The following is a 56824-nucleotide window of genomic DNA, read 5'->3' on the forward strand; positions in this document are numbered from 1 at the left end:
GCGGTTTCCCTTGAAAGCAGACGCCGCCGTGTCGCCACGCGGCGGGACTAGATTACCACTAAGTCCACACTATAATCCCCAAATTGCCTGTTGACAGTCTAGGAGCTTTCCTCAACAACGCCACTGGTTCCTAGCCTCTTTTGCAGCTCAGGTTTCATCCGGCGATCATGTCCGATGCACGGGCCCTGTGCATCCGGGCACGTATTCCTGAAATCCCCCCGCGCCACGCAAGGCAGGCTACGCTGTACACAGTTATTATTACCGCATCACAGGTTTTACCCCAAGGAGTGATCACGCGATGTTTCACACCCGTTTGGGTCTCCGCGGAAGCTGGGTCATCGCCTGCATGCCATTGCAGATCGCCCTTCTTCCTTATCCCCCAGCAGCAACCCCCGACTGGGCGTCCGAAGCCACCACCAGGAACTTCATCGATATGCCCTTCTACGGTCTTTTATCCCCGTTTTGAGAACCAGCTTTGCCGACTAGAATACTGCACCACCTTATTTGCATTAAAATGCAGGTAGGATTATATCATGTTTCATTACAAAAAACAAATATCCTACTTAAAGGTAAAAAGGACGGCCACCACGACGCCTAAAATCGCGCCCATCAACACCTCAAACCCGGTATGGCCGATCAATTCTTTCAGCTTGCTGGGCGGGACGACCATGTTGTGCGTCATCATATCCACGATCTCGTTTAACACGCGGGCCTGTTTGCCCGCCGCCTGGCGCACGCCCATGGCGTCTGTCATCACGATCGCCGCAAACGCCGCCGCCACCACAAAGATAGCCGAATCAAACCCTTCCGAGATGCCGCAGGACACCGCCAGTGCCATCACAAAGGAGGTATGCGAACTGGGCATGCCGCCGGAGCCGAATAATCTGGCCAGATCCCACTTGCGGTATTTCATAAAATTCGTAAACACTTTGAGGATCTGCGCCAGTATCCATCCCAGAAAAGTGGGCAGTACCACTGGGTTTCTGAAAAACTCGGTGAAGAAATCCACTCTATCGTTCCTCCTACTGCTCGCGCGTAAGCAAACGCATCGTCAATTCTCTTAAAAACCACGCGCGCTCGCCGAAAATTTCCAACGCCTCGACCGCCGCCTGGGAATGCTCCCTGGCCAATTCACGCGCTTTCTCGCTGCCGTAGAGGGTAACATAGGTCGTCTTTTGGTTGGCCGCGTCGCTACCGGTAGCCTTGCCCAGGGTCTGGGCATCGCCCTCAACATCTAAAAGATCGTCTACGATCTGGAATTGCAGCCCAAGACGGTAACCAAATTCGCGCAGCGCTTCCAACTCCTCCGGCGTAGGTGCGGCCAGCTGCAGGCCTGCCAGCAGCGCGGCGGTGATCAACGCCCCGGTCTTGTGCCGGTGCAGCCAGGTCAGGCTTTGTGCGTCGTCTCCGGTACCAACCAGGTCGACGCATTGCCCGGCGATCATCCCCTCGATCCCAGCGCCCCGCGCGATGTGCGCCAGCGCGCATACATGGTTCACCAGATTTTCGGGGAAACGCTGCATATGCGCAGCCATTACTTCAAAGGCGCTGTTCAGCAGTCCATCGCCCGCTAAAATCGCCATGCCCTCGCCATACACTTTATGGCAGGTCAATTTGCCGCGGCGGTAATCGTCGTTATCCATGGCCGGCATATCGTCGTGGATCAGCGAATAGGTGTGGATCATCTCGATGGCGCACGCATACCCCATGGCCTGCGCCCGATCTCCTTGCAAAAGATCGCATCCCGCCAAAACCAACATGGGACGCAGGCGCTTGCCGCCGGCCCCAAGGCTGTAATTCATCGCGCTGCGCACCGGTTCGGGCGCGCTTTGATTTTCCATCCAATGGGAGAGCGCCTCTTTTGCCAGCGCATATAACTGCGCATAGTATGCCTCGTAATTATTCATTTCCATCCTCGCCAGGCAGGGCATCTTTTAACGTTACGCCGCCCAGCTCATCCTCCGTCAACACTTTGAGCTTTTGTTCGGTCTCATCCAGCCATCCCGTGCAGGCCCGCGCCAGGGCGATCCCCTTTTCATACAGCGCCAGGGATTGCTCCAGCGGCATGCCGCCTTCCTCCATCTGCGCGACCAGCTCCTCCAGCTTTTGGATATTATCTTCAAATGTGGTCTTTTTCTTTGCTGCCATGGCCATTCTCGCCCCCAATTTGCTCTTGTCCCTCACGGGTTATTGTAGCATAGCGCGCCCCATCCTGGAAGAGGATCTCTACCTCGCTGCCGACGGCCGCCTCATGCGCATGCGTCAGCATCCTGCCCGTTTCGGCGTCCCGGGCTAATGTAAAACCACGGGAGAGGATCTGCAATGGGTTCGCCATTTCTAAACGCGTAAGGATGCTGGCAAACCGCATCTGCGTTTGCCGCAATTCGTGGCCGATTCCCTCTTGCAGGGCGCGCTTGAGTTGCGCAAGGCGTTCGCGCTTGTGCTTTAAGCCGTTCTCCGGGCTGACCTTTGCCAAGCGTAGCTCCAGCCACTTAAGCTGTTGACGCATTCCGCCGATCTGCTGAAAAACCGCCCTTTTCATCCCTTCGCACAGGTAATCAAGGTGCTCCAGCGTTTCCTCCCGCGAGGGGAATACCAATTCTGCGGCTGCAGAAGGCGTTGGCGCACGTAGATCAGCAACAAAATCCAAAATGGTAAAGTCGATCTCATGCCCTACTGCGGACACGATCGGAATTTTTGAGGCAAAGCACGCCCTTGCCAACATCTCATCGTTAAAGACCCACAGATCCTCGGCAGAACCGCCGCCGCGGCCAACGATGATCACATCCACCTTAGGTTCCAGCGCGTTAAACATCCGAATGCCCTTGCGCACGCTGGCCGCCGCATCTACTCCCTGCACCAATGCCGGATAGAGCACGATCTCAACAGCCGGGCAGCGCCGGGCCGAAATCTGTAAAATATCCTGCAGCGCTGCGCCGGTGGGCGAAGTGACCACCCCCACCCGCTGCGGATAAGCCGGCAAGGCTTTTTTATTGGACTGATCGAAAAGTCCCTCCGCCTCCAGCTTGAGCTTGAGCGCCTCAAAAGCCGCATAGCCAGCCCCCTGCCCGTCCAAACGCATGGACTGGGCATAAAATTGGTACCGGCCATCCCGCGGATAGATCGAAACATTGCCGGTCATCTCCACGCGCATGCCATCGGCAGGCAAAAACTTCAGCTTTTCCACCTGAGAGCGGAACATCACCGCCTGGATCACCGAATCGCTATCCCGCACAGAGAAATACATGTGGCCCGAGCCGTGGATTTTAACGTTCGAGAGCTCGCCGGACAAACGCACGCTTTTCAGCAGCGGATCGCGGCCTAAAAGGTTTTTTACATATTCATTCAGTTGGCTGACAGAAAATACCAGCGCGCTAGGCATTGGCTTTAGCCGCCTCCAGGGTATTTTCCAGCAGCATGGCAATCGTCATGGGCCCAACGCCGCCCGGCACCGGCGTGATGTACCCTGCGACCGGTTCTACCGATTCAAAGTCCACGTCGCCCACGACCTTTTTAGAATCCGGCAGCCGGTTCATCCCAACGTCGATCACCACGGCGCCGGGTTTGACCATATCCCCGGTGATCAGATTGGCCTTGCCCACGGCCGCAACCAGCACATCCGCTCCGCGGCAGATGTCTTTTAGATTTTTCGTGCGGGAGTGACAGATCGTTACCGTGGCGTTGCGCTGGAGCAGCAGCATGGAGATGGGTTTGCCCACGATATTGCTGCGGCCTACGACGACAGCGTTCTTTCCCTCCAAATCGATCTCATACTCTTCTAACAGGCGCATGATTCCCTTAGGCGTGCAGGCCACCAGCGCCTTTTCGCCGATGAACAGCTTGCCGGCATTTACCACATGGAACCCATCCACATCTTTTGCCGGATCGATGGTGCGCAGCACGGAAAGTTCGTCGATCCCCTTGGGCAGCGGCAGCTGTACCAAGATGCCGTGGACCTTATCGTCCCGGTTGAGCTTTTCGATCAGTGCCAGTAGCTCCTCCTGTGTGGTCTGTGCCGGCATCCGAATCACGTCGGAGGTCATTCCCGCTTCGTTGCAACCCCGCTCTTTATTGCGCACATAAATCTGTGATGCCGGGTCCTCTCCTACCAAAATCACCGTCAGCCCCGGCACATAACCGTACTCTGCTTTAAATGCCGCAACCCGCTCTTTGAGCTGTCCCCTGATTTTAGCCGACAGGCCCTTGCCATCCATACGTACTGCGCTCATTATTTCCACTCCTTTATCATAAGTCCTGCGCGCGCCCGGCCAACGCCACACCCATGGCATTATCGCTGGAAAACTCGGGCTTCGCAAAATAGATTTTTATTTTCTGACGATGCTTTTTCAGCCGTTTGGGCAGCTGTTCGCGCACCCATCCGCTGGCAGCAACGCCGCCGAAGATCAGAATCTGACGGATACCTGTGCGCTGTGCAGCACAGACGATCATCTTTTCCAGCGTGCGCGCCACGCAGGAAAGTGTCATGGCCGCAATCTGCTGGGCGGGCAGGTCGCCTGCCTGTATTGCGCGCAAAGCTGCCGCCTCTCCGCCGGAAAAGTGGCAGTCCATTCCGCTGACCGAAGCCGGAATACGTGGATCATCTCCGCCAAATTCCAACGCCAGCCTGTCCATCTCCGGCCCGGCGGGGAATCGCAGCCCCAGCGCCACGCCGATACGGTCTACAAACTGCCCGGCGTGCAGGTCCTGCGTAGCGCCTAATATCTCGCAACGAATGCTGCCAGCCTGCCTCTTCGCCAAAAGGATCTCCGTCGTACCGCCTGAAAGGTGGAACGCTAAAAACGCCTCTGTTTCCGGCATATTGCCCGACCAGGCCGCCGCGCGCAGATGCCCCTCCTGATGCGAGGTCTCAAAAAACGGTACGTTCAGCGCCTGGGAAAGCGCGCGCCCAAATCCCGCCCCAACCGTAAAAACCGGCATATAAGATCCCTCCACATTTCGCGGGCGCGCGGAGGCGCACACCGCGGCGATATCCCGGGGCGAAAGCCCCGTTTTGGCGTAGAGATTCTCGATGAGGGTAGGCAGATTCTGAACATGAAAAAAAACGGCCTGGCTTTGCTGGAGCCCCCTAGAGCCGGAGGGCACCTGCAAAATTTGCCGCTGTTGTGCTGCGATATTCAAGTTTTGATCGATGACGGCAACCGAGGTCGTATAGGCGCTGGTATCAAGGCCCAGATAAAACCTCGCCCCGTCTTTTGGGCCAAGCATCTTACGCGCCGCGCTCCCCTACGAAATTAGACAAAACCCCGTTGACGAAGGGGCCGGATTCCTGCCCGCCATAGGCCTTGGCCAGTTCGATCGCTTCGTTGATCGCCACGCTCTCGGGGATATCGCTGTACATTAATTCGAAAAGGGCGCTGCGCAGGATGCAAAGATCCATCCGCGCGATCCGCTCCAACGTCCACCCTTTCAAATACCGCTTGATGGTTTCGTCCAGCTCTGCTGCGTGGGCCTCAACCCCTGTCACCAGCAGGTCGGTAAACGCCCGATCCTGCTGGGCCAGCTCAACGCCCATGGTCTCCAGCACAGCGCCGTCATCGCTGTTGCTGCCCTGCAGGCGCGCGTACATCAAGCGAACCGCCGCATCTCGTGCAGTTTTACGGCTCATGTGAACTAATCATCCTTCCGCTTGCCAAATTTAAATAGATGAAAGAGGCCGTCCAAAAGGTTGGATACCTCCGCATTCCGATCTCCCCGGGAACCGATGAACCAGCCCACCGCCACAAAGGCGGCCAGCACCAAAAAGCGCCACAGGCCGATACAAAGGATAATGATGCCTAAGATCAGCCCGATCAGCGCGCCGGTTACCCGCCCGCGCCGCGTCGCGATAAAGGCATCCCACAATTCTTTCATAAGCGCCTCCTACTTATACCGGCGCGAGGCTTTTGTTGCTGGGGGTCTCCACTAACAGGCGGATCTCCCGCACTGGCACGCCGGCCTGCTGCTCAATCGCCTCTTTAATGCCGCCCTGCAGCTGGGTAGAAATAGCGGGAATGTCGATATCCGGCTTAAAGGAGACCTGGATGCGCATGGCGATCCCCCCCTCCTGCAAAGCGGTATGGGGTTTCATCTCCCGCACTTCCACCATGCTGGTGGCGTACTTGGTAGCGATAGCTTCAATAGCCTGTAAGGAGATCAGGATCGCGCCATCATCGCTTTTTTTGATGAGTGCGTGCCGCTCCCGCGGCGCCTTGGGCACGGAAAAGATCACCTTAAAGCATAAAACGATCCATACCAAGGCGATCACTGTGATCAAGATCTGCCAGAGCAGGGAAAGCTCGACCTCTAAAAGCATATAACCTAGAACCGGAAAAGAGAACAGGTTCCAGGCAAAGCCCAGGGCCACCGCGCCAACTCCGATGCAAAACAGCATCAGCACGGTCATCACCACGCGATCAAAAACGCGTAACTTCATGGCTTGTCCACCTCGTTATTTAATCTTTTGAATGGGAAAAAACAAATAAACCCTCCGATTATGAAACCAGAGGGTTTTCTCTGTTTACTTCACGCGGTTGACGATTTCTGGTTCCTTGGTTTCTTTTTCGATGTAAACGCCCTGGATATTGATGTTGCACTCCACGACGCGCAGCCCTGTCATCGATTCCACCGCTTTTTTGACATTCTCCTGCACCGCTACGGAAACATCCCGCAGGTTGAACCCAAAATCAATCACGATGGACAGATCGATGGCCGCTTCCTCATTGCCGACCTCGACTTTGACCCCCTTGGTCAGGTTCTTTCTGCCCAATAGCTCGGCGATTCCACCGACAACTCCGCCGCTCATCCCCGCAACGCCCGATACCTCGGTCGCAGCCAGGCCGGCGATTATTGCGATAACGTCATCAGCATAAGAAATGGTTCCCCCGTCCACCTGATTTGCGGGAATCACCTGATTTTCATTGCTCACCAACTACGGCGCCTCCAATCTTGTGTTGTAATTACTATAGTGCCTATTATAGCAAACCCGATTGCTTTTTACAAATGATTCCCCTTATTTTGCCGGGATAATCTTAATATTTTCGGGTTTCTGACTGGATTCGCGCTGAACGACCTCGACGATCTGCGCCACCTGCGCGCTGGTCAACCCATCTTGTTTGACGATGACGTTGGCGGATTCATCGTGCAGGGAGACCACGGTCTGCTCAAATCCCTTGGCCTGGAGCAGCCCTTCGATGGTGACTTCTTTTTCCATATTGGAAACGATGCCCATCTTTTGCTCCTGTGCGCTCTTCAATGTAGCCTGGTCGGTCTGGTCGTCGTTGATGATCTGATCCAGATGTTCGATCTCGGTCTTGCGGACGGTCTCGCGCTCGGCCTTGTATTCGGCGATCTTAAATCCAACGGCCTGGGCGGCGGCTTCCTGCGTGTCCTCATTTTCCTCTCCCTGGGCGGTATCCGTGGATGTGACCGCACTGGGCGTGGCCTGCGGCAGCGAGGCGCTTTGGTCATCGGGCTGGTTAAATTGATAATTGATGTAGCTGGTAATGACCAGCAGCACTACCAGGCTGGTTACGACGATGGTCTTGCGGTTGATTTTGGACATAATTTTCTTCCCCTCCTGTGTAAACAAAGATATAATTTTTTATTCCAACCGCCCTGGGCCGGATCATTTCTAACAGGCCTTAAGGCGGGTTTCTTTCTTTAGGGCATCTCGGGCGTTCTTTCAAATACCTGAACCTGATCTGCCGGGAGATTCAACGCTATGCGCACAGCGTCCAACACTTTTGCCTTGACCCCCAGGTCTCCCGCCCCTTCGGCGACGACCAGCACCCCTTGCACCTTGGGGTAAGCGTTCTCCTCCTGTCCAAGGCCTGTCGCAGTTTCCACGATTGGGCCGGATTCAAAGGTGATCATCACATTTACATCCCCCACGCCGACGATCTGCGAAAGAATCTGCGCGAGCTTTTTTTCCAGTGTCCCCGAGTACTCCGTAAGTTCCTCCTGCGCGCCGCTCTCCAGCAGGTTGCTGGGCAGGGGTTGCTCATCCGGTGCTTTATCCCATAGCGTAGAAGCGTAAATGAGCAGAATCGCCAGAATGATGACGCCAAGGATAATGAATTCCACGTTTTTTTTATTCTTGATCCGGCCAACGGCGCGCTTTAACAGCTGTCCGTAGTCAATGGCGGGCCGTTTTGCGGGTTCCGGCTCCGGGGCCGGCGCAACTTGTCTGAGCATGGCGTCTTAAACTCCTTTTATTCTATGGTGATGGCGTCTTCTGGTATGTTATATATTCCGGCCAAGGTCTCTTTTATGCCTGCCTGTCCGAAACTGTCCCCTATAATTTGTGCCGCGCCCTGCAAACGGAGGGTTATACCGGTGACATCGGCGCCGTTACAGTGCACCTCTATTTCTCCATCTTCAAAATCCGGATAGGCGCCGAGTATTTGCCGGACCTGCGCCGCGTAGGCTTCGGCATAATCCTGCCTCTGCGCTGGCTGCGCACTGGTCTGCACCGCTACCAGTTCGCTAAAGGGGAGGCTGACCAGCGACAGGCTGCCCTGTACCAGTATGGCTACGATCAAAACGCCGCTGGCAAAGCGGACCAGCGGTTTGATCTTCCCCTCCGGCGCCACCGCCTCCACGATGGCTGCCAGCATCGCTGCGACCAGAATATCCCTCAGCCATCCGCCAAGCCAAGCCTGCATCCGCTTTCCCTCCTTATCAGTGCATCATCAGTATCCAGTCCCCGGCGATGACGAACAGGGTGATGGTGATAATGCTCATGATCGCCGTGGTGATCATACACGCCATCAACAGCGACAGCGCGGTGGAAAGGTCCTCCATCGCCTGGCTGAGCTTCTGTTCGCCTAGGGGCTGGGCCACCGTGCTGCATAGCCGCAGGGTGACCATCAGCAAAAATATCTTGACCACGGGCAGCGCAGCGATCAAAAATAGAATCAATACCCCCGTAGTGCCGATAGAGTTTTTGACCAGTGCCGAGCAGGCGATCAGCGTATCCATCGTATCGGCCACCATAGTGCCTACTACCGGAATGGCGGAACCCGCCGCGTACCGCGCCGTCCGCAGCGATATTCCATCCGCTGAGGCTGCGCCCAGCCCTTTGATAGCCATGACGGCCAGAAAAACGGTCATCACAATGCCGATGGTCCATTTGGTCAGCGAAAGCAACAATTTCGGCAGTTTGCTGATCATGTCCTTGGGCGCAAAATGGCTGATCACCGTTGCGGCGGTGGAGGCCATCGTCAAAGGCAAAACAAGGTTGGCGATCGTTTGAATGATGCCGCCGGATAATAGCAGCGTCAGCGGCTGAAAAATGCCGCTGGTCACCGCACCGCCCAACCCAACCAGCAGGATGGTCAGCACTGGCGTGATCAGCTCCATCCATTGGCCGATCTGTCCGATCGTTTTAGCCGTATCTACCGAAAGGGATGCGATCTGCGCGATAATCAGGCACATCGCACAGGCGTACGTGCACAGGGATACCAGATTGGTGGATTGCCCCGTACGCAGCCCGCTTTGCATGGCGTTGGCCACGGCAGACAGGATCACGATCGCGATCAGCTGCACGCAAAAGTTGCGCATTTGCGGCCAGGCGTTTAAAGCGTAGTCCTTTAAAAAGTCGAGCGCCGTTTCTCCATCCTGCGCTCCGCCCTGCATCTCTCCTTCGATCAGGGGACGGATCCCTTCCGGCAGAGCCTGCTGCGCCTCTGGCGGCAGCTGCTGCCAATATTCCTCCAGCGGAGCCAGCGGAAGCGTATCTAATTGCGCCTGCGCGTCCTGACGCAGGCCCGCATCCGGCGCCGCCGCGGCGCTCTGGGGAGGCAGCAGTACCATCCCCAGAACCAGCAGAATCAAAATGGCTTTTGCTGTGCGCCGCTTCATGTCATCAACCCCATGACCTGTTCGACCAGCCCTACCAGCGTTGGCGCAATGACAACTACGATCGCCAGCTTGCCGCCCAAAACGATCTTGCTGCCAATGCCTTTTTCACCCGCATCCTCGCAGGCCTGTGCAGCAAATTCTACCAGATAGGAAATCCCCAGCACCCGCAGGAGGATGGTAAAAATCGCGCCATTCCCCTCCGAAAGGGCTCCTAGGGTGCGCAGCAGTGCTAGGACCTGCTCAATAGCGGGCAGAAACAGCAATACCAGCACGGTACCGCCTGCCAGCACCAGCAGCGTTCGCCAAGTGCCGTCCTGGCGGTGCAGGGCTACGGCCATAATCGCTATCGCCATAGCTACCCCTACGATCTTTAGAATATCCATGACTTTACCCGGCCTTTATCTTATAGTTGGAACAGGGTCCTGACGCTTTGAAATAATTCGTTGATCAGCTGGGCCACCATCATCAGAACGATCACCAGCCCCGCCAGCGTGCTCATCAGGGCGATCTCTTCGCGGCCGGCCTTAGTCAATACCAGGTTCAAAATCGTTATCAGGATGCCGATCGCCGCAATTTTAAAGATCAAATCGATATTCATATCCTCTTCCCCTTTATCTAAAGCATCATGATGCCAGCTACGCTGCCTAAAAGGATGCCAAGGCGCTGGAAGAGCATCCTGCGCTTCATCACGGCATCCTCCCGGCGGGCGGCGCGGCTGCGGCAGATCTCCTGCGTATCATCCAGCCACTGCTTTTGTAATGCAAGGTCGGTCTTCCCCAAGTGCTCCCCGATCGCGTTCCATCTTTCGATCTCCTCTTTAGGTAGGCTGCCCCACTCGCCGCTGTCGGCCAGTTTGCGGGTCGCCTCGCTCCAAGCCCGGCCGAGAAGCGCGCCGCTATCCAAACGCTTTGCGACTTCTGCCGCAAATTTGCGCAGTTTTTCCGGCCCTTTGCGCGCAGCCTGCTCCATGACCTCCGGCAGCGCTTCCGTACTATAGCTGATCTTCTCATAAATAAAAAGTAAAAAGTCTGCAAAACAACATTGCACGCGGTAACCGGCCAGCTCCCGTCTAGCGGCCAATACGCCGCCCAGCGCGCCGAGTACGACCATGCTGCAGGCGCAGAAAATCCGCATTCCGTTCAAACGATCTCCTCCTTAACGCCGCATTTGAGCCACCTTCCGTCCGTGCCGCAAACCTGAATGGTGACGATCTGTCCCAGCTGGCTCCCTTTACCCAAAACCGCCAGGCAGCTAAATGCGCCGCCATCCAGCATGTCGCTAAGGGCCTCGCGATGCATCAGCTCTTCCACGCTACCGGCGTGCACGCTGGCGAGCACGCCGATCCCGCAGCGCGCCGCGTCCCGTACCGCCGCGATATCCTCCATGGCGCCCAATTCGTCGGTTACGATCACATCCGGCGACAGCGTGCGGATCGCCATCATCATGCCCTGCGCTTTGGGATAGCCATCCAGCACGTCGCAACTAAAACCAAGATCAAATGAAGGGCGGCCTTTATATTGCGCCGCTAACTCGCTCCGCTCATCCACGATGCAAACCTGCATACCCCGGCGGCTGAGCTGTGCGGCGGCATCTCGCAGCAGTGTCGTCTTCCCGCAGCCCGGGGGCGACAGGATCAGCGTTGAGTAAATGCGCCCGCCCCTCAAAACATGCGGGATCAGCGCTGATGAGGCCCCTTCGATCTGGCGCGGGATGCGGATGTTAAAGCTGGACATGTCTACAAGCCGCGAGATGCGTCCCGCTTCTACCACCGCCCTACCGGCAAGTCCTACGCGGAATCCGCCGGGTAAGGGAATAAAGCCCTGGCGAAGGGCGTCATCCAGCGCATAAAGCGAGTAGCGGCTCATTCGTTCAATCATTTCCTGACAGAGCGCGCCATCCGCCAGGATGGTCTGCGCATCCGGCGCGGTCGTAAATCCGCCCGCCGACAAATACCCGTGCTGTGCGGGCATGCGCAACTGCACCGGCGCCCCCTGGCGCACCCGCACTTCCGTGGCCCGCTGGGCCACTGTTTCGGGAACCCGCGCTAAACCGCTACGGATCGCCTGCGGCAAATAGGGCTCTAACTTCACCCGCCAATCGCTCTGTAACGCTATCATTTCGGCCTGTCCCCTTTCAGAGCTATCTATATGTAAAAGGATATAGCGTTATGACAGATCCCTATATCCTGTCACCTTCTGGGCAAATAAAAAAAGACCTGCCGTTTAGGCAGCATCTCATAGGGAAGTCAATCGTATTAGAGTTAGGAGCGATCTCGAGAAAAGCCGCAGTACGTTTGATGTACCAATGGACTTCCTTCTCGAACTACAAAAGGATACGGCTCCCAAAAGGGCAAGGACTATGAATCGTGTCCGAAATGCAAAGGTCGAGATTTGTTTTACCACCCTCTTTATTTTTGACAGGCGGGGCAATGGGTACTGCTTCTGCCGCCAATAACCATACGGCACAAAGTATGGTTGCAGGCCGGGCAGGCCTCGCCTTGGCGTCCATAAACCTGCAAAAACGGTGTATTTCGGTAATTCTGCCCCTTGGTTTCTAAGTATTCAGCCGGCGTCATCTCGTTTTTTTCGATAAAGTAGGATAGTTGCTGTGGTATGACCTGAGCAAGGCACATCCAATCTTTTTCTGATAAGCTGTTGGCGGGCCGCGCCGGATTGATTTTCGCAGCAAATAAAATCTCATCGGCATAGATATTGCCTATGCCGGCGATCACCCTTTGATCCAACAGGCACTCTTTAATCGCTTTCTTCCGTTTTCCAAGATGAGCGATCAAATACCCCGCGGAAAAATCCGAATCAAGCGGTTCTTTGCCTAGCCTTTCTATCCCGCTGTATATATCTATTTCATTCTTTTTCACCAGCCATAGCCGCCCAAAACGGCGGGTATCCGAGAAACGCAGATCCTTTCCGTCGTTTAGCCGAAAAACAATGTGCGTATGTTTTTCCTTCGGCAAATCCGCGGGTGTATGCAGCAGACAGCCCGTCATTCGCAAATGGATGATGATGCGGTCTCCGCTGTTGAGCAGCAAAAGCAGAAATTTGCCCCGGCGCTCTATACGGTCAAAGGCTTGTCCGGTAAGAAGTTTGCAAAATTCATCCCCGTGCGGATGGGCGACCACTTCTGGACGGTTTATGACAACATTGTCAATCGTAAGCCCTTGAAGCTGCGGTTCAAGAACCCGCTTTATCGTTTCCACTTCCGGTAATTCAGGCATGCTTATCACCATCTTTTCTGGCTGATTTTTTGATCTGCTCGTGATAAAAATAATTGACGATCACCGGCGGCGCGTCAAAGGGACGCCTTATGCTGTCATCATTGGTCGCATATTCCAGACCAATTTCATCCGCATAAGCCTTCAGCTTTATATCCAACATTTCCCAGTAGCTACGGTTTCCGCTATTGTAAATCTCCTGATAAAGGGTCAATAACCACGGATGGTTTTTTTGAATATACTCCATAATCACTGCTTTGTAGCTGCCGCGCAGATTGAGGTTTTCCAGCCAAATTAAATTGCATTGTTCTTTCACACGCTGGATGATCGCCTCGATATCCGTGATGCCGGGAAAAATGGGCGAGACAAAACACGTCGTGCGGATACCTGCGCGGTAAAACGCCTCCATGGCTGCAAGCCGCCGCTCGATGCTGACGGCGTTGTCCATATCGTTTTTGAAGGCCTCGTCTAGTGTATTGATAGACCACGAAACCCGCGCATCGGGAAAAGTTTTGATCAAATCCAGGTCGCGCAAGATCAGATCGCTTTTGGTGGCGATGCTGAGTTTTGCGCCGCTGCCCTGCAACTGCTCCAGCAAAGCGCGGGTGCGCCCGCATTGTTCCTCCTGCGGCAGATAGGGGTCTGTGACGGACCCGATAAACAATTCTTTACCCGCGTATTTTTGGGGGTTCTTTATTTCCGGCCAAACTTTTATGTCTAAAAAAGTCCCCCACGGCTCTGTGTGGCCGGTAAACCGTTTCATAAAGGACGCATAGCAGTATTTGCAGCCATGTGTGCAGCCTACATAAGGGTTGACCGAATATTCGCATACCGGCAGATTAGATTTGGAGAGAACACTTTTAACTTTAATTTCTTTAATGACCGGGGAATCCATACTACCAACCTCCCATATGGATATGGCCGTCCGGCTTGCTATCATATTGCGCTAAAGTCAGCTCGTCCTCCTTGGGATAACCAACTCCGATGAAGCAAGGGGTCATCCATCCCTGTGGCGCACCCAGCGTTTTTAAAACAACATCGTGTTCTCTGTTCAACGGAATACGCAGCGCGTAGCCAAGCCCTTCATTTATAACGGCAAGCATGATATTTTCCGCAACGCACCATGCGGTTGTAAGCGGATTGAGCTTACTCACCCATTGGGCATTGAGTCTGCTGCATTTGAACAGCGGAACGATCACGTAGGGGCAATCGACCAGCATGGTATATTGCCGCGGCATAGCATAAGCGTACATCTTCTGTGCTAGATTTGGGCGTACATAGGTACGGTTACTATCTACATACCGCTTTGCAACATCTTTTGCATAGGCAAAAGCCCGCTCCTTATCCTCGCGCTCATGCAGGACAATAAACTGCCAGCTCCGGTAGTGATCCCCGGAAGGAGCCTTCATCCCAGCCTCGAGGATTCTTTTGATTGCTTCAAAATCAACCTCTCTATCCGTCCACTCCCGGCTAGTTCTTCTTTGATTGATAACCTCATAAAATTCCATCGTTTTTCATCTCTTCTAAGGAATTACCACTTATTCCAGTGAACTTTATTTTCTACCGTTGCCTTGACCTGCGAGGGCATCAGCGCATCCTTTGACGGATAACCGAGAATTACCATGGCCGGTAGGTAATAACTATCCGGAACCTTCATAAACGCTTTGATTTGTTCCGGCTCCTTTTTGACAGGGATATGCACGACAGAGCCTATCCCCTCGGCGGTAGCTGCCAGAAGCATGTTTTCGATGAGCGCCCATGTTGCGCCGTAATCCATCAAGCCGTAGCCATTTTTGTCATTGTCAAAACTATACTTCTGTTTGAAGTAGGGCAAAACCACGCAGGCGGATTCTTCGACCATGCTGCGCTGGCGCGGATAGGCGATTTTAAACATCTCCTGCTGCGGCGTTTTGGGTTCTTGAATCCGGCAGGGATAGGGACGGATAAATTGTGCCAGCTCCATGATGGCAGCCTCCTCCGTCAGGGTTATCAGTTCCCATCGCCTTTGATGGTTGGAGGAAGGCGCTTTCAGCCCCGCGCCTAAGATCCGTTCCAATATCTCTCGCGGGATTTTTTTATTTTCAAATTGGCGAATACTTCTTCTCTTGTTGACGACCTCGTAAAATTCCATTTTTAATCCTCCGTTTCCTGATTTACCAGTTTGGTAAGGTTTTGGGTAAAGGTTCTTGACAGATCAATCAACTGCTTTTGTTCCTCTGCAGTAAACATAGCCATCGCTGTGTCCTCCGCCCATGTGATATGACGGACCACCCTTTCGCAATGCGCTCGCCCCGCCTCTGTCATCTTTACGATTTTGTTACGCTTGTTCTCCGGCATTTCCGTAACGGTAACATAGCGCTCTGTCAAAAGATTTTTGATGATTAAGTTCACGGTTTGCTTAGAATGAAATGTTCGCCTGCAAATCTCCGACTGAGTCATCCCGTCCTTTGCGTAAAAAAGGACATTTACGACCAACAAAGTTTTCATCAGCATCCCATGGCGTTTGGCGTATTCGTCATATAGGGCAAACTGTTCATCTCTGAATTTACAATACAAATATGCATTCTTTTTATCTTCTTTGGTCATAATTATCGCCCTTAATCAATTTATTTACAGTCAATTTATTTACTAATTATAGTGTGCTCTATCTTTCATGTCAAGATATTTAACACAGTTTGCCCTAGTTCATATTGTGTAGGTTAGCCGTTGATACATATGCCCCCAATTTGATATTGACCCGGCAAGCCCATAAGGCTCAAGACCATCCCGTCCGGTAGCTTGGTTTATCTTGCGTTAAAGGCTTGACGAACACAAAAAAACTCTATGCAAATGGTTTCCACCATTCGCATAGAGTTTCCAGCTTATTTGACATAAGCCCAATCTTCGGGCAGTACCTCTCCGTGGCACTGGGACGCTTAGCGGTTCAGATTATTGCGCGTCCTCATCTTCCTCCAGCAGGGCTTTCCCGCAGCTGGGGCACAGCGGCTCATCTTCATCATCCAGGCAATCCGGATCGAAATAAACCGTTTCGCCGCAGTGAGGGCAGACGATCTCTACGAAATCATCATCCTCATCCTCTTCCAGCGCGGCAAGATCGTCATCGATACAGTCCACGTAATCTTCCAGTTCTTCTACATCTTCCTCCAGCTCGGATACCGTCTGGCTCATGTCGCTGAGCAGTTCCAATACGCCCAAAAGGATCTTGCCTTCTTTGGAGCTATCATCCAGTTTCAGCCCTTCGGCCAGGCCCTGCAGGTAAGCGACCTTTTCTTTTAAAGTATTCATCTTTCCTCCACGCGTTGCTTAAACGCGCTCCATATATTCGCCCGTGCGGGTATCGATACGCACTGTATCCCCCTCGTTGACAAATAGAGGAACGTTGATGCGCGCGCCGGTCTCCAGCACGGCGTTTTTCGTGGCGCCGGTAGCCGTATCGCCACGCACGCCGGGGTCGGCCTGGGTCACTTCCAGCTCGACAAAGTTCGGCGGCTCCACCGAGAAGGCAGCGCCTTTGAAGAAGCGCACCGTCACGTTCATATTCTCTTTAACATACATAATCGCATCTTCCACCTGGCTGTGGTTCAGGGGCAGCTGCTCGTAGGTCTCGTTATCCATAAAGTAATACAGCTCGCCATCGCTGTACAGATACTGCATTTCCTTCGTCTCGATATGCGCGCGGGGCATTTTATCAGAAGGGTTAAACGTGCGCTCCAAAACGGCGCCCGTCATCACGTTTTTGATCTTCGTGCGGACGAATGCCGCGCCCTTCCCCGGCTTAACGTGCTGAAAATCGACGATGGTGTAAACGTTACCCTCGATCTCAACCGTCAGGCCCTTTCTGAAATCACCAGCAGAAATCATAACACAACCTCCATATAATTTATCCTTATAGAACGATCAGTTCCTTCGTTGTCGAGCATAAGTTCAGGTACCCCTCCTGGGTTACGATGCACAGGTCTTCAATGCGTACGCCGCCCAGATCTGGCACATAGATCCCAGGCTCTACCGTAACGGCCATGCCCGGCTCCAGCTGCATATCGATAAGCGGGGACAGCCGCGGCAATTCGTGTACCATCAGGCCCACGCCATGCCCTAACGCATGGCCGAAATAATCGCCGTATCCCGCCTCGGCTATAATGCCCCGCGCTACAGCGTCTACGTCCTTGCCATTTTTGCCCGGGCCCAGTGCTTCAAGCGCTGCAAGCTGTGCTTTTAGTACGGTATCGTAAATCTTTTTCAGCTCGTCCGATACGTTTCCTATTGCAAAGGTTCGGGTCATATCGGAATTATAGCCATCCACCAGGCAACCCATATCGATCGTCACCAAATCACCCGGTTGTATCTTTCGCCCGCCGGCTACCGCATGGGGCATCGCCCCATTGGGGCCGGACGCTACGATAAACTCAAACCCAAAACCCTCGCTGCCCAACTTTCCGCACTGATAGGCCAGCTCGATTTGCACTTCTTTCTCCGTCATGCCAGGCTTGACAAAATCAAGGATCTTGCGCAGGCCCATATCGGCCACTTGCGCAGCCTTGGCGATCGCCCGCAGCTCCTGGGGCTCCTTGATCGCGCGCAGCTTTTCAACAGTATTGCCGATATCCTCAAAACGCACCGCACCAATACCCTTGGACAATTGCTGAAAGCCCGCATACGTCAGATGGCTTTCTTCAATGCCCAGGGAAGCGTATCCCTTTTCTCGGGCCAGGTCGATCACCGTATCCAGCGTATTCCCGCGCTGGCTTTCGGTCACCGTCCACCCCGGCGCCTGCGCCTCGGCTTGAACGATATACCGAAAATCCGTTATCAGCAGCTTATCTTCCCTGGAGATGAGTAAGGCGCCTTCTCCCGTGTAACCGCTAAGGTAGCGCATGTCCTCCCGACGCAAGATCAAAGCCGCATCAAACTGAGAAAAGAGCGGTTGCGCCAGAAAGCGTTCCAAACGCGTCAAAATTCCATCCCCTCCTCTATCCATAAGCCGTCATTTATTTTAGCATAAAAAGCAGCGGCTAGCAAGGCGCTGTAAAGCTGATACCCAAATTATTCCCTTAAAACCTGCGCTTTAGCCACAGCGATGCTTTTACGGGTAAAGCGGGGTGCTGGTTTCAGCAAAGGGAAAAAGGCCTCGCCTAACGGCACGGGCCTTTTCAGTGTTTTGGATTACAGCATATACTGTTGTAAATTCCTTTACGCTATTCTATCCATTCGTGCGGGTCCAGCTCAGAGGTGCCCCAGGGAAAGCCGCCCGTGATCTTATCAGGCATACAATAGCGGCAAAAGGGGGCCGGCGTCGCCAAAAACGCAAAGATCTCCTCACTGGACTGCGCCTTATAAATATCGATCCCATCGGCCTGCGAAATGGGGTAATCCGTCCCAAAACAGCGGTTAAACAGTTCCATATGCGGTATTCTGGAGCAGGTGTACATCTTGCCGTAACCCAGCCGCAGGCACTGGTTAGCCTCCCAGCACCGCATAAAATTGTTGCGCTCGTTCTGGTCGCGCAGCTTATCTTCGTTCATAATATTTTCGCTGATCGGGAACTTCATCAAGGTCTTTTGGCTTTCTCCGGTATCGTCCATAAAGTCACACCCTACGCCATGGTACTTTGCGGTTTCCCGTATCTGATCAAAATCCAGTTCGATGGGATATTTCGTCTGCTCTATCACCAGTCCGGTATCCCGGCAGGCGCTCCAAAACGCCTCGGGCTGGCGCAGAAGCAGCACCCCATTTGTAACCAGGCGCAAGTGTACCTTGGGGAAATACTTGCGCACGATATAGGGGAACTCGCTCACCCGTTCGTGCAGCAACGGCTCCCCTCCGGAGATCGTGATCAGCTGCAATTGCTCCTGATCAAACAGCTCAGAGATACGTTTAAGGTCACGATCCAACTGTTCGGGTTCCATTTTTAGGCCTTCTGTCCTCTTGGCGCAGGGAGAAAAGGTCAAGCATCCCCTGCAATTGAGATTACAGGCGTCAATAATATCTACCGCAAAGGACAAAATACGCCGCGGCGTCGTCTTAATCACAGCCATCCGGCTAAGCTCCAGCTGATGATTAGTATAAGCCAAAATAGACTTGAGTTCTTGTACCTCCGCATGAAGGGCATTTAAGTTCGCTGCATTCGCGTGTTGTAAAGACTTGATGTGTTCTGCTTCTGTCTGCGATGTGGCCGAACTGTTTCCTACTAGGTTGGCAACGCCATCAAATTTTTCGGACAGATCGTTATGCCACTTTTTTCTCAACTTCCTAATCATATCTATAGCAATCACTTCCCATGTTGCCATTATAGTATATATACATCAGGTATGCAATGATGATTTATACTAAAGTGAGGCTACATTCATGGAAAGCTATCTAATACTTTTTTATTGCAATACAATCCTTATCCCGGCATTCCGACAGAAGCCAAAAGCGCTTCCATGCTCATTGTAAGGACCAATACGCCTTTTTCATCTCCAACGCGTCCTGATCCTGCGTACCCGCAGATTCGCAGATCACGGTCGGGTACATTTTGCGCCGTACGATCTCCGCTATCAGCCCCTGGTGTTCCGGGCCAAAAACTTTATCTTCAAACGTCAGGTGGCGCTTTTCCCCCATCTCCGTATACTCGATATGGCTAAAATGCATGTGCAGCCGGTCCAGCCGCTCCTTCCCTAGATCGTTCTCGATCCTATCCAGAACAGCCTTAAAGTCCGCCTGAGTGCGCAGACTGCCTTGGGTGCGCGCGTTGAGATGGCCCAAATCGATGCAGGGGATGAGGCGCTCATCCACGCTGCAAAGCAACAGCACTTCTTCCAGGTCGCCCAGTTGATTGATCTTCCCCATGGTTTCCGGGCAGAGAGTAATTTCGCCAAATCCGGCCGCATCTGCCTGTTGAATGATCTTTTTAAGCTCGCTGCAAGCGTAGGCTGTAATCTCCTGGCGCGAGCGGCTGCCGCTGGCAGAACCGGGGTGAAAGATCACGCGGCGCGCGCCCATCCAAAAGGCGACCTGCATGGCCCCCAGTATATAGCGGTGGGAGTTGAGGATTTTTTCGCTATCCTCATTAGCCAGGTTAATAAAATAGGGTGCATGTACGCTGATGGGGATCCCTGCTTTTTGGGCCTGACTGCCGATCTCCCGGGCGGTTTTTTCACTCATCCTAAGTCCGTGGCCGCCCGAATATTCAAAGGTATCCAAGCCATATTCCCTCAAATATTCTGGCATTTGGGACGAGCGTTTATTGCCCTGGGCATAAAAATTCTCCGGCGAACCAGCCGGGCCGAAAATCGCGTGCGCCAACAAAACGGCCTCCTTTACACAGTTCAGGGTTCATTGTACCCTAACCCCGGGGGCCTGTCAAACCAGACAGAGCGCGGCTAGCACAGAAAAGAATCGCTGTTTTTTTCAAAAGCCTGCTGCAGCTTTTCCAGCGCCTTCTTCTCGATTCGGCTTACATAACTGCGTGATATATTCAACTTTTTAGCCACCTCCCGCTGGGGAAGCGGCTTGCTGCCCATCAACCCATAGCGCAGCGTGATGACGATGCGTTCCCGCTCAGTCAGGCACTTTGATATATGGTCGTAAAGCGCTTGAGATTGTATGCGCAGCTCTACATCATCAAACACATTGTCCCGGTCCGAGCCTAAAATATCCAGCAGCGAGATCTCGTCTTTTTGCCGGTCGCTCCCCACCGGTTCCTGCAAAGATATATCGTCCCGGTACTTTTTGCTAGAGCGCATGCTCATCAGCACCTCGTTTTCAATACAGCGGGCGGCATAGGTGGCCAGCTGTACCTTTTTATCCGGGTTGAAGGTCATCACCGCCTTAATCAGCCCCACGGTTCCGATAGAGATCAAGTCCTCGCTGTCGTAGCCCTGCACCGTATATTTTTTAGAGATGTGCGCAACCAGGCGCAAATTGGTTTCGATCAAACGGTTGCGCGCCTCGATATCTCCTTTTTGCATGGCAATCAGGCAGGCCCTTTCCTCTTCCGGCGAGAGCGGCTGAGGAAAGGCGTTGGCGGAAATATGCCCTACAAAAAAGCCGACTTGTTGCAGCGCGCTGATAAGCAAAGACAAAAGCATAGAAAATTCCTCCGACATTTTTTGATGGAATACTCCAATATATGCCGTTGCGGCAAGTCCTATTGCTTGCAAAAAATAACAGGCCCGCGCGATCTCTCGCACGGGCCTGTACCCTCTACGCATCTAAAATCAATAGCTACCGTTGGTATTTTTTATCCGCCTCTTCCCACAGCGGTTTATACTGCGCCACGTTGGCGTTATGCTCCTTCAAGGTCTTTGCAAACGCCAGCTCGCCAGAATCCGGGTCCTTATTGGCAAAGTAATACATTCCTTCTGCAATAAACGTTTCGTCCGGATAGAGCGCCGCCCGGATGGCGTTTTCGCCCGGACTGGTAATGGGGCCGATCGGCAGCCCTCTGTTTTTATAAGTATTATAGGGCGAGTCAACGGCCGTATCGTTATTGGTCAGGTTCAATCGTTTGGTGTTCAAAACGTATTGGACCGTCACGCAGGATTGCAGATAGTCGTTTTTATCCAGCCGGTTATGGAACACTGCCGATACCTTGGAAAAATCGTCCGTCTTGGCCTCCTTTTCAATCAGCGAAGCCAGCGTCGTCACTTCGTCCATGGTCATCCCCAGCTCATTGGCCCGCTCATAATAGGCCCCTGCGATTTGCTGATAGCGGCTGAGCATCTTGTTGATGATGGTCTCTTCCGAGGAATCGATAAATATCTCGTACGTATCCGGGAAAAGATAGCCTTCCAGCATATACTTGCGCGGGTTCTCCTCCGACATATCCAGCGCCGCGATGAACTCGTAATCCAAAAAGCTCTGTCCGTCCTTACACAGTTCAAGGAACCGGTCCTTGCTCTCCAGCGCCCCCTGCTTGACCAGCGAATCGGCAATCTCCTCAACGCTGTTGCCCTCAATAACGCGTATGGTCATTACGTTGGATTTTCCATCGCCCACTGCCAGGGTCTCAATGATCTCATCCAGCGTCATGTTTTTGGACAGCTGGTACTCCCCGGCCTTAAGCTGGGCGCTGCGGTCGGTAAAATCCACATAATACTTAAACACGCCCGCATTTCTGATCAGGTCGTTATCCTTCAACGTCTGGGCGATCGTCGAAACCGAGCCGCGAAGGGTGATGGTCACCGGCGCAGTATCACCCGTATCTACCGGGGCAAAATAGTGCTGATAAAGATAACGGAAGCCAAAATAGCCCATGCAGACCACGATAGACAGGCTGGTCACAAAAACCGCCAGGGGCCTGATCCACCGCCAATTCTGCTTGAGCGCATTGGAAACCACGATTTCTTTTTTAACCCTATTGGGCATAGCATTCCTCCAAGGTCTTTGTTTTTGCATCATAACAAACAGGCGCTAAACCTTCCGCGCGCCATCTTGCGTTTTTCACTTGCCACTATATTATAGCGCTTTGACGCGCTGCCTGGCAAGTTTGCTAGTCCGCCCGCGCGTTTTCCAGCTTGCGGATATCCTTGACCGAGCCGATCACCAGCAGCACATCCCCCGATAACAGGATATTGTTTCCATTTGGCGAGATTTCGATGCCGTTATCCCGCTTAATGGCGATCACATTAATCCCATAGCGGTTGCGCAGCTCCAGATCTTTGAGGGTATAGCCGATCCAATCCTCCATCACGGCCATCTCCAGCATGCTGTAATCGGGTGAAAGCTCGATAAAATCCAAAATATTATTGGAAACCAGCGTGTGCGCAACGCGCATCCCCATATCCCGTTCCGGGAAAACCACCTTGTCCGCGCCGATTTTGTAGAGCACTTTGGCGTGCAGCTCGTTTTGTGCCTTGGCAATGACGTGCTTGACCCCCAGCTCCTTACACAGCAGCGTAATGAGAATGCTGGATTGGATATCCGTACCAATGGTGACGACGGCCACATCAAAGTTGCGTAGCCCCAGCGCCTTTAGCGCCCCCTCATCGGTAGCATCCGCCTGCACGGCATGGGTTACGTAATCCGATATTTCGTCCACCCGCTCGGCGTCCGAATCCACCACCAGCACATCGTGCCCCAGCATGTAAAGCGTCTGGGCCACGCTGGAACCAAAACGGCCCAAGCCGATAATCGCAAACTGTTTCATTGAACTTATCCCTCCACAAGCCTTGCTTTAGCCTACCATCAACCGGTCTTCCGGGTACTTGTAAGCTGCGCTCTTGTTGTGCGACTGGCGCAGTGCCAGCGCCAGCGTCAGCGTCAGCGGCCCTACCCGGCCAAAGAACATGGTAATGATTAGAATAAACTTGCTCACCACATGCAGGTCCGCTGTGATGCCCGTGCTCAACCCCACCGTGCCAAAGGCCGAGAACACCTCATACATCAGGCTTTCACTGGGGATGCTGGTGGGCTCCACCAGGCTCATCCCCATTGCGCTGATCAAAACGATGGCGATGCTGATCACGATGATGGACAGCGCGCGCTGCGCGATACCGGGCGATAGCCTGCGCTTAAACAGATTCAAGTTGGGCTTGCCCGCAATCGTATTATAAACCAAAAGCATGACAACTGCAAAAGTCGTAGTCTTGACGCCGCCGCCCGTCGAAGCCGGCGAAGCGCCGATAAACATCAGCAGCATGGATAATATCTTGGAAGAAAGGCTGAGATGATCCTGGCTAATGGTGTTGAACCCCGCCGTTCTTACGGTAACCGATTGAAATAGCGCTCCCATCCCCTTGGAATACCAGGGCATATCCGGGTCGCCCAGCGTCTTGGGATTATCGATCTCCAGCGCAAAAAACGCTACGGCGCCAAACAAAATCAAAAACACCGTAACGCATAAAACCACCTTTGTATGTAGGGAAAAGCGCTTGAATTTGCGCTTTTTAACGATATCATAGATCACCGAAAAGCCGATGCCACCTAGGATGATCAGCCCCATGATGGTAAAGTTGACGACCACATCGTTTTGGAACGCGATGATGCTCTCCGACTCGACCACCAGGTCGAATCCGGCGTTACAAAAAGCGGATATTGAATGGAACACGCCATAATACAGCCCTTTAGCCCAACCGTATATGGGCACAAAGCGAGTCGACAGCAGCAGCGCGCCGCATAGTTCGATACACACCGTCATGATCAGGATATTACGCGTTAGCCGGACCAGCCCTGTCAGGCGGAATTCGCCCAGCGCCTCCTGCATGACCAGTCGCTCGCGCAGGGTGATGCGCTTGCCCAGCAGCAGAAAGATCGTGGTGGCCATGGTCATAAAGCCCAAGCCGCCGATCTGGATCAGCGCCAGCAGCACGATCTGCCCAAAAAGGGATAGATCGCGCCCCACCTCGATCACGGTAAGTCCGGTAACGCAAACGGCGGAGGTCGAGGTAAACAGCGCGTTGACCGCGCCGATCCCCAAACCTGTGGACGAAGAAATTGGCAACATTAAAAGCAACGTTCCGGCAAGGATGATGCCCATAAAACCCAGGGCCAGAATCTGCGCCGGGCGCATTTTTTTCTGCCGAGCTGTGACCAACAGTTAACCCCTCTTTTTACACAATCTTAATGATGCCTTGAATTGTACCACACTTTATCGGGTTCCGTCCGTTTTTTATAGAAAATTTAATAATTTTACACAATAATAACCGCATAGCTCTTGGCGGCTGCAAAATGGCAAAAGGAAAAGCCCGCCATAAGCGGACTTTTTCTTTAATAAAATACCAATTATACAAGTGGAACGCGCCCTTTTTATTTGCGGTTGCGCAGCTCTACCCGGCGGATCTTGCCCGAGATGGTCTTGGGCAGTTCCTCCACATACTCCACCACCCTGGGATATTTGTAGGGAGCCGTATTGGTTTTAACGTAATTTTGCAGTTCCTTGGTCAGCGCGTCGCTGGCCTCATACCCTTGGGCCAGTACGATCGTCGCCTTGACCACGATCCCGCGGACCGGGTCCTCCGCGCCGGAGATAGCGGCCTCCAAAACCGCCGGATGCTGTAGCAGTACGCTCTCCACCTCAAAGGGCCCGATGCGGTAACCGGAGGATTTGATCACATCGTCCGCCCGGCCCTCATACCAGAAATAGCCCTGCTCATCCTTCCAGGCCATATCACCCGTATAATAAACGTCATCATGCCACATTTTAGCCGTCAGCGCATCGTCGCGATAGTAGCCGCGGAACATGCCCAGCGGTTTGCCCTTATCGGTACGGATCACGATCTGCCCGACCTCGCCGGGCTTGGAGGGCTTGCCGTCCTCATCCACGATATCGATGTCATAGCCCGGAGAGGGAAGACCCATGGAACCCGGCCGCGGCTCCATCCAGGGGTAAGTCGCCACCGTCAGCGTGGTCTCCGTCTGGCCAAATCCCTCATAGAGCTTGATACCGGTCAGTTTGTGGAACTGGTTGAACACCTCCGGATTGAGCGGCTCGCCCGCTACGGTACAATAGGACAGCGAGCTTAAATCGTAGGAAGAGAAATTCGCCTTGATCAAGAAACGATAGATGGTGGGCGGCGCGCAGAAAGTCGTGATGCGGTATTTCTCCAGCACGGCCAGCAGGTCTTCCGGGATGAATTTGTCAAAGTCGTAGACAAAGACCACTGTTTCGGCCATCCACTGTCCATAGAGCTTGCCCCATACCGCCTTGCCCCATCCAGTATCCGATACGGTCAGATGGATGCCATCCTCCTGCACCTGATGCCAAAAGGCACCAGTGACGATATGCCCCAGAGGATAGACAAAATCGTGCCCCACCATTTTGGGCATTCCCGTAGTTCCGGAGGTGAAGTAAAGCAGCATCATGTCTTCATTATGCGTAGCTTCCTCGCCGGCAGGGCGCGGGAACACATCGCTGCACGCCTCCATCCCCGCATCCAGGTTGAGCCAGCCCTCCCGGTCGCCATTGACGATAAACTTCATCTCCAGCGTGGGCGATTCAGCCTGGCTGGCCTCCACATGCTCGGCGATCTCCCCATCCGAGGTGCAGATGATGGCCTTGACGCTTGCCGCATTGTTGCGGTACACCAGATCCTTTTTCGTCAAAAGATGGGTCGCCGGGATGCAGACCGCGCCCAGCTTATGCAGCGCGATGATGGCAAACCAGAACTGATAATGGCGCTTAAGGATCAGCATGACTTTATCGCCGCGCTTGATGCCCTGGCTTTTCAAGTAGTTTGCCACTTTATTACTGTTGCGCATGATGTCGGCAAAGGTAAAGCGCCGCTCGTCCCCGGCCACATTGGTCCAAAGCAGGGCCAGCTTATCGGGCTTTTCCATGCCCAGTCGGTCCACCACGTCAAAGCCGTAGTTAAAGTTCTCCGGTACGTTGACCTTAAAGTTCTCCTTAAAATCCTTATAAGAAGAAAATTCGCTGCGGGTTAAAAATTCTTCAAAGATACGCATTTTAAAAACTCCTTACGCAAGTAAAATATCAATAGCCCTACTTCATGATGATGGCCAGGAATTCCGCGTCGCCATCCAGCGCTTCCATGGCGTGGGGATAACCTGAATCGTAATAAATACAATCCCCCGCCTCCATGATGAACTCGCTCTCCCCTACGAGAATGCGCATCTTTCCGGAAAGCATAAAGTCGAATTCCTGCCCTTCATGGCTGTTGCGCTCCGGGCAGCCGGCCTTGTCCGGCTCATAGGGCACGCGTACCTGAAAGGGTTCCGCCTTTTTATTGCTGAAGGTGGGCGCCAGGTGCTGGTAGCGGTAGGCTTTGCGCCGGTCGATCGCCAGTCCCTCTCCCTTTTTGATGAAGCAGCACATGTGCAGCTTCGGGCTGTCGCCGGTGAGTAAATCAGTAAAATCCACGCCCAAGAAATTGGCGATCTTATAAAGCAGGCTAAAGGAGAAATCCTCTCCACCCGCCTCATAACGGGCGTACTGTTCCGCCGTCATGGAAAGGTGCTCGGCCATCTGCTCTGCACTAATGCCTAAAATATCCCGCAGCACCTGTATGCGCATGGCAATCTGTTTAATCTGTTCCTGCATGTTTTTTCTCTCCTTTACTAACGTCCTTGGGGTATTAAAAAACCTCCTACATCTCATATGAGACGCAGGAGGCTCTTGCGCGGTACCACTCAAATTGATTGGATAAACCAATCCTCTTTAGCCGGATTCCATCAAATCCGCTATCTGTAACGGGATATCCCGTGACCCCTTACTTGGAAACACCCTTTGAGAGGTCAAGCTCCGGAGTGATGGCCCGATGAACATAGCTGCCAGTTTGCACCAACCACTGGCTCTCTGCAAGCGTCTGCCCTTTGGCTTTCTCCATCATTGCACTGATGTTTAATTGATTGCACTTACTCTAGCATATCTTATCCCGGTTCGTCAAGCACTTTTTACATTTTTAACCCGAGATTTTCCATCTGCTGGCAGATGACCGCGCGCACGCGAGGCAGCTCCGCGACCAGTTTCTGCTCTAACGCGGCCATGCAGGGTTCTTTAAACAACTTAAAGTCAAACCCGCGCGCCAGGCACCCCAGTTTATAACCGTAAGGGAAGCCGATCTTTTTCAGTTCATCGGTCACCGCTACCACAGCCTTTTGTGCGGCGCTAGCCCGTACCATGTCTCCCGCGCGGTAGGCATTTAAGATCTCGTGCAGCACCTCGGGTATGATGCCGCCGCAGGATACCGTGCAGCCCTTGACGCCCGCCGTCAGGCCAGGGAGCAGCAATTCCTCAAACCCCACCATCACGTTGATATCGATCTTTTGTTCCTCCAGGGCGCGCATGAGCTGGTACGTAAAGCGAATGTCGCCGCTGGACTCCTTTACCCCCACCACATTGGGATGGGCGCACAGCGAGAGCAGGTTATCCATCTGTATGGCGCTGGTAAAGCCGGGCGCATTATACAGGATGACCGGGAGCGGCGCATTTTCCACCACCTCCTTGAGATAGGTGAGGATATACTCTTGCGGATAGGGATAATAATAGGGCGCGCAGATTACCACCGCGTCCGCGCCGGCTCGGGCGCTATATTGCGCCAGCGCAATGGAATCCTTCAGCTTCACATCGCACACGCCCGGCGTTACCCTGAGCTTGCCCTCGCCCGCCTCCAACACCGCATCGATCAGCGCCTTTTTCTCGTCCATATCCATATGGAGGAATTCGCCCACATTGCTTACGCAAAAGGCACCATCTACCTTTTTTTCGACCAAGAATCGCGTAATGGCCTTGGCCTGCTCCGTGTCGACCCGCCCCTGCGCATCAAAGGGCGTCATCATGGCGCTGTAGATCCCTTCCGGTTTCATCATCATTTCCAACCCCTTCTAAAATTTATCTTCCGCCCCCAGGTTTCAAATACGCTATCATTATAAAATAGAACCCCTGTAAAGTACAGGGGGACAATTCACCCCAGCGGCTATAGCGGTAAAATCCAAAATTCTGGCACACCAATACTAAACAGTAGGTAAAAAACACGCTGTTGCCGGGAACATCAAAAATTTTTTGTCGCTATTTTAGCTGTTCTTTCATTTTTATAAAAACGCTGAAACGCCTGATAATAGGGGGATTAACGCTTCTGCGTATACTTATCATCACCTCCACGGTCAAGACCGGCGCGCAGAATAACTATTGACATGTTTTGCCTAAATATGTTTTAATACTTCTGCCAATTGTTTAGTTTATTTAAACTTAATGTTTAAAGATTTGTACCCAGAAAGAGGGGGTTGAAAGTGGAAATCGGCAGTAAGATCAAACGCATGCGGATGCAGCACGGGCTGACCCAGCAGGAGCTGGCGGACCGGTGTGAACTATCCAAGGGGTTTATCTCCCAGCTGGAGCGGGATCTGGCCTCGCCCTCCATCGCCACGCTGATGGACATCCTCGAATGTTTGGGGACGGATCTAAAGAACTTTTTTAACGAAGACTCGGCTGAAAAGGTGATCTTCTCGGCGGAGGATACTTTTATCAAGACCAACGAGGAGCTGGGGACGACGATCGAATGGTTGGTGCCCAACTGCCAGAAGAACGATATGGAACCCATTTTGATGACCCTACAGCCCGGTAAATGTACGGATTCCGACAGCCCGCACAGCGGCGAGGAGTTCGGTTACGTGCTCTCCGGCACCATTCAGGTGCATTTGGGCAACCAACGTTACCGGGCCCGTAAAGGAGACGCTTTCTACTTCCCCGCCGATACGGCGCACAGCATCAGCAACCCGGGTAAGTCGGCGGCCAAATTCCTGTGGGTATCGACGCCGCCCAGTTTTTAAGTCACGATCATTTATGAGGAGGTCCGTCCCTTGAACGCAGAGAACAAGCAGATCGAACTGATCGATATTACCAAAAATTATGACGGTGAAGACGTCCTTAAAAATATCAACCTTTATATAAAAGAAGATGAGTTTTTGACCCTGCTGGGGCCCAGCGGCTGCGGCAAAACCACGACGCTGCGCTTGATCGCTGGATTTGAGTACCCTACCAACGGCAAAATCCTCTTTGACGGGCAGGATATTACCGATATGCCGCCCTATAAGCGCCGGGTCAACACCGTGTTCCAGCGCTACGCCCTCTTTCCCCACATGAACGTGGCGCAGAACATCGCCTTTGGCCCCAATCTGCGTAAAGAGGACCGGAAAAAGACCGATAAGCGCGTCAGCGAGATGCTGGAGCTAGTCGGCCTCAAGGGATATGAAAAGCGTGCGGTAGACGCTTTGAGCGGCGGCCAGCAGCAGCGCGTGGCCATCGCCCGGGCGCTGATCAATCAGCCGGATGTACTGCTGTTAGACGAGCCCCTGGGCGCGCTGGACCTGAAACTGCGTAAAGAGATGCAGGGCGAACTTAAAAAGATGCAGCAGCACCTGGGCATCACCTTTGTCTACGTCACCCACGATCAGGAAGAAGCCCTGACCATGAGCGACGAGGTAGTTGTTTTAAAAGACGGCATTATCCAGCAGATCGGTACGCCGGTAGATATTTATAACGAGCCTAAAAACGCCTTTGTAGCGGATTTTATCGGCGAGAGCAATATCTTGGACGGCATGATGGAAAAAGATCTGGTAGTGCATTTTGACGGGCACCGCTTCGAGTGCGTGGACAGCGGCTTTGGCAACGACAAGCCGGTGGATGTGGTAGTGCGGCCGGAGGATATTTATATCGTGGATGAGGAGCACGGCATGGTCTGCGGCCAGGTGACCTCGCTGACCTTTAAAGGCGTGCATAACGAAATGTTCATCCATAGCGACGATGGGTTTGATTGGATGGTGCACGATACCGGCAGCTTCCCCGTCGGCTCCCGCGTGGGGCTGATCGTTCGTCCGGATGACATCCATATCATGAAAAAAGGTGTTCAAAATGCGTAGACGTTATTTTGCCTATCCCTATAGCATCTGGATGGTGATCTTCATCGTCGTCCCCATGCTGCTGGTGCTCTATTATTCCTTTACCGACGGCAGCGGCGCCTTTACGATGGAAAACTTTCAAAAGTTTTTCCAGCCCATGTACCTGAATATTCTGTGGCGCTCTTTATGGCTGGCCTTTATCTCTACGGCGCTGTGCCTGCTGATCGGCTACCCGGCGGCGCTGGCGCTGGCCTCTAAGGACCTGAGCCGGGCCAAGGCCTTTTCGGTTCTGTTCATCGTGCCGATGTGGATGAACTTTTTGCTGCGCACCTATGCCTGGGTGGTACTGCTGGAGCGCACCGGCATTATCAACTCCTGGTTGACGGCGCTGGGGCTGCCCATTCAAACGCTGCTATATACCGATGGCGCCATCATTTTGGGCATGGTCTATAACTTTTTGCCCTTTATGATCCTCCCCATCTACTCGGTGCTGCGCAAGATGGACCGCTCCTACATCGAGGCGGCGGAGGACCTGGGCGCTAACGGGCTAACGGTGTTCCGCAAAATCACCCTGCCCATGAGCGTGCCCGGCGTGATCTCGGGCATCACCATGGTCTTTATGCCTGCGGCTTCCACCTTTGTAATTTCACGGTTATTGGGTGGCAGCAAGACCATGCTGATAGGCGATCTGATCGAAAATCAGTTTTTGCTCACGGGCGATATGAACTTTGGTTCCGCCCTGTCTGTGGCGCTGATGCTCTTTATCCTGCTGAGCATGGCGATCATGAATGCGTTTGATAAGAACAAGAAGACGACGGGAGGGCTGTGGTAATGATGCGATTTTTACGGCGCAGCTATTTAACGCTGATCCTCATATTCCTCTACGCCCCCATTTTGGTGCTGATCGTCTATTCTTTTAACGACTCTAAGACCATGGGGAATTGGGGCGGCTTTACCTTCCGCTGGTATGCAGAGCTGTTTCAGGACCCGGAGATTCTCAACGCCCTTTTTTATACCGTCGTGATCGCGCTGCTTACGGCGCTGATCTCGATGGTGATCGGCACCATCGCGGCCATTGGGATCCACTATCTCCCCCGGGTTTCGAGCATCTTTTATACCAATATAACCTATCTTCCCATCTTGAACCCGGACATCGTGACCGGTATCTCGCTGATGGTGCTCTATCTTTCTATGCAGATGGAATTGGGATTTGTTACCCTACTGCTCAGCCATATCACCTTTAGCGTACCTTACGTGATCTTTTCGGTGCTGCCTAAGCTGCGTCAGCTTAACCCCAATACCTACGAGGCGGCGCTGGATCTGGGCGCCAAACCGATGAAGGCGATTTGGCAGGTCACGATCCCAGAGATCATGCCCGGCATCATTACAGGCGGCATTCTGGCCTTTACTCTGTCCTTGGACGACTTTGTCATCAGCTTTTTTACCACCGCGGGGATACAAAATCTCTCGATCCTAGTCTACTCCATGGCCCGCCGCGGTATCAACCCAGCAATTAATGCCTTGTCGGCATTGATGTTTGTCTGCGTCCTGGCGCTACTGTTAATCGTCAACAAGCGCTCGGGCGAGGACGCGATCGACTTTATTTAACGGAGGGATATTGTACGATGAAAAAAACGGGGACCCTGCTGCTCGCGCTGTTGCTGTTGGTAACCACCTGCTTTGCGTTGGTGGGCTGCCAGAACACCCCCACCGTGCAGGTGTACAACTGGGAGGATTATATCGATCCGGAAGTGCTCAAGGATTTTGAGGAAGAGACCGGTATCACCGTAAAATACTCCCGCTTTACGACGAACGAGGATATGTATGCGCTGATGGAAAAGGGCGGCGTCAGTTATGACGTGGTTTTCCCTTCGGATTATATGATCGAGCGTATGATTCAAAACGACATGCTGCAGACCATCGATACCTCCAAGCTGGAGAACTACGGCAAGATCGGCGACCAGTTCAAGGATCTGGATTACGACCCGAATAACGAGTACTCCGTTCCCTATATGTGGGGAACCGTGGGCATCCTTTACAATAAGACCATGGTGAACGGTACGCCGGACAGCTGGGATGTGCTGTGGGATGAACAGTATAAAGATCAAATTTTGATGATCGATTCCATCCGCGATTCTCTGGGCATCACCCTTAAAAAGCTGGGCTATTCGCTCAATACCCAGAATAAGGATGAGATTGAGGCGGCTAAGGTAGCCCTGCAGGAGCAGTGGCCGCTGGCGCTGGCCTATGTGGTGGACGAGGGCAAGGATAAGATGATCCGCGGCGAGGCGGCCATGGCCGTGGTCTGGTCGGGCGATGCGGTATACGCCATGAGCGAGAACGAGGACCTGGACTATTTCGTACCCAAGGAGGGGTCAAACTTCTGGTTCGACGCCATGGTCATCCCCAAAAATGCGAAGAACCCTGAGTACGCGCAGAAGTTTATCGACTTTATGTGCCGCCCGGACATCGCGGCCCGCAATACCGAATACATCGGCTACTCTACCCCTGTGCCCGAGGCGCTGGATATTTTAGAGGAAAACGAGTATCCGTTTATGGAGGCCGAGGCCTTCAACCCTTCGGACGATGTCATCAATAACTGCGAGATCTTCCACGATCTGGGCGACAACCTCTCTTATTACGAGCAGATTTGGACCGAGATCAAAAACACCCCGCGATAAAGCAGCGTAAATATAGTAAAAAAGGGCCCGGAGAAATTTCCTCCGGGCTCTTTTTATGCCTTTTTAATCTTTTGCTGCTTATCCTCCAGGATGCGCGCAAGCTCCCTTTGCATGTTGGCCGTCATCTGTACGATACACCGGTTCAACACCAGAATGTCCTCAGGCGGAAGGTTCGAAAGCATCAGCCGCTCGTTCTCATCTGAAACACGGCGCAGAAACTCGTATGCCTGCTCGCCCTTCTCTGTAGAAAAAATACGGGATATGCGGTGATCGCGCTGGTCGCCCTTGCGCTCTACCCAACCAGCCCGCTCCATCCGCGTCAGCATGACGGTCAGGGTCGCTGGGCGTATATCCATGGCATGGGCCAGTTCGTTATGCGTACAACCGCTCATCTCATGCAGCAACATGATGACCGGCGGCTGCCCGGGAGAAAGCCCGATATCCCCCAGCTGCGCATCCACAAGCATACGGTGTAGCCGCCGGATCTGTCCGAACCGATGGCCAATATTGTTTTTCACCATTCTCAACTCCAACAACGTTTTTGCCACACCCCTCAATGCAGCACAAACACATTATAACCATGCAATTGTAAAATTGCAAAGCATCTGTTCATTTTTATTTTACCCAAAAGGGGCGCCAGCTACTTTTCTTGGCCAGCGCCCCTTTAATCGTTGTATCTATCTAGCGATTAATTGCTTGCATAGTCGTCAAAATACCCCTGGATCAACACCACCGGCGTGCCCTTGTCGCCGCTGCCGCTGGTCAGGTCGCAAAGGCTGCCCAGCAGGTCGGTCAGCTGGCGCGGGGTCGTCCCTTCCGAAACCATCTGCCCCACCAGGCTTTCTCCCTGCGCCCTTTTCTGGCGAATCGCTTCCTGCATGGCGGCGCGCGCCTGCTCGCCCTCCAGATGGGCAAACTGGTTATCGGCCAGGTATTTGAGCTTCAGCTCGTTTGGCGTGCCCTTTAACCCGCTGGTGTATGCCGGGGATACCACAGGATCGGCCAGCTCCCAGATTCCGCCCTGGGGATCTTTAAAGCCGCCGTCGCCATAGACCATGACTTCGATGTGCTTGCCCGTGCGCTCTAAAAGCATCTGGGCAATGGCCTCGACAAAGGGCTGCCCATCCTTCGGGAATAGTTTGACACTGTCCTCCGTGGCCTTATTTGAGCCTAAAAGGCCATAGTCCGGGTTAAAACCGCTGCCATCGACGGATTCGGTCAACAGGTCGTCCAGCCCCAGCACGATTTTGACCCCAGCCGCTTTCAGCATGCGCTTGGTGCGCTTACGGGTATGGATATCCGCGGCGATCACTGTATCGGTATACTGCAGCATGGCCCTGGGATCGTTGGCGAAGATGATCTCGATATGGTCGGACAGGCTTTTATAAAAGCTGACATAGTCCACGCCCGTAAAGGGATGGGTAACCTCGCCGAAATATTTGCGGAACGCGGCCTCATCCAACACGTCGGTAAAGGGATTCAGGCCGGATTCATCCAGCATATCCTCTGAGATCAGATGGTTGCCCACCTCGTCAGCCGGATAGCTGAGCTGGACGATCAGCTTGTCTACGCCCTTAGCAATACCGCTGAGCAGCAGCGAAAAACGGTTGCGGCTCAGGATGGGGAAGATGACCCCCACCGTTCCGCCGCCCGTTTTAGCGCGGACATCAGCAGCGATCTGCTCCAACGTCGCATAATTGCCCTGTGCGCGGCCCAAAACCGCCTCTGTAATGCCGATCACGTCGCGGTCGCGCAGCGCAAAGCCCTCGCTCTGTGCTGCTTGGATGACTGAATCCGCCACAATCTTGACCAAGTCGTCCCCTTGTTTGATGATGGGCGTGCGGATGCCCCGCGATACTGTTCCTACCGTTCTCACCGTTTAAACCCCTTCCAATCAGTCTTTAATAATGATGCCATCCGGCTTTTGTACTATTTTTTAAGATACTGCATCAGGATATCCCGCGTCAGCTTCAGCTGCCCAGCAGGGTCCACGCTCTGCTCCGCCTTTAAAATATCTTCTCGTGAGGCCAGACGTACGCACAGCCCCAGGAAGATATTGGTAAAGGTCACAGCCGCGTCCTTCGCATCCACCTCAGGGCGAATCAACCCCTGCTGTATCCCGCTTTCGATCATATCCCGCCGGATATTTCTGCCCTTTTTAAAGAAATTCCGGTACCGGTTCTGGAGATCCTCCGAAGGATACCGTTCCCGATAATAATGGTCAAAAAGACCCACGAAGCAAAAATAATTCGTATGCTTTTGGTAAAAGTCTATCCAGGCGTCCAGATGATTGCGCATCCGCACCAGCCCGTCCAGCGTGCTATCGTCTACCGAAGCCATATAGTCGAACAGCGAGCCCAAGACCTGCATTTGAACCTCAAAGGCCACCTCGTCTATAGATTTAAAGTATTTATACAGCGTTACGCGGCTGATGCCGGAATTGGCGGCAATATCCTTCATGCTTACGCCATTGAGATCCATCTTTAAAAACAGCGTCCGCGCCGTCTCTATGATCTCGCTGCGGCGTGCCTGCCTTTGCTGCTCCAGCTGTTCCTCCCAAGTAAGTTCCATCCACTCACCTCATTTAAAAATCCTAACGTACAAAAAGGTTAACTCGCCTGCAGCCTCCCCAGCCACCGCAGGCAAAGGTTCATCCAATCGGTATTCTGTAAGGCCTCCTCCGTTGCGCCAAGGCCATGGGGGCCATGGGCAAACACATGCAGCTCATAAGCTACGTTTGCCTTTGCCAGCGCATCGCCCAGCATCAGGGAATTTTGCACCGGGACCGAGCGGTCCTCCGCCGTATGCCAGATAAAGGCTGGCGGCATAGCCGGATGCACACGCGTTTCAAGCGACCATTGTTTCCAAAGATCCGGCCCGCCGGATTCGCCCAGCAGATTACTGCGAGAGCCTACATGCATGGCTTTCAGAAAAGAAACAACCGGATAGCATAATACCACACCATCGGGCCTACTGTCTACCCTGTCCACCGGATCTGCCGCATCGAGCTGTGCCTCATCATACATCATACCGGCACATCCGGCCAAATGACCGCCTGCGGAAAACCCCAATATCGCCACTGGCTTACCAGCTATACCCCACTGTGACGCTCGATGGCGAACCAGGCGAACGGCGCGCAGCACATCCTGCAAAGCCGCCGGCGCGCGATAAGGCGCCACGCGGTAATCCAGCACAAACGCATGCCAGCCTCCTGCACCCAGCAGTTTTGCCACCGGCTCGCCCTCGTGCTCGGCCTTAAAGGCGTAAGCCCCGCCAGGGCAGACGATCACCGCGCCTTTAGGTTTTTCTCTATCGCACAGATATGGCGTTAGCGATGGCGCTTCCTGTCCGATCTCGCCATCCCAAAGTGGGATACGTCTCTCATCCCAAAGCGGCAAACGCATGCTCTTTAAGCCCCTTTCGCATGATATATCCTTATTATAGCCTAAAATTGCAAGGTTCGTCATCCATTATTTCATTGGACTGGCAAATATTTCTTTGATTTGCGGGATGTTTGGGCAGATTTAGAATTTCAGTTGGCCTTTTACTGCATGTTTTAGGTGCACCTTCGCCATACTAACGACATATGAACAGTTAATAAAACGACTATCTTTGTAAAGGAGTATTGTACGATGAAAGAGACTAAAACGATTATTCTTCAGGAGATCGACCGGCGGCTGGAAAACCTCTATCAGCATGCAGACGATGAGATCATCCAGACAGGGAACCAATACGAAGCGCTTAATCAGGCGCTATCCAAGGTGATCAGCGTGCCTCTCGTGGGCGAGTTGGAGAGCCTGCGCGACTTTGTCTCTCAGCTTTAATCAACCGCACCTGCCCCAGGCCAGCGCCTGGGGCCTTTTATGCGATGGCGGGGAAAATGCTTCCTTCTCAATCCCCTATCTATGAAAAGTATATACTATGAATTAAAGTATAAGGTAAATCCCTCTACATACATCCAATATAGAAAAAGCAGCGAATCATATGATCCGCTGCTTTTGAGGCCTGTTATCCCTCTTGATTTTCCAAAAAACCCAGGTCGATCTGGACCGCGTCGCCCAGGATCTTAAAAATATCGCTCATCAGCTGGTTCATCCGGTATTCCGCCATCAGGTATGCGCTGATATCTTGATTATACTGCATCACCAAACCCATGCGCTTGAGGTTTTCCATCAGTTCCGGGTCCGCCGGTTTGCCGCTGAGAACGGCTGCCTGCATTTTAAACTGCTCCTTTTTGTAGGCATCCACCATTTTCTTCGCGTTTTCATCCGCATTGATCCGCTCTTTTAGCGCCTGAAACTGCTGGTACTCATCGCTCTGTGCCAGCGCGTGGGCCAGCTGATGCGCCAGATCATAAGGATTCACGGTATTCCCCTCCTTAAAGCTCAACCACGATGGGCAAAATCATCGGATTGCGCTTGGTTTTTTCATACAGATACTCCCGCAGGCGGTTGCGTACCACGTTCTTGACGTTACCCCATTCCTTACGCGGGGTATTGCGCGTGGTAGAAGCGATAGCGCTCTCAATGGCGGCGCGCGCACCGGCAATCAAGTCCTCGCTTTCCTTAACATAGACGAATCCGCGGGAAATGATCTCAGGCTCGGAGATCAACTCGCCCGTCTCCTTGGAAAGCGCCAGTACCGCGACCATCAAACCGTCTTCGGAGAGATGTTTGCGGTCCCGCAGGACCACGTTGCCCACATCGCCTATACCCAGCCCGTCCACCAGCACCTGTCCGGCGACGACCTCGCCGGCGCGCTGCGCGCTGTTGCGGGAGAACTCCAGAACCCCGCCGCACTCGGGGATAAATACGTTTTTATCCCGCATCCCAAGGCTTTTGGCCAATTCCGCATGCTGTACCAGGTGGCGGTATTCGCCGTGGATCGGCACGAAGAACTTGGGTTTGACCAGCGAGTGGATCAATTTAAGCTCCTCCTGACGCGCATGGCCGGAGGTATGCACCTCAGCCAGGGCGTCGTAAATCACCCGGGCCCCCTTGCGGTAAAGCTGGTTGATCACGCGGGATACGAATTTTTCGTTGCCCGGGATCGGCGTAGCCGAGATAATGACCGTATCGCCGGGATGGATATCCAGCTGCCGGTGCTCGCTCATGGCCATACGGACCAGCGCGCTCATCGCCTCGCCCTGGCTGCCGGTGGTAATGATCACCAGCTGATCGTCCCTGTAGCGTTTTACATCGTCCAGCTCGATCAGCATGCCATCGGGAATATGCATCTCCCCAAGGGAGGTGGCCATGTTCGCTACATTGATCATGCTACGGCCGGAAAGGCAGATTTTGCGGCGATGATTCTTAGCCGCATCGATAATCTGCTGGATGCGGTGGATGTTCGAGGCAAAGGTCGCCACGATGATGCGGCCCTTCGCCGAGCGGAAAAAGGTCTCGAAGGTCTCGCCGATCTTGCGTTCGCTGATCGTAGAGCCGGGGCGTTCCACATTGGTGCTCTCCCCCAGCAAACAGAGCACGCCCTGTTTACCCAGCAAAGCGAACTTTGCAAGGTCGGTGGGCACGCCGTCTATGGGCGTATAATCGATCTTAAAATCGCCGGTATGCACCACCGTCCCCACAGGCGTATGGATAGCCAGCGCTACCGCCCCGGCGATACTGTGGCACACCTTAATGAATTCGATAGTAAAGCAGCCGATGCTGATCTTATCGCCGGCCGCGATGGTATTGAGCTTGGCGTTGTTGATGCGGTGCTCTTTCAGCTTATTTTCGATCAGCCCCAGGGAAAGCTGGGTGCCGTATACCGGCACGGGCAGCTCACGCAGCACATAGGGCATGGCGCCGATATGGTCCTCGTGCCCGTGCGTGATCAAAATCGCGCGCAGTTTGTCCCGATTTTTGACCAAGAAAGTTATATCCGGAATGACCAGGTCGATCCCCAGCATCTCTTCCTGGGGAAACATGGAGCCGCAGTCCACCAGAATCATATCGTCTCCATATACGAACGCGGTCATATTCTTTCCGATCTCATCCACCCCGCCCAGCGGGATGATCTGTAGTTTAGGCCTTTGTTGTTTTTTGTTCGCCAAATAGCGTCCCCTCCTTTTATAGATTGCGTTAAAGTTCGCCACGAAACGCAGATTTTGCCCTCGCTCAAATCGGCAAAGCGCGTTTATGGCATTTTATTTTAGTGCAACCTGCAAGCACACAGCACAGGCTGCCATTAAAATCACATGTATTACGGACCCTTTTAGGCCCTCCAACGCTTTTTGCGGCCCGGTTGACCGCCCGAAAGCGCAGACTACCCCTCTATCTAGTTTTACCAAGGTATCGCGATTTAGACACAGATATCCCCCGCCATAGCCCTAAACAATAAAAAGGCCTGGCTGAACCTTTGCAAGACGCCCGGGGAACACACTTTGCCCCTCATCCGTTCTATTTAGCTTAATATTGCCGTACGGCCATAAAAACACATAGACAGACCACTGCCGGCGGCGAAATAACGCAAAACCGCCGCCGGCTGGCCCGCTTTAATTACAAAATATACTTTTTCAAGTCCTGTTCACGGCTGGTAAGCCCCAAGTGCTCGCGCACGTAGGCCGCATCCACCGTGATCTGGCGCACGCCCTGCTGCTCGCCCGCCTCAAAGGACAGATCCTCCAGCAGGTTCTCTAAAATGGTATGCAAACGCCGCGCGCCGATATTCTCTTTTGTTTCGTTGACATCAAAGGCGTGGTCGGCAATGGCCAAGATAGCGCTTTCGTCAAAGCTGACCTCGACATTATCCACCGCCAGCAGCGCCGCATACTGCTTGATCAACGCATTATCAGGCTGGGTCAGTATCTTTTGCATATCCTCACGTGTAAGGTTTTGCAGCTCCACGTGGATAGGGAAGCGCCCCTGCAGCTCGGGGATCAGATCCCCTACCTTGCTGACATGGAAAGCGCCGGCGGCGATAAAGAGCATATAATCAGTCTTAACTGGACCGTACTTGGTCATCACCGTGCTGCCCTCGACGATGGGCAGAATATCCCGCTGCACGCCCTCGCGCGATACATCCGGCCCGCCGGACATGTTTTTGCCCGCGACCTTATCGATCTCATCCAGGAAAATAATGCCGTCCTGTTCCGCGCGCTCTACAGCCTCGGCCGTTACCTCATCCATATCGATCAGCTTTTGCGCCTCTTCCTGCTCCAGGATCTTGCGGGCCTCGGCCAAAGTCACCTTGCGCCGTTTGCGCTGCTTGGGCAGGATACCGCCCAGGATATCCTGCATATTGATCTCGGCATTCATACCGGGCACCAGTTCCAGGCCGCGGGGCTGGTCGTCTACTTCGATCTCCATCACGCGGTTATCCAGCTCTCCCCGGCGCAGCTGATCGAGCACCGCCTGGCGGCGGGTACGCTCCGTCTCATCCATGGGCTCGGCGATCGCCGGAGTTTCCTCATGCTGCTGGTTGGCGCCGGTAAAAAAGTCGAAGGGATTGGAAGTGGTCTTCTTTTTCTTGGAGGGGATCAAAAGATCCAACAGGCGCTGTTCGGCGTTGGCCTGTGCGCGCACCTGTACCGCATCCAAACGCTGCTGCTTGACCATGCGAATAGAGGCCTCCACCAGGTCGCGGATCATGGATTCCACATCCCGTCCGACGTAGCCGACCTCTGTAAACTTAGTCGCCTCCACCTTGACAAAGGGAGCCTGCACCAGTTTGGCCAGACGCCGCGCGATCTCGGTCTTCCCCACGCCCGTGGGGCCGATCATCAGGATATTTTTGGGCGTGATCTCCTCGCGGATCTCCTCTGGCAGCTGGCTGCGGCGGTAGCGGTTGCGCAAAGCGATGGCGACCATCCGCTTGGCGTTATCCTGGCCAATGATATATCGGTTTAATTCTTCAACAATCTGTCTTGGCGTTAAGTTGGACATGGTAAGCTCCTGACCTCCTGCGGTTTTTCCGCGCTGATCTCCTCAACGGTAATATGGTCATTGGTAAATACACAGATCGAACTGGCGATCAAAATCGCCTTTTGCGCAATATCCCGTGCCGGAAGCGCGGTATTCTCCACCAGCGCCTTGGCCGCGGCATAGGCATACGAGCCGCCCGAGCCGATAGCAACCACACCATCGTCCGGGTCGATCACCTCTCCACTGCCCGAGAGCACCAAAAGATCCTGCGCATCTGCCGCGATCAGCATCGCCTCTAACTGGCGGCCGGCCCGCTCACCATGCCAATCCTGCGCCAGCTCAACGGCGGCGCGCGGCAGGTTGCCGCCATACTGTTCCAACTTCGCCTCGAAGCGCTCGCTCAAAGTAAAGGCATCGGCTACAGACCCTGCAAAGCCTACGATCACCCTGCCATTATAGATCCGGCGTACCTTAACGGCGCCGCGCTTCATGACGACTTTTTCGCCCATGGTGACCTGCCCATCGCCTGCGATGGCACAGGTGCCGTCCCGTTTGACGGCTACAATCGTCGTTCCTTCCAACATTTTATTACTTCCTTATCTTAAAATCTCGTTATCGTTCTGGTCTACAGCTATCAATACTCCATCCTACCATATTCGGCGGCACTTTGGCAAACCGCTAGCTTGCGCTATGCCGGTTACTCTTAATGGAACCATCCTGCCAAACCGCGCAAAGGGTCCGCTCCATTTTACGTTAAACCAAGGTCTTGATATGTTCCAGCGCGCGCTGGGCGATGGCCAGGTTCTTTTCTTTTTTGTTGCGGATGCGCTTTTCCAGCGGACGCATGATGCCGAAATTGGCGTTCATCGGCTGAAAATCGCTGCCAGCATAGCTGGAAACATAGTGCCCCAGCGCGCCGATGGCCGTGATATCGCCAAATTCGGGGACTGGCTCATCCAAAAGGTAGGCGGCCATTCCCCGCCCGGCCACAAGGCCGCTGGCGGCGGATTCCACATAGCCCTCCACGCCGGTGATCTGCCCGGCGAAAAACACGTCCGGCCTGGCTAACATTTGGTAGTGGGCGCTCAGCACTCCGGGCGAATGGATGTACGTATTGCGGTGCATAACGCCATAGCGCACAAATTCCGCATTTTCAAGGCCGGGTATCATAGAAAACACCCGTTTTTGCTCGCCAAATTTCAGATGGGTCTGGAAGCCTACCAGGTTGTACAGCCGCCCTTCCCGGTCGTCCTGGCGCAGCTGCACCACGGCATAGGGGCGCGCACCCGTACGCGGATCGCGCAAGCCGATGGGCTTGAGCGGACCATAGGCCAGCGTCTGCGGGCCGCGCTTGGCCATTACCTCTACCGGCATACAGCCTTCAAACACCTTTTGGTCCTCAAAACCGTGTACCGGCGCCTCCTGTGCGTGGATCAGCGCCTCATAAAAGGCAAAATACTGTTCCTCGGTCATGGGGCAATTCAAATAATCCTCCCCTCGTCCATAGCGGGACGCGGGAAAGATAATATCCATATTCAGCGATTCTTTAAGGACGATGGGCGCAGCCGCATCGAAAAAGTGCATGCGCTCAAGCTTCAGATTCCGAGCGATCACCTCGCCCAGCGCATCTGAAGCCAGCGGCCCCGCCGCGATGATGACGGGCCCCTCGGGCAGTTCGGTACATTCGCCATAAGCGACTTCTACCATTGGGTGCTCACTAAGGCGCGCGGTAATAAAGCCCGAGAAATCCTCCCGGTCTACCGCCAAAGCGCCCCCTGCCGGGACGCGGGCATGATCCGCCGCCTGCATGATCAGCGAATCAAGCAGGCGCATCTCCTCTTTCAGCAGGCCGACTGCGTTTTCCAGCCGGTCGCTGCGCAGGCTGTTGCTGCACACGAGTTCGGCAAAGTTGCCGGTCTTATGCGCCGGGGTCATCTGCTCCGGGCGCATTTCACAAAGGCGCACCGGAATATTGCGCTGGGCCAACTGCCAAGCCGCCTCACAGCCGGCAAGGCCCGCACCTATAATCGTAACACGTTTATCCTTTAGCATAATCCTTCCTTAAGACGGCTGGGGCGCATCCGCATTGTGGCTGTAGCCGCACTCTTCATTCGCGCATTGGTGGATATTCACGCCGTTGCGCTTGCGCAGCACCATGTAACCGCCGCACTCCGGGCACTTCTCTTTCACCGGCATATTCCAGCTGACAAAATCGCACTCGGGATATTTTTCACATCCATAAAACGTACGGCCGCGCTTGCTGCGCCGCACCACCAGCTTGCTGCCGCACTTGGGGCAGGGCACCTCCAGCTCCTGTACGATGGGCCGGGTGTTTTTGCACTGTGGATAGTTGGGGCAAGCCAAAAACTTACCGAACCGCCCGATCTTATAAACCATTTTGGCGCCGCATTTTTCGCAGGTAACATCCGAAACCTCGTCTTTGACCTCGATCTTTTCCATAGCCTCCTGCGCGTGGGCCAAGCTCTTGCTAAAGGGCTGATAGAACTCATCCACCACGCTCTGCCAGGACATATCGCCCTCTTCCACGTGGTCCAGGTTGTCCTCCATCTGGGCGGTAAAGGCGATGTCCACCACCGAGGAGAAATACCGCATCATAATATCGTTGATAATATTGCCAAGCTCCGTCGGGGCCAGCATCTTATTCTCCCGGCGCACATATCCCCGCTCCAGAATCGTGGAAATGATGGGCGCATAGGTGCTGGGCCGGCCGATTCCCTTTTCCTCCAGCGCGCGCACCAGCGAAGCCTCGCTGTAGCGGGCCGGCGGCTCGGTAAAGTGCTGGGCCGCATCCAACTCTTCTAACTGCAGCTTTTCGCCCTGGTGCAGGTTGAAAAGCTTGCTCTCATCCTGGGCATCCGCCTCGTCCGCTTCTACGGCGTAAACGGCGGAAAAGCCGGGGAAGCTCATCTTCGCCCCGCTGAAACGGAAACCATAGTCCCCCGCGCCAATGGTAGCCGTCATGGTCTCAAATCGCGTCGGGGTCATCTGGCTGGCTAAAAAGCGGGTATAGATCAATTTATAAAGCTTATACTGCTCGCTGGTCAAAGATTCCTTGACCAGATCGGGGTGGTTGCTCATCACCGTGGGACGGATGGCCTCGTGGGCATCCTGCGCGCCGCGGCGGCCTTTAAACTGGTTAAAAGTCTCCGGCACATACTCCGCACCGTATTTATCCATCAGATATTCCTTAGCCGCCTCCTGCGCTTCCGTAGAGATACGGGTGGAATCGGTACGGATATAGGTCACAAGGCCGATTGTGCCCTGCCCTTTTACGTCCACGCCCTCATAAAGCTGCTGGGCGACCATCATCGTCCGCTTGGTAGTAAAGGAAAGCTTGCGCGCCGCCTCCTGCTGCAAAGTACTGGTGGTAAAAGGCGCGGGGGGGTTTTTGCGTTTTTCCCCCTTGCGCACGCCATCCACACTGAACTCCGCCTGCTGCAGGCGTTCTTTGGCCTCAGCCGCAATCTCGGCTGTGATCTCATCAATGCGCTTGCCCTTATAAGTTACCAGGCGCGCATGGAAAAAGGCCTTTTTTCCCTCCTGATGCAGTTTGGCGATCACCGTCCAATACTCTTTGGGCTGAAAGGCGTTGATCTCGGCCTCCCGGTCGCAGATCATACGGGTGGCTACGGACTGCACGCGCCCGGCGCTCAGGCGCTTACGCACCTTTTCCCACAAAAGCGGGCTGATGGAATAACCCACCAAGCGGTCCACCACGCGGCGGGCCTGCTGGGCATCAACTAGGTTGATATTGATCTGCCTTGGATTTTTAATGGCGGATTTGACCGCCTGCTTGGTGATCTCATGAAATTCGATACGGCAAGGGGCCTTGTCATCCATCTTGAGAAGATGCGCCAGATGCCAGGAAATCGCCTCTCCTTCGCGGTCAGGGTCCGTCGCCAGGTAGATCGCCTTGGCGGACTTGGCCTTTTTCTTAAGCTTTTCCACGATCTCCCCGTGGCCGCGGATGGTGATGTATTTAGGCTCGTAATTATGTTCAATGTCCACGCCGGTCTGGCTTTTGGGCAGGTCCCGCACGTGTCCGTTCGATGCTTCTACTGTATATCCATGCCCCAAAAACTTGCTGATGGTTTTGGCTTTTGCGGGCGATTCGACAATTACCAGCTTATCTGCCATTCAAGAACCTCCAAAATCATGATAAAAGACATCGAGCTATAGGTGATAAATACCGCCCGATGACTGTTTAATTATTCCCCTTAATTCCAACATTGTCAAGGTCGTATTTAATTTTTGCGCAGAGCAATCCACCTGCGCGGCCAGCTCCTCGCGGTTAAATTCGCCGCTCTCCAGCAGCGCGAGTACCTGCTTTTCCTCTGGATTTGTGGCGGGATGGGGTTGATCTCCGCTGCTTTTTGCCGCCTCGGGCGCCTTGGGGGTATAGCTCCAGCCCAGTTCGTCCAGCACATCGGTAAACTCCAGCAGCATGTGCGCCCCGTCCCGGATCATCCGGTTGGTGCCGGCGCTGTTTGGCGAATTGATGTTGCCCGGAAGCGCAAATACCTCGCGGCCCTGCTCCAAGGCAAAATTCAAGGTATGCAGCGCGCCGCTGCGCTCCCCCGCCTCCACCAAAATCACGGCGGTAGAAAGGCCGGAGATGATGCGGTTGCGCGCCGGGAAGTGGTTGCCAAGCGGCTCTGCACCCGGCAAGTATTCTGAAATCAGCAACCCTTTTTTAGCGATCTCGTCGTACAGCTCCTGATTTTCAGGCGGATAGACCACATCGACCCCGCAGCCCAGCACGGCAATGGTCTTCCCCTCGGCAGCCAGGGCGCCGCGGTGCGAGCAGGAATCGATCCCCCTGGCCATACCGGAAACGATCACAGCCCCGGTGGCGGCCAAGTCCTGCGCCAGCTCAAAAGCCATTTCCTTGCCATAGCGCGTGGCGCGCCGCGAGCCCACCATGGCGATAGAAGGCCTGCCCAGCAGCGAGGTATCGCCAATGGCGTAGAGCAGGCAGGGCGGATCGTCGATGCTCTTTAGAATTTCCGGATAGTGGGGATGTGAAAAGGTAAGCGCCTGCAGGCCACGCTGCTCCAACCGCTGGGCCAATGCATCCACGCGCTGGGGAGAGCGGGCTTTGAGCAGCGCCGCTTCCGTCTTTTCGCCCAGCGGATAACTGCCGGCGCGGTATTCGTTAAATACAGCCTGCGCCGAACCAAAATGCTCGACCAGTTCAAAATAATGCGTGGCGCCAATGCCGGGTATGGTCGCCAGCCAAATCTCGTATTTTTGCATCTCGCTGTACATATTCTGCTCCCCCTCCCTTAAACCTGCCAGTACTTCCGGTCCAGGCTGCGGTATTGAATGGCCTCGGCAACATCCGTCGCCGCGATCTGCGCGCGCCCGTCCAGGTCCGCAATGGTCCTTGCTACCTTTAAAATGCGGCTGTGCGCCCGCGCAGATAAGCGCAGCTGGTGGAATGCCTGGCGCAGCAGCGCGCTGCCCTGCGCATCCAGGGCGCAAACCTCGTTCATCAGCCGGTTGCTCAGCTGCGAGTTAAAGTATATGCCTTTTTGCTTATACCGGCTTCGCTGAATCTCCCTGGCGCGCTCCACCCGCTTGCGGATGTCCGCCGAGCTCTCCTCAGGCTGTTGCTTTTGCGTTAGCTGTGTATAGGTGATGGGCTGCACCTCCACCTGGATATCGATCCTGTCCAGCAGCGGGCCGCTGATGCGGTTTAAATAGCGCTGAATCTGCAGTGGCGTGCACCGGCACTCCTGCGTGGCAGAACCAAAATTGCCGCAAGGGCAGGGATTCATCGACCCTATCAGCATAAATTGCGCCGGATAGGTGTAATTGGCGTTGACCCGCGCCACCGTAATATTCCCATCTTCCAGGGGCTGGCGCAGCGCCTCCAATATTTCCCGGGGAAACTCCGGCATCTCATCAAGGAACAACACGCCCAGATGCGCCAAGCTGATCTCCCCCGGCCGGGCATTGCGCCCGCCGCCGGTGATAGAAGGCACGGAAGCCGAGTGATGCGGCGCGCGAAAGGGCCGCTCGGTCACCAATCCGCCATGGAGCAGCGTCTGCCCCGCAACGCTGTGGATCTTGGTGATCTCCAGGGCCTCGTCAAAGGTCAGCTCCGGCAAAATGCTGGGCAGGTTATGGGCCAGCATGGTCTTGCCCGAACCAGGCGGGCCGACCATGATCACATTATGTCCGCCGGCGGCGGCGATCTCCAGCGCTCGCTTAGCGGCAGCCTGTCCCTTGACCTCTGAAAAGTCGCCCTGATATACGCTTTCCCGTCTTAGCGCCTCAAAGGATTGCAGCGGCACGGGAGAAAGCGCCTCCTCCCCGCGCAAAGAGCCCACCAGCTGGCTCAGGGTTTGGGCGGCGTAAACCGCCATGCCTTCTACAAAGGCGGCCTCCGCGGCGTTTTCAGCGGGCAGTATCACTTTTTGAAAGCCCATCTCCCGCGCGGCAATCACCATGGGCAAAACGCCGGTCACCGGGCGGATGCCGCCATCCAAAGAGAGCTCCCCGCAGATCAAATAATCCTGCGCTGCCTCACGCGGCACCTGCGCGGTGGCGCAAAGCAGGCCGATGGCAATGGGCAGATCGTAAAGCGGGCCCTCTTTTCGCATATTGGCCGGGGCCAGATTGACGGTGATGCGCTGGGCGGGATACTCAAAGCCCGCATTCCTAAGCGCCGCGCGCACCCGTTCCCGCGATTCTTTGACGGCGGCATCCGGCAGGCCCACGGTCTCATAGGCCGGCAGGCCGTTTGATACGTCCACCTCTACAGATACCGCATACCCCGCCAGGCCGTTTAGGCCAAAGCTGTGGATCTTAGAAAGCATGGTCTCTCCCCTTCTTCGCCACCCTGGCGATCTAGATAAACAAAACCCACGTCGGCAGCCATTTGAGCAGCCGGGCATAGCCCTCGGGGATCGGTATCCCCGTTACCGCGGGCAGGAAAAAGCAGAAGATCGCAAATACTGCAATTAAGAAAATCCTGACCGCCCAGCGTCCCTTTTTCCCCGTCGCATCGATCTTTTGCAGGCAGAAAACCAGGCAGAGCATCATAAACGGTACCGAGGCAAAGTAATGGTACAAGAAGGTGGAGCGCGGTACCAGTACCCAAGGCAGGAATTGCGAAGCCAGCCCGATCAGGATAAAGGTCAGCCGGGGATTTTTGCGCCAGCGCTCGGCAATCCACTGAACAGAGCCCCACACCGCCGCGCCGATCCCATACAAGGCGGCCCTTCCATCGCTAAGCGTGCGGCGGGAAGCTGTCATCGCCTGCCAGGTCATCCTATAGGTGGCGGCATGGCTGCGCCGCTGGATGAGCACCACCGCCAATACATAGCCGATGGCGGCCAGCCCCGTCCACCAGATGAGCGGGTTGCCCATACAGGAGATGCCGGCCGTCCAGCCCTCGGGCAGCAGCTGGTCGGAATAGAAGAAGGTCGGCCGGATCATCAGCGCCCATTCCCACCAGGGCGAGGCATAGGGATGCTGATCGACCAGCTGGCTATGGTAGGAGAACATGTACTGCTGGTTTTGCCATACCGTTTCCAGCAGCGGCTTTTGGAAGCCGTCCGCCTCGGGGATGTAGCTTAAAACATAGATGCCCACCGGGATGACGATGAAAAAGAGCAGGCAGACCAGCAGCGTGATCACCGTCGCCCTGGGGAAGGTCTTTTTTACGCCTGTATAAACCTTTTTCTCCGCAGGGGTATAATTTTCCTGCTTGAGCGCCCGCTTTGCCAGGCGGTATTCCTTATACCGCAGCCCCAGGGTGTAAAAGAACAGGACCGCTAGACCCGCGCCCGCGTAAAGGCAGATCCATTTGGTCGCCGCCCCCAGCCCAAAGGAGACGCCACACAGCATCAGCGGCCACAGCGTCTGGCGCAGCGGCTGGCGATGGAAGTTGCGTTCATAATAAAGGTACATAAATCCGTACATCATCATGATGAAGAACACGGAATAGCTGTCGATGGTGGCGATGCGCGTCTGCACAAAGTGCATCAGGTCAAAGGCCATTAAGAAGGCGCCTACAAAGGCCCACTTTGGCTTTTTAAAGATCGCCCGGGTCATCAGGTACATCAGCGGCACCATGGCAATGCCAAACACCGTGCCCATAAAGCGCCAGCCGAAAGGATCCATGCCGAACATCTCGATCCCCGCCATCATGATGACCTTGCCAAGTGGCGGATGCGTCGTCTCATAAGGGTGCCAGCCCATGATGTGCTCATAAGCCGTACGGCCGTGGTACAGCTCGTCAAAATACATGCCGTAGAGCGGGTCCGGCCAGTTTTTCACCATTTCCTGCTCGTCAAAAGCCTTAGCAAAGCCGTGCTCGCTCCCATCGTCGCCGGTGACGGATTGTACGGGCACCGCCTGCTGATCCGTATCCAAAAAGCCGATCTCCAGCACCCGCAGCCCTGTGGTCTGGGGCCGTAAGCGGATATAGCGGGCCTCCATCGGGCAGGAGAGCGGGTACCAGCGGTACATCTCCCCATGCGTGTATTCGATACGCGGCCCTTCGGTCCAATTCACCCCATCCACAGAATAGGAGATGGCGATATTCCCTTCGTTGATGCCCATGTAGTACATGACATAGGAAAGGTCGTGTACCTCGCCCAGATCTACCGTGGTAGCCTCGTAATCGTTGGTGGTCTCCCACCAGGTTTTGGGCGTTTCAGTCGAGCCCAGATGAAAAAAAGCAAAACAGGCGTAAACCAGCGTCAAGGCCAGTAAAAGCAGTACCTCCTTCTTGCTCCAGAGCACCTTTGCCCTCTCCCGCCCGTAAAAGAGCCTTTCGTAGGCCGGCTTTACCTGCATGGCCTTGGCCGTATTCTTCTCTACCGCAATATCCTCGGGCACCGGGTCCTCGCTCAAGGTAAGCACTTTGCGCCTTTCAAATATACGTACTGCCGTATAGAGCAGGTAGGCCCACAGGCCGATCTGCACTGCGCACAGCAGCATATAAAAGATATTGTAATTGGGCACGTGGATCCAGATCATCGTCAGCGCGGTATTGATAAAATTGGTCGCCGCAAAGCCGCCGATGATATAGAGCAGCCGCCGGTCCCTGATTTGGGTATAGGCCAGCGTCAGCAGCAAGAAAACCGGCATCAGATAGCGCTCGTGCATCTTGGGCCCCAGGATATAGAGCGTGGTGAGCAGCAGGGCCGCCAACATGAAATAGGCGCCCTTTTTATCCCTCCAGCGGACCCAGCCCACAATCGTGCCTACGATAGCAAGGCCGGTAAAGATATAGCCCCAGGTCCCACAGGTCAGCCCCAACAGCTGAGCATTAATATCCACAAAGTTAAAGCCCAGCAGCGCATACAGGTTCAGCGCGTTTAAAGAGGCATAAGGGTAGCTTGCCAGCGTCGTCAAATACTTTTCAAAGATAAACGTGCCGCTTTGTTTATAGAGAAACGGCACCGCCAGCAGGATAAAAGCCCCCGCCGCCAGCAAAAGCCCTGCGCCGATGCGTTTTAAAGCCGTTTTGCGCTCAGCCGCTTTAACCAGCCCGCCAATATACCCCAGCCCCACGACCGGCGCAAACACCAGCGCCTGGGGTTTGACCAACACCGCCACCATGTAGCAAAGGATGGACCAGTGATATTGCTTGCGCACGATAAACAGCAGCGTAGAGGCGATAAGCACCGCCAGGAACGCGTCCATCTGCCCGTAGACGCTGGAGTTGATCCAGATCGCCGGGTTGAACAGATACACCGCCGTGAGGGTGAGCGCCGCGCGGTCGTTTAAATGCCGGCGCGCCAGGCGCATGATCATATACCCCGCCGCCAGATCCATCAGGATCGCGGGGAGCTTGAGGAGGATCAGCGAAAGGCCGCTGTACATCTCGATCCCGAAGGTCTTGTGCAAAAAGCCGATCAACCACAGCGGGTAAAAATAGCCCGGCGGATAATCGCAAAAATAGGTAGGCGAGTAAAAATCGCCAAAACTCACTTCATTGAGCCGGGAAGCCCACCCATAAAAGCAGCCGATATCGTAGGGGTAGCCGTCGATATTGGCCGCCAGCACCATTCGGAAGATCAGCCCCGCCAGCATCAATACGGCAAAGGCCCCCACATACATCTTTTTATCGGGCCGCAGCAGCTCTTTTGAGCCCATGTAGCGCCACACCGCCCATAAAAACAAGGCCAGGAACAGCACGCCCAGCAAAAAGCACAGGCTGGTCACCAGATTGGGGTCGTCAAAAAGCTTGGCCATATCCCGCGCCATATAGATACGGTTATCGTACAACGGAATGACGGTGGCGCCCTCCGGTGCCGCCGCTTCTTCAACCAGAATATCGTCAAAATACGCCTCGCCCTGGCAATAGGCCTCCTTGCCGCCCAAACCAACCGCAACCGTCATCTCCCGCTGGGTCAGGCCGGTGCGCACATAGTACTCGATATATTGCCATGAACCGTCATTTGTCGTTACCTGAGGAAAGAGATAATCCCGGTCGGTCACACTGATGCTGGCGCCATAGCTGGTATTATCCGGCGCCTGCGTCAGCGATGTCAGCCAGACAAAACCGGAGACGCGGTAGACCGCATTGCCCCGTACCTGCACCGTCTGGCGCATAGAGGCGTTGTTCTGCGTCAGCTGGGTCACGCGCAGGCACTGCCCCACCCCGCCCGCCGCATCGCCAATGGGCTCCAGGGCAAACTCTACGGCGCGCTCCTGCTTTTCCACCGATTCTGTCCAGCCGATCAGGCCGTCCTCAAAATCGCCGTTATACAGCAGGCCGCTCTCCCCATCGGCCAGCGCCTGCAGGGGAAACAGCCCAAAGCATAACCATATTGCCATCAGTAAGGTGAAAAAGCGTTTCATGTGGACGTCCCTCTTTTAATAAACTATTTCTTCGGGGCATTGGAAAGCATTGCGGATATGCTCCTGCTGCGGCCCCATTCCCGGGCGGGATTGGATGATAAAAGCGTCAAACCGTACCGAACGCTCCAATCCCCCGGTTTCCTGCAGGTATTGCAGGGCAGCTTTGGCAATGCGGCGCTGCTTGGCGGTATTGATCGCCTCATAACCCGTACCATAGGTTTGGCTGCGCCGCAATTTCACTTCTACAAAGACCAGGATATTTCCTTCCTGCGCGATGATATCGACCTCGCCCCAGCGGGTATGATAGTTCCTCGTTAGGATTGTCCACCCAAGGGATTGGAAATACGCCGCCGCCAGATTTTCTCCCAGCCTGCCCTTTTCGCCCTTATTCCCCTGCATCGTCCGCCTCCTGCAGGATGCGCGTAATAAATGAGCGGCGGTGTATGGGGCACGGGCCGTAACGGCGCAGGGCCTCCATATGCTCAGCCGTGCCGTAACCCTTGTTACGCGCAAAACCGTATTGGGGATATTGCAGGTCGTACTCTTGCATCAGGCTATCCCGGTAGACTTTGGCCACGATAGATGCCGCTGCGATGCTGTAGCTCAGCGCATCGCCCTTTACAAGGCCGCGTGAAGGACAGGGCGGCCGAAGCCCGGGCACCGTATCAAACAACAAGAAATCCGGCGCCGCCTGCCAGGTACAAGCTGCCAGCAACGCTTTTTTTGTAGCGTTTAGGATGTTCATCTCGTCGATCTGCTGCGGCTCTACCTGCCCGATCCCCACAAACAGTGCCCGGGCGTGGATCTGGACAGCCAGCGCCTCCCGCCGCGCCGGGGATAGTTTTTTGGAGTCGTTGATCCCAAGGATCAGGTCATCCGGCGGTAAAATGACGCATGCCCCCACTACGGGGCCAGCCAGCGGGCCGCGGCCCACCTCGTCCATCCCCGCTACGCGCAGGCGCCCCGCATCCCAGAATTCCCGCTCAAGCCGCGTCATTTCCTCTAGGCGGCGCTCCTGCTGTTCTTTGCGTGTCATAGCTGCGCCCCCGCATCGCCGCTATTTTGCGGCCGCTCGATGGTGATGCGCCCGATCTTTCCATCGCGAAATTCATCCATCACCATGGCGACACCCCGGTCGATATCCAGCCGGCCGCCCGAGAGGATAAAGCCCCTTTTCTGGCAGATACGCTCCAAAAGCGCGTCGTTCTCCAGCATCAAATCGTCCTCGCCCAATTTATAGCGCGCAGTCAGCAGCGCCGGCGCGGCCTCCTTTAAAAAGCCCAGCAGCTCCAGGCAAAGCGCGTATACGTCGGTAATCTCATCCCGTATCGAGCCGATAAAGGCCAGATTACGCCCGGCCAACGGGTCCTCAAACTTGGGCCAAAGCAGCCCCGGCGTATCCAGCAGCTCCAGATATGGGGTGACCCGTATCCACTGCTTCCCCCGCGTCACACCCGGCCGGTTGGCCGTCTTGGCCTTGCCTCCGCCCGACAGGTTGTTGATCAGCGTCGATTTCCCTACGTTGGGGATGCCCACCACCATAACACGGATGGTTTTGGATACCCCCTTCTCGCGCAGTTTGTCAACGCGCGCCTTGGCGGCCTGCTGGATCTTATCCAGCACCACCTTGGCGCTGCCCCGCCGGGTCGCCACATACTCGATAGCCGGGATGCCCTGGCGGGCAAAGTGGGCGACCCATTGCTTGTTCGCCTTGGGATCCCCCAGGTCCGCTTTGTTAAGCAGCACGATCCGCGCACGGCGGGATACGATGGGTTCGATATCCGGGTTAAAAGAGCTCAGCGGGACGCGCGCATCCCGCACCTCCAAAACCACATCGATCTGGGGAATGGTCTCCTCCAGCATGCGTTTGGCCTTGGTCATATGGCCAGGGTACCACTGTATCTGCAAAAAATCTCCTCCAAGAATCCAATTTTATTCCCCTTGGGGCGCCAAACCATGATTGAAAATCTTACGGTTATCCAGCGCCCATATCCTGTCGGTAAACGCGCCGGAAGAAATATCCCTTAAGTGATCGCTAAAAATAAACATACGCGCATCCAGCATGTCCAGCTCGCTGAGCGCGTCCGCCTCCGGAAACATGGGCCGCACCGGGCTACCCGTATCCGGTTCGCCGTGGTGAGAAAGAACCATGTGCTCGACCATCAGGGCAATATAAGGGTCTATCGCCAACTCCCGCGCAGCCGTTTCAATATGTGCAACGCCCATAGCGATGTGCCCAAGCAGGTTCCCCGCTACCGTATAGCCGCTGCAAAGGCCCAGCTCATCCGCCTCCAGCTCGTGCAGCTTAGCCATATCGTGCAGGATCACCCCGCAATAAAGCAGCTCTGGGTTCAGCTGTGGATAGACCTGGCAGGCCGCCTGCGCCATGCGCAAGATGGTGTAGGTATGATAGAGCAACCCGCCGCGCATGGCATGGTGCAGCTTAAAGGCGCCCGGATGCACCAGCAGCGCCGCACGGTTCTGGTCTAGAAAATAAAGCGTAAGCTTTTTTAGATCCTGATTTTCAAACTTTTCCACCAAAGCGTGCATGTCGGCATAGGTCTGCTCCACGTCGATGGGGGCGCAGGGCACCAACGCCATTAAATCATAGTCATCGCCCGGCGCCGCCAGGCGGATCATGGTGATCTTGAGCTGATCTCTGCCCTGCCACTCTGAAACCGTGCCGCGCACTTTGATGATCTGCCCCGGCTGATATTCGCCATGGGCGGTTTTATCGTAGCTCCACAACTTTGCGGCTACCTCGCCGCCCGCATCGCCCACCACCATATCCAGATAAGTGGAACCGTTGGCGCTGGTACGCACATTTAAGGATTTGATGATGCAAAACCCCTGCACATAATCCTGCCCTTTTGTTTCCAATAGATGCATTGGCATATGCATCCCCCTTTTTTTACCATTTATAAGACATTATAATACAGGTTGGCATAAATGGGAAATGCCGGATCTTTAAAAATTACCGGCATTCTCAATCCGTGCAATAAAAAACTCCCTATCTTTTGGAATAGGGAGTTTGGGTATTATTGCTATTTTTTGCGGTAATGGGGCTGCAGCCGGCGCATGGTATAATTGGGTGCGGGGATGGGATGATAATGATACAACCGAGCTTCCTCCCTGCCCGGTTCAAAGCAGCCGATGCCGCCGCAGACGATGGCAAACATCAAACCGGTTTGCAACCAGAAGATGGTCACATCCAGCACGCCGTGAATCATTACCGCCGCGGCAAAGCAAAGGATCAGCGAGAAAAAGCGCCGGTCCCGCCCAAAGCACTGGGTGATTAGCTTTTTGCCGAACTGGGAAAAATAAGTCACCAGCAGCCCCAAGCCCACCAGGCCGTAATTGAGCAGGATATCTAACAAAAGGTTGTGCGCATGGGCCGTAGCAAGGCCCCCTACCTGGGGGAAAACCTGCATATAAGTCATGCCGCCCTGGCCCAGCAAAGGATGCTGGCTGATGCCATGCAGCGCTGTTTTCCAGATCGAAGCCCGCACATAAAAATCGTCCCCCACCTGCGTCAGACGCGGCAGCATCTGCGGCACCAGGTAAAGTACGCCCAGCGCACAGCCGCCCACCACCATTTGGATAGCCAGGGCTTTATAGCGCTTATTGACAAAGAGCATCATCAAAACAGCGGCGAAAATCACCGTCCATGCCGTACGGCATTCGCAAAGATACAGCCCTATAAGGTTGGCGGCGATGGTGCCGGCGTAAAAGAGCTTACGCCTGCGGCTATTCTGCCCCAACAGCTTATAGGCGCAAAGGATCACCACAAACTCGATGATCGTCGCGTAATAATTCGCGTTGGTAAATACCGCATCCGGGCGATAGAGCACATCCGCCCCAAAGAGCAGCTGCTGGCCGAGCGCCAGACCCGCACAGACGATGCTGGCTGCACAGGCCAGGTCGATCATCTTTTCAAAGCGCGGCTTGGTGACGGTATTGCGGATATAAAGGGCCGCCAGCGCGATCATCGCCACGGCGATGCCGACAAAAAAGCCACGAATATTGTCACAAAAAACGGGGACCACCATCCCCAATACACAAAAAGCTATTAAAATAATCGATCCACTGCGCCGGTCCAATATCAGTGAAGCCATCTTTTGGCTATAAATCAGGTAAAGCGTCAGGGCTACCAAAGCAACTATCGTAACTACGGGGCCGCAAAAAATAGCGGCAGTCAACCCGAGAAGGATCTTTTCATCTAACGGCACATTATTTTTAAGGCCGTTTAAGAAAACCTTAATATGGATCACCACCTTAACATCCATACAGTATAGGTATTGGCAATGGCGCTGTCAATATCATGCCATGATCGTTCATATTCTATGCGCAATCCGCCTCTTTGGGCAGGCTGTGCCACATTGCGCTGACTTTACTATATCAGCAAGCTGTAAATTTTTTCTTAATAACTGATGAAGAAATGGTTAATTTTATCATACATTTACACTTCAATTTCTCAAAATCTTCTTGTTATGCTTTTCCTCCGCCGTGCCCAAACTACCAATAAGGTGGTGAGATAAAATGAATCAAGCACAGGATCAATCGATCACGAGCGCCAGCAACCCCGGCTTTGCCGCGCTGCCGGTCTTTTTACAGGAAACCATCAAACAGATCGGCCTGCAGGTAGAATCAGAGCAACAGTTGCAGGCGTGCGCTCAACACTTTTTAGAGAAGTAACGCAAAAAGCGGGACAGGATATTGCTTCCTGCCCCGCTTTTGCATTTTTTACGGTAAGATATTCCCCGCCGCCAGATAGATCTCGTACCATTCCTGGCGCGTCAGTTTGATGTCCGCGCCCTTGCAGATCTGCCCGATGCGTTCCGGGTTCATCGACCCCAAGATGACCTGCATGTTTGCCGGGTGGCGCAAAATCCACGCCGCAGCGATCGCCGAATTGCTCACGCCATAGCGCGACGCGATCTCGTTGATCTTCGCATTGACCTTTGGGAATTTATCGTTATCCAGGAATACGCCGTCAAAATAACCATACTGGAAGGGCGACCAGGCCTGAATGGTGATGTTGTTCAACCGGCAATAATCCAGAACGCTGCCGT

General features: G+C 54.4%; 61 protein-coding genes and 1 other annotated feature (1 of these 62 cut by a window edge). Of the genes, 7 read left to right on the top strand and 54 right to left on the bottom strand.

Features of this window, described 5'->3' with window-relative positions:
- Positions 1-559: 559 nt before the first annotated feature.
- The 35 genes from H8699_RS05435 to H8699_RS05605 all read right to left on the bottom strand — a co-directional run bounded on the left by H8699_RS05435 (position 560) and on the right by H8699_RS05605 (position 28336).
- Positions 560-1009, bottom strand: coding sequence for a divergent PAP2 family protein (locus H8699_RS05435; protein ID WP_138295929.1), 450 nt, complete (start codon positions 1007-1009; stop codon positions 560-562).
- A gap of 13 nt (positions 1010-1022) precedes the next feature.
- The gene (locus H8699_RS05440; protein WP_249284815.1) at positions 1023-1907 is read right to left on the bottom strand and encodes a polyprenyl synthetase family protein; all 885 of its coding nucleotides are present in this window, start codon (positions 1905-1907) and stop codon (positions 1023-1025) included.
- Complete coding sequence (xseB, locus tag H8699_RS05445; RefSeq protein ID WP_147517896.1) at positions 1900-2148, bottom strand: exodeoxyribonuclease VII small subunit; 249 nt, start codon at positions 2146-2148, stop codon at positions 1900-1902. Before xseB ends, H8699_RS05440 begins: the two co-directional genes overlap by 8 nt.
- The gene (gene xseA, locus H8699_RS05450) at positions 2120-3382 is read right to left on the bottom strand and encodes an exodeoxyribonuclease VII large subunit (RefSeq protein WP_249284816.1); all 1263 of its coding nucleotides are present in this window, start codon (positions 3380-3382) and stop codon (positions 2120-2122) included. The genes xseB and xseA overlap by 29 nt, the downstream gene beginning before the upstream one ends.
- Positions 3375-4229 (bottom strand): bifunctional methylenetetrahydrofolate dehydrogenase/methenyltetrahydrofolate cyclohydrolase FolD, encoded by an 855-nt coding sequence (gene folD / locus H8699_RS05455; protein WP_147517894.1) that lies wholly within the window; start codon positions 4227-4229, stop codon positions 3375-3377. Before folD ends, xseA begins: the two co-directional genes overlap by 8 nt.
- A gap of 16 nt (positions 4230-4245) precedes the next feature.
- Complete coding sequence (locus H8699_RS05460; protein WP_249284817.1) at positions 4246-5226, bottom strand: tRNA (adenosine(37)-N6)-threonylcarbamoyltransferase complex transferase subunit TsaD; 981 nt, start codon at positions 5224-5226, stop codon at positions 4246-4248.
- 1 nt (position 5227) lies between these two features.
- On the bottom strand, positions 5228-5626 hold the full coding sequence (gene nusB, locus H8699_RS05465) for a transcription antitermination factor NusB (RefSeq protein ID WP_147517892.1): 399 nt from the start codon (positions 5624-5626) through the stop codon (positions 5228-5230).
- A 5-nt stretch (positions 5627-5631) separates the two neighbouring features.
- Entirely contained in the window at positions 5632-5871 is a 240-nt protein-coding gene (locus H8699_RS05470) for a DUF2273 domain-containing protein (RefSeq protein WP_249284818.1), read from the bottom strand.
- A gap of 13 nt (positions 5872-5884) precedes the next feature.
- A complete protein-coding gene (gene amaP, locus H8699_RS05475; protein ID WP_249284819.1) occupies positions 5885-6433 on the bottom strand; it encodes an alkaline shock response membrane anchor protein AmaP in 549 nt (182 codons plus the stop codon).
- A gap of 84 nt (positions 6434-6517) precedes the next feature.
- Positions 6518-6928 (bottom strand): Asp23/Gls24 family envelope stress response protein, encoded by a 411-nt coding sequence (locus tag H8699_RS05480; protein WP_138295938.1) that lies wholly within the window; start codon positions 6926-6928, stop codon positions 6518-6520.
- 81 nt (positions 6929-7009) lie between these two features.
- A complete protein-coding gene (locus H8699_RS05485) occupies positions 7010-7561 on the bottom strand; it encodes a SpoIIIAH-like family protein (RefSeq protein ID WP_249284820.1) in 552 nt (183 codons plus the stop codon).
- A gap of 98 nt (positions 7562-7659) precedes the next feature.
- Positions 7660-8193, bottom strand: a complete 534-nt coding sequence (locus H8699_RS05490; RefSeq protein ID WP_249284821.1) for a hypothetical protein — start codon at positions 8191-8193, stop codon at positions 7660-7662.
- A 17-nt stretch (positions 8194-8210) separates the two neighbouring features.
- Positions 8211-8663, bottom strand: coding sequence for a stage III sporulation protein AF (locus tag H8699_RS05495; RefSeq protein WP_249284822.1), 453 nt, complete (start codon positions 8661-8663; stop codon positions 8211-8213).
- Positions 8664-8679: 16 nt separating this feature from the next.
- Positions 8680-9861, bottom strand: coding sequence for a stage III sporulation protein AE (locus tag H8699_RS05500; RefSeq protein ID WP_249284823.1), 1182 nt, complete (start codon positions 9859-9861; stop codon positions 8680-8682).
- The gene (locus tag H8699_RS05505; protein ID WP_283244152.1) at positions 9858-10244 is read right to left on the bottom strand and encodes a SpoIIIAC/SpoIIIAD family protein; all 387 of its coding nucleotides are present in this window, start codon (positions 10242-10244) and stop codon (positions 9858-9860) included. The genes H8699_RS05500 and H8699_RS05505 overlap by 4 nt, the downstream gene beginning before the upstream one ends.
- A gap of 20 nt (positions 10245-10264) precedes the next feature.
- Entirely contained in the window at positions 10265-10459 is a 195-nt protein-coding gene (gene spoIIIAC / locus H8699_RS05510) for a stage III sporulation protein AC (RefSeq protein ID WP_138295944.1), read from the bottom strand.
- A 17-nt stretch (positions 10460-10476) separates the two neighbouring features.
- On the bottom strand, positions 10477-10995 hold the full coding sequence (locus tag H8699_RS05515; RefSeq protein ID WP_249285109.1) for a stage III sporulation protein AB: 519 nt from the start codon (positions 10993-10995) through the stop codon (positions 10477-10479).
- 5 nt (positions 10996-11000) lie between these two features.
- Positions 11001-11978, bottom strand: coding sequence for a stage III sporulation protein AA (gene spoIIIAA, locus H8699_RS05520; protein ID WP_249284825.1), 978 nt, complete (start codon positions 11976-11978; stop codon positions 11001-11003).
- 290 nt (positions 11979-12268) lie between these two features.
- The gene (gene mutM / locus H8699_RS05525) at positions 12269-13093 is read right to left on the bottom strand and encodes a DNA-formamidopyrimidine glycosylase (RefSeq protein ID WP_249284826.1); all 825 of its coding nucleotides are present in this window, start codon (positions 13091-13093) and stop codon (positions 12269-12271) included.
- The gene (locus H8699_RS05530; protein ID WP_283244153.1) at positions 13086-13985 is read right to left on the bottom strand and encodes a radical SAM mobile pair protein B; all 900 of its coding nucleotides are present in this window, start codon (positions 13983-13985) and stop codon (positions 13086-13088) included. Before H8699_RS05530 ends, mutM begins: the two co-directional genes overlap by 8 nt.
- A gap of 1 nt (position 13986) precedes the next feature.
- Positions 13987-14598: a nitroreductase family protein gene (locus H8699_RS05535; RefSeq protein WP_249284827.1), complete on the bottom strand. Its 612-nt coding sequence runs from the start codon at positions 14596-14598 to the stop codon at positions 13987-13989.
- Positions 14599-14621: 23 nt separating this feature from the next.
- Positions 14622-15221: a nitroreductase family protein gene (locus H8699_RS05540; RefSeq protein WP_249284828.1), complete on the bottom strand. Its 600-nt coding sequence runs from the start codon at positions 15219-15221 to the stop codon at positions 14622-14624.
- A gap of 2 nt (positions 15222-15223) precedes the next feature.
- Positions 15224-15676 (bottom strand): MarR family winged helix-turn-helix transcriptional regulator, encoded by a 453-nt coding sequence (locus H8699_RS05545; RefSeq protein WP_249284829.1) that lies wholly within the window; start codon positions 15674-15676, stop codon positions 15224-15226.
- Between the two features lie 342 nt (positions 15677-16018).
- Complete coding sequence (locus H8699_RS05550; protein ID WP_147517882.1) at positions 16019-16375, bottom strand: CD1247 N-terminal domain-containing protein; 357 nt, start codon at positions 16373-16375, stop codon at positions 16019-16021.
- 18 nt (positions 16376-16393) lie between these two features.
- The gene (gene efp / locus H8699_RS05555; protein WP_138295948.1) at positions 16394-16951 is read right to left on the bottom strand and encodes an elongation factor P; all 558 of its coding nucleotides are present in this window, start codon (positions 16949-16951) and stop codon (positions 16394-16396) included.
- A 25-nt stretch (positions 16952-16976) separates the two neighbouring features.
- Positions 16977-18041 carry a M24 family metallopeptidase gene (locus tag H8699_RS05560; RefSeq protein WP_249284830.1) on the bottom strand — a complete coding sequence of 355 codons (1065 nt, stop codon included), beginning with the start codon at positions 18039-18041 and terminating at the stop codon, positions 16977-16979.
- 241 nt (positions 18042-18282) lie between these two features.
- Positions 18283-19374 (bottom strand): radical SAM protein, encoded by a 1092-nt coding sequence (locus H8699_RS05565; RefSeq protein ID WP_330605162.1) that lies wholly within the window; start codon positions 19372-19374, stop codon positions 18283-18285.
- A 139-nt stretch (positions 19375-19513) separates the two neighbouring features.
- On the bottom strand, positions 19514-20371 hold the full coding sequence (locus H8699_RS05570) for a TIM barrel protein (RefSeq protein WP_249284832.1): 858 nt from the start codon (positions 20369-20371) through the stop codon (positions 19514-19516).
- 77 nt (positions 20372-20448) lie between these two features.
- Positions 20449-21156: an RNA polymerase sporulation sigma factor SigK gene (gene sigK / locus H8699_RS05575; RefSeq protein WP_249284833.1), complete on the bottom strand. Its 708-nt coding sequence runs from the start codon at positions 21154-21156 to the stop codon at positions 20449-20451.
- 136 nt (positions 21157-21292) lie between these two features.
- Complete coding sequence (gene mltG / locus H8699_RS05580) at positions 21293-22435, bottom strand: endolytic transglycosylase MltG (protein WP_249284834.1); 1143 nt, start codon at positions 22433-22435, stop codon at positions 21293-21295.
- A gap of 124 nt (positions 22436-22559) precedes the next feature.
- The gene (locus H8699_RS05585) at positions 22560-23216 is read right to left on the bottom strand and encodes a potassium channel family protein (protein ID WP_138295953.1); all 657 of its coding nucleotides are present in this window, start codon (positions 23214-23216) and stop codon (positions 22560-22562) included.
- Between the two features lie 27 nt (positions 23217-23243).
- Positions 23244-24602, bottom strand: coding sequence for a TrkH family potassium uptake protein (locus tag H8699_RS05590; RefSeq protein ID WP_249284835.1), 1359 nt, complete (start codon positions 24600-24602; stop codon positions 23244-23246).
- A 212-nt stretch (positions 24603-24814) separates the two neighbouring features.
- Positions 24815-26464, bottom strand: a complete 1650-nt coding sequence (locus H8699_RS05595; RefSeq protein WP_249285111.1) for an AMP-binding protein — start codon at positions 26462-26464, stop codon at positions 24815-24817.
- Positions 26465-26507: 43 nt separating this feature from the next.
- Complete coding sequence (locus H8699_RS05600; protein WP_147517877.1) at positions 26508-27065, bottom strand: helix-turn-helix domain-containing protein; 558 nt, start codon at positions 27063-27065, stop codon at positions 26508-26510.
- Positions 27066-27120: 55 nt separating this feature from the next.
- Positions 27121-27363: a binding site (T-box leader), on the bottom strand.
- Positions 27364-27418: 55 nt separating this feature from the next.
- Entirely contained in the window at positions 27419-28336 is a 918-nt protein-coding gene (locus H8699_RS05605) for a dihydrodipicolinate synthase family protein (RefSeq protein ID WP_249284836.1), read from the bottom strand.
- Between the two features lie 417 nt (positions 28337-28753).
- On the opposite strand from H8699_RS05605, the gene H8699_RS05610 reads away from it, so the two are divergent.
- Genes H8699_RS05610 through H8699_RS05630 form a run of 5 tightly spaced genes read left to right on the top strand, consistent with a single transcriptional unit; the run spans position 28754 to position 33042 of the window.
- Positions 28754-29293, top strand: a complete 540-nt coding sequence (locus H8699_RS05610; protein ID WP_249284837.1) for a helix-turn-helix domain-containing protein — start codon at positions 28754-28756, stop codon at positions 29291-29293.
- Between the two features lie 30 nt (positions 29294-29323).
- Positions 29324-30382: an ABC transporter ATP-binding protein gene (locus tag H8699_RS05615; RefSeq protein WP_138295957.1), complete on the top strand. Its 1059-nt coding sequence runs from the start codon at positions 29324-29326 to the stop codon at positions 30380-30382.
- On the top strand, positions 30375-31193 hold the full coding sequence (locus H8699_RS05620; RefSeq protein ID WP_249284838.1) for an ABC transporter permease: 819 nt from the start codon (positions 30375-30377) through the stop codon (positions 31191-31193). The genes H8699_RS05615 and H8699_RS05620 overlap by 8 nt, the downstream gene beginning before the upstream one ends.
- Positions 31193-31969 carry an ABC transporter permease gene (locus H8699_RS05625; protein WP_138295959.1) on the top strand — a complete coding sequence of 259 codons (777 nt, stop codon included), beginning with the start codon at positions 31193-31195 and terminating at the stop codon, positions 31967-31969. Before H8699_RS05620 ends, H8699_RS05625 begins: the two co-directional genes overlap by 1 nt.
- A gap of 17 nt (positions 31970-31986) precedes the next feature.
- Positions 31987-33042: an ABC transporter substrate-binding protein gene (locus H8699_RS05630; RefSeq protein WP_249284839.1), complete on the top strand. Its 1056-nt coding sequence runs from the start codon at positions 31987-31989 to the stop codon at positions 33040-33042.
- A 53-nt stretch (positions 33043-33095) separates the two neighbouring features.
- Here the strand turns inward: H8699_RS05630 and H8699_RS05635 are convergent, their stop codons facing one another.
- From H8699_RS05635 to H8699_RS05650, 4 genes are all read right to left on the bottom strand, one after another.
- The gene (locus H8699_RS05635; protein ID WP_249284840.1) at positions 33096-33578 is read right to left on the bottom strand and encodes a MarR family winged helix-turn-helix transcriptional regulator; all 483 of its coding nucleotides are present in this window, start codon (positions 33576-33578) and stop codon (positions 33096-33098) included.
- 152 nt (positions 33579-33730) lie between these two features.
- Positions 33731-34918, bottom strand: a complete 1188-nt coding sequence (locus tag H8699_RS05640) for a coenzyme F420-0:L-glutamate ligase (RefSeq protein ID WP_249284841.1) — start codon at positions 34916-34918, stop codon at positions 33731-33733.
- 53 nt (positions 34919-34971) lie between these two features.
- On the bottom strand, positions 34972-35613 hold the full coding sequence (locus H8699_RS05645; RefSeq protein WP_249284842.1) for a TetR/AcrR family transcriptional regulator: 642 nt from the start codon (positions 35611-35613) through the stop codon (positions 34972-34974).
- Positions 35614-35651: 38 nt separating this feature from the next.
- Entirely contained in the window at positions 35652-36446 is a 795-nt protein-coding gene (locus H8699_RS05650) for an alpha/beta hydrolase (protein ID WP_249284843.1), read from the bottom strand.
- A 228-nt stretch (positions 36447-36674) separates the two neighbouring features.
- On the opposite strand from H8699_RS05650, the gene H8699_RS05655 reads away from it, so the two are divergent.
- Entirely contained in the window at positions 36675-36866 is a 192-nt protein-coding gene (locus H8699_RS05655) for a hypothetical protein (RefSeq protein ID WP_249284844.1), read from the top strand.
- A 184-nt stretch (positions 36867-37050) separates the two neighbouring features.
- On the opposite strand, the gene H8699_RS05660 is transcribed toward H8699_RS05655, so the two are convergent.
- From H8699_RS05660 to H8699_RS05725, 14 genes are all read right to left on the bottom strand, one after another.
- Complete coding sequence (locus H8699_RS05660) at positions 37051-37407, bottom strand: YlbF family regulator (RefSeq protein ID WP_138295966.1); 357 nt, start codon at positions 37405-37407, stop codon at positions 37051-37053.
- A gap of 13 nt (positions 37408-37420) precedes the next feature.
- Positions 37421-39097, bottom strand: coding sequence for a ribonuclease J (locus H8699_RS05665; protein ID WP_249284845.1), 1677 nt, complete (start codon positions 39095-39097; stop codon positions 37421-37423).
- 445 nt (positions 39098-39542) lie between these two features.
- Positions 39543-40928, bottom strand: coding sequence for an ATP-dependent protease ATPase subunit HslU (gene hslU / locus H8699_RS05670; protein ID WP_249284846.1), 1386 nt, complete (start codon positions 40926-40928; stop codon positions 39543-39545).
- Positions 40916-41491 (bottom strand): ATP-dependent protease subunit HslV, encoded by a 576-nt coding sequence (hslV, locus tag H8699_RS05675; RefSeq protein ID WP_147517866.1) that lies wholly within the window; start codon positions 41489-41491, stop codon positions 40916-40918. The genes hslU and hslV overlap by 13 nt, the downstream gene beginning before the upstream one ends.
- A 169-nt stretch (positions 41492-41660) precedes the next feature.
- A complete protein-coding gene (gene trmFO, locus H8699_RS05680; protein ID WP_249284847.1) occupies positions 41661-42959 on the bottom strand; it encodes a methylenetetrahydrofolate--tRNA-(uracil(54)-C(5))-methyltransferase (FADH(2)-oxidizing) TrmFO in 1299 nt (432 codons plus the stop codon).
- Between the two features lie 9 nt (positions 42960-42968).
- Positions 42969-45065 carry a type I DNA topoisomerase gene (gene topA / locus H8699_RS05685; protein ID WP_138295971.1) on the bottom strand — a complete coding sequence of 699 codons (2097 nt, stop codon included), beginning with the start codon at positions 45063-45065 and terminating at the stop codon, positions 42969-42971.
- 36 nt (positions 45066-45101) lie between these two features.
- Positions 45102-46196 (bottom strand): DNA-processing protein DprA, encoded by a 1095-nt coding sequence (gene dprA, locus H8699_RS05690; RefSeq protein ID WP_249284848.1) that lies wholly within the window; start codon positions 46194-46196, stop codon positions 45102-45104.
- A gap of 17 nt (positions 46197-46213) precedes the next feature.
- Positions 46214-47752, bottom strand: coding sequence for a YifB family Mg chelatase-like AAA ATPase (locus H8699_RS05695; RefSeq protein ID WP_249284849.1), 1539 nt, complete (start codon positions 47750-47752; stop codon positions 46214-46216).
- Between the two features lie 31 nt (positions 47753-47783).
- A complete protein-coding gene (locus H8699_RS05700) occupies positions 47784-51752 on the bottom strand; it encodes a phospholipid carrier-dependent glycosyltransferase (RefSeq protein ID WP_249284850.1) in 3969 nt (1322 codons plus the stop codon).
- 15 nt (positions 51753-51767) lie between these two features.
- On the bottom strand, positions 51768-52151 hold the full coding sequence (locus H8699_RS05705; protein WP_249284851.1) for a YraN family protein: 384 nt from the start codon (positions 52149-52151) through the stop codon (positions 51768-51770).
- A complete protein-coding gene (locus tag H8699_RS05710; protein WP_249284852.1) occupies positions 52138-52788 on the bottom strand; it encodes a ribonuclease HII in 651 nt (216 codons plus the stop codon). Before H8699_RS05710 ends, H8699_RS05705 begins: the two co-directional genes overlap by 14 nt.
- Positions 52785-53660: a ribosome biogenesis GTPase YlqF gene (gene ylqF / locus H8699_RS05715; RefSeq protein ID WP_249284853.1), complete on the bottom strand. Its 876-nt coding sequence runs from the start codon at positions 53658-53660 to the stop codon at positions 52785-52787. The genes H8699_RS05710 and ylqF overlap by 4 nt, the downstream gene beginning before the upstream one ends.
- Positions 53661-53684: 24 nt before the next feature.
- The gene (locus H8699_RS05720) at positions 53685-54641 is read right to left on the bottom strand and encodes a 3'-5' exoribonuclease YhaM family protein (protein ID WP_249284854.1); all 957 of its coding nucleotides are present in this window, start codon (positions 54639-54641) and stop codon (positions 53685-53687) included.
- A gap of 155 nt (positions 54642-54796) precedes the next feature.
- Positions 54797-56023, bottom strand: coding sequence for an O-antigen ligase family protein (locus H8699_RS05725; protein WP_249284855.1), 1227 nt, complete (start codon positions 56021-56023; stop codon positions 54797-54799).
- A gap of 268 nt (positions 56024-56291) precedes the next feature.
- On the opposite strand from H8699_RS05725, the gene H8699_RS05730 reads away from it, so the two are divergent.
- On the top strand, positions 56292-56447 hold the full coding sequence (locus H8699_RS05730; RefSeq protein WP_171026054.1) for a hypothetical protein: 156 nt from the start codon (positions 56292-56294) through the stop codon (positions 56445-56447).
- Positions 56448-56495: 48 nt separating this feature from the next.
- On the opposite strand, the gene H8699_RS05735 is transcribed toward H8699_RS05730, so the two are convergent.
- A protein-coding gene (locus H8699_RS05735; RefSeq protein WP_249284856.1) for an aldo/keto reductase crosses the window boundary here: on the bottom strand, positions 56496-56824 show its 3' end. 589 nt of this gene lie beyond the right edge of the window; the window shows 329 of its 918 coding nt (coding positions 590-918); its start codon lies off the right edge, out of view; its stop codon occupies positions 56496-56498.

This window comes from Luoshenia tenuis, from assembly GCF_014384745.1.
Lineage (GTDB): Bacteria > Bacillota > Clostridia > Christensenellales.

What these genes read in the sequence shown, in the direction of transcription:
- H8699_RS05710 (WP_249284852.1), bottom strand. Translation starts at nt 52,788, where the DNA reads ATGACACGCAAAGAACAGCAGGAGCGCCGCCTAGAGGAAATGACGCGG.
- H8699_RS05585 (WP_138295953.1), bottom strand. Translation starts at nt 23,216, where the DNA reads ATGAAACAGTTTGCGATTATCGGCTTGGGCCGTTTTGGTTCCAGCGTG.
- H8699_RS05600 (WP_147517877.1), bottom strand. Translation starts at nt 27,065, where the DNA reads ATGCAGGAACAGATTAAACAGATTGCCATGCGCATACAGGTGCTGCGG.
- mutM (WP_249284826.1), bottom strand. Translation starts at nt 13,093, where the DNA reads ATGCCTGAATTACCGGAAGTGGAAACGATAAAGCGGGTTCTTGAACCG.
- H8699_RS05535 (WP_249284827.1), bottom strand. Translation starts at nt 14,598, where the DNA reads ATGGAATTTTATGAGGTTATCAATCAAAGAAGAACTAGCCGGGAGTGG.
- spoIIIAA (WP_249284825.1), bottom strand. Translation starts at nt 11,978, where the DNA reads ATGATAGCGTTACAGAGCGATTGGCGGGTGAAGTTAGAGCCCTATTTG.
- amaP (WP_249284819.1), bottom strand. Translation starts at nt 6,433, where the DNA reads ATGAAGTTACGCGTTTTTGATCGCGTGGTGATGACCGTGCTGATGCTG.
- H8699_RS05550 (WP_147517882.1), bottom strand. Translation starts at nt 16,375, where the DNA reads ATGAATACTTTAAAAGAAAAGGTCGCTTACCTGCAGGGCCTGGCCGAA.
- H8699_RS05645 (WP_249284842.1), bottom strand. Translation starts at nt 35,613, where the DNA reads ATGGAACTTACTTGGGAGGAACAGCTGGAGCAGCAAAGGCAGGCACGC.
- efp (WP_138295948.1), bottom strand. Translation starts at nt 16,951, where the DNA reads ATGATTTCTGCTGGTGATTTCAGAAAGGGCCTGACGGTTGAGATCGAG.
- H8699_RS05505 (WP_283244152.1), bottom strand. Translation starts at nt 10,244, where the DNA reads ATGGATATTCTAAAGATCGTAGGGGTAGCTATGGCGATAGCGATTATG.
- H8699_RS05605 (WP_249284836.1), bottom strand. Translation starts at nt 28,336, where the DNA reads ATGATGATGAAACCGGAAGGGATCTACAGCGCCATGATGACGCCCTTT.
- H8699_RS05500 (WP_249284823.1), bottom strand. Translation starts at nt 9,861, where the DNA reads ATGAAGCGGCGCACAGCAAAAGCCATTTTGATTCTGCTGGTTCTGGGG.
- H8699_RS05530 (WP_283244153.1), bottom strand. Translation starts at nt 13,985, where the DNA reads ATGGATTCCCCGGTCATTAAAGAAATTAAAGTTAAAAGTGTTCTCTCC.
- H8699_RS05705 (WP_249284851.1), bottom strand. Translation starts at nt 52,151, where the DNA reads ATGCAGGGGAATAAGGGCGAAAAGGGCAGGCTGGGAGAAAATCTGGCG.
- H8699_RS05630 (WP_249284839.1), top strand. Translation starts at nt 31,987, where the DNA reads ATGAAAAAAACGGGGACCCTGCTGCTCGCGCTGTTGCTGTTGGTAACC.
- H8699_RS05440 (WP_249284815.1), bottom strand. Translation starts at nt 1,907, where the DNA reads ATGAATAATTACGAGGCATACTATGCGCAGTTATATGCGCTGGCAAAA.
- hslU (WP_249284846.1), bottom strand. Translation starts at nt 40,928, where the DNA reads ATGTCCAACTTAACGCCAAGACAGATTGTTGAAGAATTAAACCGATAT.
- mltG (WP_249284834.1), bottom strand. Translation starts at nt 22,435, where the DNA reads ATGCCCAATAGGGTTAAAAAAGAAATCGTGGTTTCCAATGCGCTCAAG.
- H8699_RS05460 (WP_249284817.1), bottom strand. Translation starts at nt 5,226, where the DNA reads ATGCTTGGCCCAAAAGACGGGGCGAGGTTTTATCTGGGCCTTGATACC.
- H8699_RS05695 (WP_249284849.1), bottom strand. Translation starts at nt 47,752, where the DNA reads ATGCTTTCTAAGATCCACAGCTTTGGCCTAAACGGCCTGGCGGGGTAT.
- xseB (WP_147517896.1), bottom strand. Translation starts at nt 2,148, where the DNA reads ATGGCAGCAAAGAAAAAGACCACATTTGAAGATAATATCCAAAAGCTG.
- H8699_RS05565 (WP_330605162.1), bottom strand. Translation starts at nt 19,374, where the DNA reads ATGGCAACATGGGAAGTGATTGCTATAGATATGATTAGGAAGTTGAGA.
- sigK (WP_249284833.1), bottom strand. Translation starts at nt 21,156, where the DNA reads ATGCTTTTGTCTTTGCTTATCAGCGCGCTGCAACAAGTCGGCTTTTTT.
- H8699_RS05540 (WP_249284828.1), bottom strand. Translation starts at nt 15,221, where the DNA reads ATGGAATTTTACGAGGTCGTCAACAAGAGAAGAAGTATTCGCCAATTT.
- H8699_RS05545 (WP_249284829.1), bottom strand. Translation starts at nt 15,676, where the DNA reads ATGACCAAAGAAGATAAAAAGAATGCATATTTGTATTGTAAATTCAGA.
- H8699_RS05720 (WP_249284854.1), bottom strand. Translation starts at nt 54,641, where the DNA reads ATGCATCTATTGGAAACAAAAGGGCAGGATTATGTGCAGGGGTTTTGC.
- topA (WP_138295971.1), bottom strand. Translation starts at nt 45,065, where the DNA reads ATGGCAGATAAGCTGGTAATTGTCGAATCGCCCGCAAAAGCCAAAACC.
- nusB (WP_147517892.1), bottom strand. Translation starts at nt 5,626, where the DNA reads ATGAGCCGTAAAACTGCACGAGATGCGGCGGTTCGCTTGATGTACGCG.
- hslV (WP_147517866.1), bottom strand. Translation starts at nt 41,491, where the DNA reads ATGTTGGAAGGAACGACGATTGTAGCCGTCAAACGGGACGGCACCTGT.
- H8699_RS05620 (WP_249284838.1), top strand. Translation starts at nt 30,375, where the DNA reads ATGCGTAGACGTTATTTTGCCTATCCCTATAGCATCTGGATGGTGATC.
- H8699_RS05470 (WP_249284818.1), bottom strand. Translation starts at nt 5,871, where the DNA reads ATGAAAGAATTGTGGGATGCCTTTATCGCGACGCGGCGCGGGCGGGTA.
- H8699_RS05655 (WP_249284844.1), top strand. Translation starts at nt 36,675, where the DNA reads ATGAAAGAGACTAAAACGATTATTCTTCAGGAGATCGACCGGCGGCTG.
- dprA (WP_249284848.1), bottom strand. Translation starts at nt 46,196, where the DNA reads ATGTACAGCGAGATGCAAAAATACGAGATTTGGCTGGCGACCATACCC.
- spoIIIAC (WP_138295944.1), bottom strand. Translation starts at nt 10,459, where the DNA reads ATGAATATCGATTTGATCTTTAAAATTGCGGCGATCGGCATCCTGATA.
- H8699_RS05700 (WP_249284850.1), bottom strand. Translation starts at nt 51,752, where the DNA reads ATGAAACGCTTTTTCACCTTACTGATGGCAATATGGTTATGCTTTGGG.
- H8699_RS05625 (WP_138295959.1), top strand. Translation starts at nt 31,193, where the DNA reads ATGATGCGATTTTTACGGCGCAGCTATTTAACGCTGATCCTCATATTC.
- H8699_RS05650 (WP_249284843.1), bottom strand. Translation starts at nt 36,446, where the DNA reads ATGCGTTTGCCGCTTTGGGATGAGAGACGTATCCCACTTTGGGATGGC.
- H8699_RS05495 (WP_249284822.1), bottom strand. Translation starts at nt 8,663, where the DNA reads ATGCAGGCTTGGCTTGGCGGATGGCTGAGGGATATTCTGGTCGCAGCG.
- H8699_RS05730 (WP_171026054.1), top strand. Translation starts at nt 56,292, where the DNA reads ATGAATCAAGCACAGGATCAATCGATCACGAGCGCCAGCAACCCCGGC.
- trmFO (WP_249284847.1), bottom strand. Translation starts at nt 42,959, where the DNA reads ATGCTAAAGGATAAACGTGTTACGATTATAGGTGCGGGCCTTGCCGGC.
- H8699_RS05515 (WP_249285109.1), bottom strand. Translation starts at nt 10,995, where the DNA reads ATGCGGATTTTCTGCGCCTGCAGCATGGTCGTACTCGGCGCGCTGGGC.
- H8699_RS05485 (WP_249284820.1), bottom strand. Translation starts at nt 7,561, where the DNA reads ATGTCCAAAATCAACCGCAAGACCATCGTCGTAACCAGCCTGGTAGTG.
- folD (WP_147517894.1), bottom strand. Translation starts at nt 4,229, where the DNA reads ATGAGCGCAGTACGTATGGATGGCAAGGGCCTGTCGGCTAAAATCAGG.
- xseA (WP_249284816.1), bottom strand. Translation starts at nt 3,382, where the DNA reads ATGCCTAGCGCGCTGGTATTTTCTGTCAGCCAACTGAATGAATATGTA.
- H8699_RS05490 (WP_249284821.1), bottom strand. Translation starts at nt 8,193, where the DNA reads ATGCTCAGACAAGTTGCGCCGGCCCCGGAGCCGGAACCCGCAAAACGG.